The organism is Clostridioides sp. ZZV14-6153, from assembly GCF_020657855.1.
GTDB lineage: Bacteria > Bacillota > Clostridia > Peptostreptococcales > Peptostreptococcaceae > Clostridioides.
Map to the genome: position 1 here is coordinate 57,672 of NZ_JAGWCZ010000014.1, position 49,680 is coordinate 107,351.

General features: G+C 29.8%; 40 protein-coding genes (1 of these 40 cut by a window edge). 30 read left to right on the forward strand and 10 right to left on the reverse strand.

Annotation, left to right across the window (positions count from 1 at the left end):
• The 4 genes from KGF46_RS15640 to KGF46_RS15655 all read left to right on the forward strand — a co-directional run.
• On the forward strand, positions 1–681 hold the 3' portion of the coding sequence (locus tag KGF46_RS15640; RefSeq protein WP_227839723.1) for an ABC transporter ATP-binding protein. 165 nt of this gene lie to the left of the window's left edge; the window shows 681 of its 846 coding nt (coding positions 166–846); its start codon lies off the left edge, out of view; it ends in the stop codon at positions 679–681.
• Positions 681–1,709 carry an ABC transporter permease gene (locus tag KGF46_RS15645; protein ID WP_227828361.1) on the forward strand — a complete coding sequence of 343 codons (1,029 nt, stop codon included), beginning with the start codon at positions 681–683 and terminating at the stop codon, positions 1,707–1,709. The genes KGF46_RS15640 and KGF46_RS15645 overlap by 1 nt, the downstream gene beginning before the upstream one ends.
• Positions 1,710–1,714: 5 nt before the next feature.
• A complete protein-coding gene (locus KGF46_RS15650) occupies positions 1,715–2,728 on the forward strand; it encodes an ABC transporter permease (protein ID WP_413894738.1) in 1,014 nt (337 codons plus the stop codon).
• Between the two features lie 198 nt (positions 2,729–2,926).
• Complete coding sequence (locus KGF46_RS15655) at positions 2,927–3,343, forward strand: DUF3795 domain-containing protein (RefSeq protein ID WP_227828363.1); 417 nt, start codon at positions 2,927–2,929, stop codon at positions 3,341–3,343.
• Positions 3,344–3,555: 212 nt separating this feature from the next.
• Here KGF46_RS15655 and KGF46_RS15660 read toward each other — a convergent pair whose 3' ends face one another.
• The 5 genes from KGF46_RS15660 to KGF46_RS15680 form a co-directional block, all read right to left on the reverse strand.
• The gene (locus KGF46_RS15660) at positions 3,556–4,806 is read right to left on the reverse strand and encodes an MFS transporter (RefSeq protein ID WP_227828364.1); all 1,251 of its coding nucleotides are present in this window, start codon (positions 4,804–4,806) and stop codon (positions 3,556–3,558) included.
• A gap of 85 nt (positions 4,807–4,891) precedes the next feature.
• Complete coding sequence (locus tag KGF46_RS15665; protein ID WP_227828365.1) at positions 4,892–5,638, reverse strand: MerR family transcriptional regulator; 747 nt, start codon at positions 5,636–5,638, stop codon at positions 4,892–4,894.
• Between the two features lie 100 nt (positions 5,639–5,738).
• Positions 5,739–6,761, reverse strand: a complete 1,023-nt coding sequence (locus KGF46_RS15670) for a serine hydrolase domain-containing protein (protein ID WP_227842388.1) — start codon at positions 6,759–6,761, stop codon at positions 5,739–5,741.
• On the reverse strand, positions 6,761–9,181 hold the full coding sequence (locus tag KGF46_RS15675) for an excinuclease ABC subunit UvrA (RefSeq protein ID WP_227850506.1): 2,421 nt from the start codon (positions 9,179–9,181) through the stop codon (positions 6,761–6,763). Before KGF46_RS15675 ends, KGF46_RS15670 begins: the two co-directional genes overlap by 1 nt.
• Before the next feature lie 90 nt (positions 9,182–9,271).
• A complete protein-coding gene (locus KGF46_RS15680) occupies positions 9,272–10,192 on the reverse strand; it encodes a GyrI-like domain-containing protein (protein ID WP_227828368.1) in 921 nt (306 codons plus the stop codon).
• A 541-nt stretch (positions 10,193–10,733) separates the two neighbouring features.
• Between KGF46_RS15680 and KGF46_RS15685 the strand changes: the two genes are divergently transcribed.
• Together KGF46_RS15685 and KGF46_RS15690 are read left to right on the forward strand one after the other, a co-directional pair.
• Positions 10,734–11,318, forward strand: coding sequence for a hypothetical protein (locus KGF46_RS15685; protein WP_227862154.1), 585 nt, complete (start codon positions 10,734–10,736; stop codon positions 11,316–11,318).
• 26 nt (positions 11,319–11,344) lie between these two features.
• The gene (locus KGF46_RS15690) at positions 11,345–11,611 is read left to right on the forward strand and encodes a conserved phage C-terminal domain-containing protein (RefSeq protein WP_227856921.1); all 267 of its coding nucleotides are present in this window, start codon (positions 11,345–11,347) and stop codon (positions 11,609–11,611) included.
• 256 nt (positions 11,612–11,867) lie between these two features.
• Here the strand turns inward: KGF46_RS15690 and KGF46_RS15695 are convergent, their stop codons facing one another.
• Both KGF46_RS15695 and KGF46_RS15700 read right to left on the reverse strand, forming a co-directional pair.
• Entirely contained in the window at positions 11,868–13,538 is a 1,671-nt protein-coding gene (locus tag KGF46_RS15695; protein WP_227861324.1) for a cell wall-binding repeat-containing protein, read from the reverse strand.
• A 113-nt stretch (positions 13,539–13,651) separates the two neighbouring features.
• Positions 13,652–13,870 (reverse strand): winged helix-turn-helix transcriptional regulator, encoded by a 219-nt coding sequence (locus KGF46_RS15700; protein WP_227828371.1) that lies wholly within the window; start codon positions 13,868–13,870, stop codon positions 13,652–13,654.
• Positions 13,871–14,004: 134 nt separating this feature from the next.
• On the opposite strand from KGF46_RS15700, the gene KGF46_RS15705 reads away from it, so the two are divergent.
• The 3 genes from KGF46_RS15705 (at position 14,005) to KGF46_RS15715 (ending at position 16,237) form a co-directional block, all read left to right on the forward strand.
• Complete coding sequence (locus KGF46_RS15705; RefSeq protein ID WP_227850503.1) at positions 14,005–15,126, forward strand: aldo/keto reductase; 1,122 nt, start codon at positions 14,005–14,007, stop codon at positions 15,124–15,126.
• Positions 15,127–15,288: 162 nt separating this feature from the next.
• A complete protein-coding gene (locus tag KGF46_RS15710) occupies positions 15,289–15,705 on the forward strand; it encodes a MerR family transcriptional regulator (RefSeq protein ID WP_227828373.1) in 417 nt (138 codons plus the stop codon).
• Positions 15,698–16,237 carry a flavodoxin family protein gene (locus KGF46_RS15715; RefSeq protein ID WP_227828374.1) on the forward strand — a complete coding sequence of 180 codons (540 nt, stop codon included), beginning with the start codon at positions 15,698–15,700 and terminating at the stop codon, positions 16,235–16,237. The genes KGF46_RS15710 and KGF46_RS15715 overlap by 8 nt, the downstream gene beginning before the upstream one ends.
• 204 nt (positions 16,238–16,441) lie before the next feature.
• Here the strand turns inward: KGF46_RS15715 and KGF46_RS15720 are convergent, their stop codons facing one another.
• Positions 16,442–16,591, reverse strand: coding sequence for a hypothetical protein (locus KGF46_RS15720; protein WP_227828375.1), 150 nt, complete (start codon positions 16,589–16,591; stop codon positions 16,442–16,444).
• A gap of 459 nt (positions 16,592–17,050) precedes the next feature.
• On the opposite strand from KGF46_RS15720, the gene KGF46_RS15725 reads away from it, so the two are divergent.
• The 3 genes from KGF46_RS15725 to KGF46_RS15735 all read left to right on the forward strand — a co-directional run bounded on the left by KGF46_RS15725 (position 17,051) and on the right by KGF46_RS15735 (position 21,457).
• Positions 17,051–18,397 (forward strand): glycoside hydrolase family 55 protein, encoded by a 1,347-nt coding sequence (locus tag KGF46_RS15725; protein ID WP_227862155.1) that lies wholly within the window; start codon positions 17,051–17,053, stop codon positions 18,395–18,397.
• A 25-nt stretch (positions 18,398–18,422) separates the two neighbouring features.
• Positions 18,423–19,874, forward strand: a complete 1,452-nt coding sequence (locus KGF46_RS15730) for a glycoside hydrolase family 55 protein (protein ID WP_227828377.1) — start codon at positions 18,423–18,425, stop codon at positions 19,872–19,874.
• A gap of 158 nt (positions 19,875–20,032) precedes the next feature.
• Positions 20,033–21,457, forward strand: a complete 1,425-nt coding sequence (locus KGF46_RS15735) for a glycoside hydrolase family 55 protein (RefSeq protein WP_227850502.1) — start codon at positions 20,033–20,035, stop codon at positions 21,455–21,457.
• A 569-nt stretch (positions 21,458–22,026) separates the two neighbouring features.
• Here KGF46_RS15735 and KGF46_RS15740 read toward each other — a convergent pair.
• Positions 22,027–22,512, reverse strand: coding sequence for a hypothetical protein (locus KGF46_RS15740; RefSeq protein WP_227828379.1), 486 nt, complete (start codon positions 22,510–22,512; stop codon positions 22,027–22,029).
• A gap of 869 nt (positions 22,513–23,381) precedes the next feature.
• On the opposite strand from KGF46_RS15740, the gene KGF46_RS15745 reads away from it, so the two are divergent.
• From KGF46_RS15745 to secG, 18 genes are all read left to right on the forward strand, one after another.
• On the forward strand, positions 23,382–23,759 hold the full coding sequence (locus KGF46_RS15745) for a RidA family protein (RefSeq protein ID WP_227433761.1): 378 nt from the start codon (positions 23,382–23,384) through the stop codon (positions 23,757–23,759).
• Between the two features lie 366 nt (positions 23,760–24,125).
• Entirely contained in the window at positions 24,126–25,934 is a 1,809-nt protein-coding gene (locus KGF46_RS15750) for a sigma 54-interacting transcriptional regulator (RefSeq protein WP_227828380.1), read from the forward strand.
• Positions 25,935–26,394: 460 nt separating this feature from the next.
• Entirely contained in the window at positions 26,395–27,609 is a 1,215-nt protein-coding gene (dpaL, locus tag KGF46_RS15755) for a diaminopropionate ammonia-lyase (protein ID WP_227828381.1), read from the forward strand.
• A 115-nt stretch (positions 27,610–27,724) separates the two neighbouring features.
• Positions 27,725–28,912: a YgeY family selenium metabolism-linked hydrolase gene (locus tag KGF46_RS15760; protein WP_227828382.1), complete on the forward strand. Its 1,188-nt coding sequence runs from the start codon at positions 27,725–27,727 to the stop codon at positions 28,910–28,912.
• A 15-nt stretch (positions 28,913–28,927) separates the two neighbouring features.
• Positions 28,928–30,511: a D-aminoacylase gene (locus KGF46_RS15765; RefSeq protein ID WP_227842377.1), complete on the forward strand. Its 1,584-nt coding sequence runs from the start codon at positions 28,928–28,930 to the stop codon at positions 30,509–30,511.
• Positions 30,512–30,538: 27 nt separating this feature from the next.
• Positions 30,539–31,867, forward strand: a complete 1,329-nt coding sequence (gene ssnA, locus KGF46_RS15770; protein WP_227862156.1) for a putative aminohydrolase SsnA — start codon at positions 30,539–30,541, stop codon at positions 31,865–31,867.
• A gap of 143 nt (positions 31,868–32,010) precedes the next feature.
• The gene (locus tag KGF46_RS15775) at positions 32,011–33,363 is read left to right on the forward strand and encodes a nucleobase:cation symporter-2 family protein (protein WP_227828385.1); all 1,353 of its coding nucleotides are present in this window, start codon (positions 32,011–32,013) and stop codon (positions 33,361–33,363) included.
• Positions 33,364–33,450: 87 nt separating this feature from the next.
• Positions 33,451–34,560, forward strand: coding sequence for a 4Fe-4S binding protein (locus KGF46_RS15780; RefSeq protein ID WP_227862157.1), 1,110 nt, complete (start codon positions 33,451–33,453; stop codon positions 34,558–34,560).
• 280 nt (positions 34,561–34,840) lie between these two features.
• Positions 34,841–36,232: a dihydropyrimidinase gene (gene hydA, locus KGF46_RS15785; protein ID WP_227842374.1), complete on the forward strand. Its 1,392-nt coding sequence runs from the start codon at positions 34,841–34,843 to the stop codon at positions 36,230–36,232.
• Positions 36,226–38,787: a selenium-dependent xanthine dehydrogenase gene (gene xdh / locus KGF46_RS15790; RefSeq protein ID WP_227828387.1), complete on the forward strand. Its 2,562-nt coding sequence runs from the start codon at positions 36,226–36,228 to the stop codon at positions 38,785–38,787. Before hydA ends, xdh begins: the two co-directional genes overlap by 7 nt.
• Positions 38,788–38,938: 151 nt before the next feature.
• Positions 38,939–40,285 (forward strand): RNA polymerase factor sigma-54, encoded by a 1,347-nt coding sequence (gene rpoN / locus KGF46_RS15795; RefSeq protein ID WP_227828388.1) that lies wholly within the window; start codon positions 38,939–38,941, stop codon positions 40,283–40,285.
• 469 nt (positions 40,286–40,754) lie between these two features.
• Positions 40,755–41,777, forward strand: coding sequence for a sugar-binding transcriptional regulator (locus KGF46_RS15800; protein ID WP_227828390.1), 1,023 nt, complete (start codon positions 40,755–40,757; stop codon positions 41,775–41,777).
• A gap of 59 nt (positions 41,778–41,836) precedes the next feature.
• Positions 41,837–42,844, forward strand: coding sequence for a type I glyceraldehyde-3-phosphate dehydrogenase (gene gap, locus KGF46_RS15805; protein WP_227433773.1), 1,008 nt, complete (start codon positions 41,837–41,839; stop codon positions 42,842–42,844).
• Positions 42,845–43,065: 221 nt separating this feature from the next.
• A complete protein-coding gene (locus tag KGF46_RS15810; protein WP_227839635.1) occupies positions 43,066–44,268 on the forward strand; it encodes a phosphoglycerate kinase in 1,203 nt (400 codons plus the stop codon).
• 25 nt (positions 44,269–44,293) lie between these two features.
• A complete protein-coding gene (gene tpiA, locus KGF46_RS15815; RefSeq protein WP_227433775.1) occupies positions 44,294–45,037 on the forward strand; it encodes a triose-phosphate isomerase in 744 nt (247 codons plus the stop codon).
• 26 nt (positions 45,038–45,063) lie between these two features.
• The gene (gpmI, locus tag KGF46_RS15820; RefSeq protein ID WP_413927283.1) at positions 45,064–46,593 is read left to right on the forward strand and encodes a 2,3-bisphosphoglycerate-independent phosphoglycerate mutase; all 1,530 of its coding nucleotides are present in this window, start codon (positions 45,064–45,066) and stop codon (positions 46,591–46,593) included.
• 411 nt (positions 46,594–47,004) lie between these two features.
• Positions 47,005–48,297, forward strand: coding sequence for a phosphopyruvate hydratase (gene eno / locus KGF46_RS15825; RefSeq protein ID WP_227433777.1), 1,293 nt, complete (start codon positions 47,005–47,007; stop codon positions 48,295–48,297).
• 362 nt (positions 48,298–48,659) lie between these two features.
• A complete protein-coding gene (secG, locus tag KGF46_RS15830; RefSeq protein ID WP_003421948.1) occupies positions 48,660–48,884 on the forward strand; it encodes a preprotein translocase subunit SecG in 225 nt (74 codons plus the stop codon).
• Between the two features lie 282 nt (positions 48,885–49,166).
• Here the strand turns inward: secG and KGF46_RS15835 are convergent, their stop codons facing one another.
• Positions 49,167–49,595, reverse strand: a complete 429-nt coding sequence (locus tag KGF46_RS15835) for a hypothetical protein (protein ID WP_227828393.1) — start codon at positions 49,593–49,595, stop codon at positions 49,167–49,169.
• Positions 49,596–49,680 lie beyond the last annotated feature (85 nt).

Consider the following 49,680-nt stretch of genomic DNA (forward strand, 5'->3'; position numbering starts at 1 on the left):
GGTGGTCAAGTGTCTCTTTTTGGCAAAGAAGTTGAAGAATATACAGACTCTTTATATCAAAAGATTGGTGTCCTATTTGAGTTTCCATATTTATATACAAATTTAAGTGCAATTGACAACCTTGAATATTTTTCATCTTTTTATCCTAAGAGACAGAGAAGAGATATAGGTGAGATTTTAGATTTGTTAGAGTTTAAGAAAGAGTTCATAAACAAGCCTGTATCATCTTATTCAAAAGGAATGAAACAACGTATCAGCATGGCAAGGGCATTGATAAGTAATCCAAAACTGTTGTTTTTAGATGAGCCTACTAGTGGGCTTGACCCATCTGGAGCTGTATTGTTCCGTAAAATTATTGAAGAGGAACGAAAAAAAGGAACAACTATATTTTTAACTACTCATAATATGTTGGATGCTGATTTAATGTGTAATAGAGTAGCTTTCATTGCAGATGGCAAAATCATAGCAATAGATAGCCCTAAAAATCTAAAGGTGAAAAACAGTAATAATAAGGTTGAAGTTGAGTTTATACATCATGGTAAACGAGAGGTTAAGAGTTTAGATATAGAGGAATTGGAATCTGGTATGACTTTTGAGTATGATGAAATAGTGAGTGTGCATTCAAAAGAACCGACCTTAGAAGAAATTTTTATTAAATATACAGGAAGGATGTTATATTGATGTATTCTAAATTTTTTACTTTAATGAAAAAAGATTTACGGATGATTATTTATGGCAAATTCTTTATATTAGCATTTTCATCTCTTATACTTTATTCATGCTATATTAATTTTGGCTATATAAAATTTATGGATGAAGATTCCTATCACAATAGTGTTTATATGTACGAACCAGAGAATACAAGTGTGTATGAATCTCCATTAATTCATCCTGTTTCTTCTATTGATGAATTAAAATCAAAACTATCTGAAGATACAAATGCAGTTGGGATTGATGCTAGTGGGAATAGAGCAAAAGTAATTTTGCATGAAAGTCTTGAAAGAGTTGATAATTATAGAGCTGATTATGCATTGTCCTTGTTACTATCAGAAAAAGATAATGATGTAAAAACATCAGGAAAAGATGAAGTAATTCAAATCGATGATAAAGAGACATCTGAGATGAAACTACGAAAAGAAATGACTTGTGAGATTTTGTTTTTTGAAATTGTAGCAATTGGATTTTTAGGTATTGCTTCTTTACTATTTAAAGAAAAGCAAATGGGTGTAATGCGCATAACAGGTATTTTGCCTGTAAAAAGAAGTCTTTTTATATTATCAAAAGTATCTATATTTCTGATATGTGACCTATGTTTTACAGTGCTTTTGTTAATAATTAATGTTGGATTGTTTGAAGGAATAAAAATACTCCCTCAGGTACTAGTTCAAACTGGAATTTTATCCATAATTATGTCTTTAGTTGGATTTGGATGTTCAATGTTATTAAAGGATTTCAAACAATTCTCTCTTGCATATCTTTTAGTTGCAGTGTTTATAACTACACCTGTGTTTTTATCTGCAAATACATCTTTTGAAATAAGTTGGATTAAATATCACCCTTTTTATCATGTTTATAATGAGTTAAAAAATGCTTTTTTTATAAGTTTCTCAAGTGAAATTAGTTATTTTATTGCATGCTTTCTGACAATAATAGTTCTTTTTTTACTTGTTAAATATGTTTTTGATAAAGAATTGATTAGGGAGGGGTAGTGTTGATGGGATTACGATATCAGTTGAAGAGTATAAGAAAAGATAAAATGTGCATAATTTCCTTCTTTTTACCAATTGTTATGGCTATTTTAATAAATCTTGTTGGAACTATTGATATATCCTCAATAGGAGAGTTGCAATTTGGGACAATAAAAAACAACCTTTCTACACAAACAGAGCAATGGCTAAGTAGATATGGGTCAGTGAAACAATATAAAACTAAGAATCATTTAATAAGTGAAGTTAAAAACATTAAAACAAATACAATTGGGGTTATTAGTAATGGTGAGGGGATTCAAACTATACTTTATGGAAATGAGATTAATGCTATAAAAAATGTAGCAAAGATGTTACCTAAAATTTTTATACTAAAGGGAAATTTAGAAAATATTGAGGTTACAATACTACCTAAAGATAATGTGTTAAAAGAATTTCAAAATATTTTTATTGCTATGATTCTAATTACAGCTATGTTTATGGGATGTACTTTTAATGCAATGAATATCATATCTGAAAAAGAAGATGGAATTTCATTTATCAATGAAATCTTACCACAAACTAGGAGTCAATATATTATTCAGAAAATATTTATAGGTTTTCTATGTGGGTGTCTATCTTCAATTGTAACTGTATTTATATGTCTAAGGATTTCAATATTAGATATGGTAATGATGTTGTTACTTATCATATTTTCGACATTTATATCATCACTAATAGGTTTATTTATTGGTAAACTATCAGAAGGTCTTATGGTAGGGATTATTTATATTAAGCTAATAATGATTTTATTTATAGGGACTCCATTATTGGTATACATTTTAGGCGTTGATATTAGAGGAATAGGCAATTTATGTTATATAATGCCATCGATAGCAACATTTAAAGGAATTATGGAAATTATTGATGGAAATGTTACTGTTATAAAAGAAGTTGTAGTTTTAGTGGGACATTGTATTGTATGGTTTTTGCTGTATATGACTTTAGATAAGAAAAAAATCTATTTTTTAGTAGATAATTAAATCTAATTGCTTGATATACTTATATTATATGTTTATTATATGATTAAGATGGATAGATAATTTGATTATAAAGACTTATGATAAGTGAAAGTATCTTATTAAAATGATTTTTTATAATGATACTGTTCAAAAACTTCATGATTCCAATAATTAGAGTTGTTCAAGAATTAAGAATACTATAGAAAGGGATAATATATTATGAAAATGCCCAATAAGATTGAAAATATTATGCTCGCCCCTTGTGGTATGAATTGTAAAGTCTGTTATAAACATTGTTATTCAAAGAAACCTTGTCAGGGATGTTATGTAAGTGATTTGGGGAAACCAGAACATTGCAGAACGTGTAAGATAAAAGAGTGTGCAAAGATAGAAAAGATTACATATTGTTTTGAGTGTGAAAAATTTCCATGCAAATTGGTCAAAAACTTGGAAAAAAGCTACAATAAAAGATACGAAGAGAGCCTTATAAAAAATAGTCTTTTAGCGAAAGAGTCTGGAATAAGTACTTTTATGGAAGAAGAATTAAAAAAATGGACTTGTGTTTATTGTGGTGGAATTATTTCTTTACATGACTCTGAATGTTCTGAGTGTCATGCTAAAAAGGAATCAAAATAATAATAAACTTATTGGCATATTACTTTTCTCCGTTTCATTTAATCTTTGATGTAAATGAAACGGAGATTATAAAATTTGAACTAGGCTAATTAAAACTATCTTAGTGTATTACTATCTTAGTGTATTATGTATAAAAAACAAAATAGAAGAATTAAAATTATCCTAGGATATTATTTAGTTTCTTTAGTGCATTACTTAATTTCTATAGTATATTACTTAGTTTCCTTTGATTTAAAGATACCTTGTGCATAAAATTGCCTTGAGTAAGGAATAGATAAAGCAAAAAATGCAATTATTACGCCTGAAACAATAATCAAACTGTTAATAGATAATATATCAGCGAGTGGTCCAAAAAGTACCATCCCAAGAGGTATAAGACCAGTATATATAATAGTAGGTAAGCCCAATACACGACCTTGCATTTCTGGTACTACATGTTCTTGCAACATGGTCATAGCTGTTGCTTGAATAATTGGAATTGAAAAACTGGTAAAAAACATAAATATAAAAAATTGCCAAGCTTGTGTAACAGACCCCAAAATAATGGAAAAGATGGCGTAAGATAACATTGACAAGAAAAATGTCTTATTTCGATTTTTAAAGCCACCAAATATTCCTATAACTAATCCGCCTAAAACCATACCTGCAAAGCCAATCATTTCAATAATAGATAGATAAACATAGCCTTTACCAAATGTACGCTCAATCAATAATCCTATAAGAAAGCCTGATGGTACACAAAGAAAAATGAAAGCTCCATAAGTAAAAACTACTTTTCTAATAAATTTATCCGAAAAAGAGTATTTTATTCCAGATATCATGTCTGTTAAAAATGATACTTTTTCAGTCTGTTTTACTATATTATGTTTAGGGATTTTAATGAAGCAAAGTAATACAATAGCTATAATTGCAGTAATGATATCAATTAAAAGTACCTGAGATATTTTATTGCCTAGACCAAGAATCGCTGCAGCTACAACAGGAACTATAAATTGTACTATAGATTGAAGACTGCCATTTATACCATTAAAACGCATTAAGTGTTCTTCTGGTACAAGTTGAGGAATCATTGCATTTACAGCAGGTGTCTGTACACCACTTCCTAAAGAACGAATAATGGATACGACTGCAATTGCGATTAATTCATTTTCTCCTTTAATTCCTGACATCATAAGCAGAAGTAGTATCAGTGTAGAAGCAGCGATTATGGCATCAGATATAATGATGAGTATTTTTCGATTGTAGTAATCTGCCCATACTCCTGCAAAAAAAGATATTAGCATTTGTGGTATGAAGGAGCATACGGTTAAAATTGTTACCCATAGGCCTGATGATGTTTGAAGTGTGATATACCATATCATTGCCATCTGTACAAGTGATGAACCAAATAGGGAAATATATTGGCTCACTAAAAAGGTAATGATTTTTTTCTTCCATGTAAAATGAGTATTTTTGTTTTCCATTCTATTCCTCCTTTGATTTGTGTGTTTAATTTTTCTCGCTCTTAAGAATAACACACAAATCAAAGTATGGAGTTAGAGTGGAGGGTTAAGAAAATTGTTCTTTCATGCTTTGAAGATGAGATTTCATTGCTTTTGCGTTATATTCTGCCTCTTTCAATGAGGTTATCAATTTGTCACATACTGAGATGATTTCATCGTCATCTTTTGGAGTGTCAATAACAGTTTTAATATTAGCATTGGGATTACAAGACAAAGCATTTAACATTCTTAAAATAGCTGAAAGAGAATAGCTTGCACAACGTAATGAATTAATAATTTTAAGTCGTTTTATATCTTCATCAGTATATACACGATAACCATTTTGTTTTCTTTTTACTTTTAACAACCCGTTCATTTCCCAATTTCTTAAAGTGTCTATTGTGACATTTAGGTGTTCTGCGGTTTCTTTTCTAGTTAAAAATAACTTGTCTGTTTCATGTGTGTTTCCTTTTAAAATCTCTGTAACAATAGTGATTGCTTCTTCAGCATTTGATTTTTCTATTTCTAATTGTTGTAAGTAATGACTCACAAGACAAATAGCTTTGTCAAAATCTTTATTTGCTGATGTTCTGACAATCTCAACTGCATTTTTTCTCAATCCTCTTTGTGTAACTTCAATTTTTAAGGCTGTACGAGCAAATTTAAACTGCTCTATATGAAAATCGTTAAAGATACGGTAGCCATTAGGATTACGTTTAGGTTTAGGTATTAGTTCAAGTTCTTCATATAAACGTACTGTATTAGGATGTATACCAATTAAATCTGCTATTTCTGATGTCGTGTAGGTATTCATTTATATTCAACTCCTCTTGTATATATAGCATCAACAATAATATCACTAAACTAAAGTCTGGTGTTATAGTGGAGGGTTGTTATAATCATTCTATATACAACTATTCTATTATAGAAGTAAGTATATGTTTTTTAATAAACTGCCATCTATCACGAGGTTTAAAAACTATCTTAGATGGTATTGCTATCACCAAGTCATAATGTGGTATACAACAGATAGCATTTCCTCCAGCTCCCATTGCTGAGTACCAAAGAACTCCATCTTCTTCACATAGCCACCATAGATAACCATACTCATTGGAATTCATTTTAGTTGATTCTTCAATCCATGATTTAGATATAATACGTTTATTATTCCAAATACCATCATTTAAATACAGAGAACCAAATCGTAACATATCTCTGGCACTCAATGTAAGTCCCCAGCCACCTGTAGTATTACCTTGTCTATCTTTTGCCCAACCTTTAAGGTTTTTTCCAAACAAATCTTCAAAGCCAAAATCTTTTATATCATAATCTGGTATTTCTCTCATACCAATAGGTTTGAATAGATGTTCATTAGCAAATTCACGAGCACACTTTCCTGTGGTATTTGTAATAATAGCTGAAAGTAGATGAACTCCAGCTGAAGAATATTTGAAAGTTCCAATATTTTTGTTTTGACCAAGTTGATTTAGGGTGTATTTTACCCAATCTCGTTGCTTAGAAAGCCTCTCCAATGACTCAGTTGTATTTTTAAAAGGGTATGGTGCAGTCATTGTAAGCAAATGGCATATAGTTACTGCTTTTTTGTATATATCAGCAGGGCTACAATTATATTCAGGGAAAAAATCAACAACTTTTTGCTCAACATCCTTTATATAACCCTTGTCTATTGCGATACCAATTAAGGCTGATATGATACTTTTTGTGACAGATGCAACATGAAAAGTATCGTCAGCATTATAACCATTATAATATTTTTCAAAGACGATATTTCCTCTTCTTGCTATGATTATTGCGTTTATATTGCTATATTGTGAGATTATTAAAGGTTCAAGTTGTGAAAGTTTTTTTGAATCCATTCCAACACTTAAAGGGTCTATATTTTCAAATTTCAAATCTAAGCAGTAGTCTTTATCCATTATAAATACCTCCCTGTTATAGACTTTGAGTTTTCTTTTAGTTGTTGAGGAGAACCCTCTGCAATGATATATCCGCCTTTGTCTCCACCTTCTGGACCAAGTTCAATAATCCAATCACAAGTATTTAGAACTTCTATATCATGTTCAACAACAATTACAGAATTTCCATTTTCGACTAGTTCATCCAACAATTGAATTAGTTTAGCAGTATCATATAAACTTAAACCAGTAGTGGGTTCATCCAATACATAGAGAATATTGCCTTTTCGCTTTTTGCCAATCTCTTTTGCAAGCTTGATTCTTTGAGATTCGCCACCACTTAAAGTAGGGGTAGGTTGACCTAGCTTTATATAACCCATACCGATTTGTTCTAGTACTTTTAAGTGTGAAACAATATTTGGAGTATCTTCGAAAAAACTAACAGCTTCGGATACACTCATATTTAGGACATCATAGATATTTTTATTCTTATATTTAATGGATAGGGATTCATCATTAAATCTTTTTCCATGACACTCATTACATATACTGTCCATACTTAAATTATTTCCCAACCAGATTTTTTCATATCCGCTACCACTACATTTAGAACAAGCACCCTTTGAATTGAATGAAAAATGTCCAGCAGTGAAATTTTGTTTTATTGATTCTGGTTGACCTGCAAATAAAACACGTATCTTATCCCATATACCAATATAAGATGCAGGTGTTGAGTTCATATTTCTACCAATAGGAGTTTGAGATATTTCTGAATATCCAGAGATATATTGTGTACCACTTAATTTATCTGCAATAGTTTCTACAATTGCATAATCATCCTCATCACTTACTTCATTTTCCTTAATAGTCGCTTTATTATTATTTGGTTGATTATTGAAGTAACTTCTAAGAAGAGGTAGCAATGTATCTGATATAAGGGAACTTTTTCCACTGCCAGATTTTCCAGCTATTCCAATCATAGCACCTAAAGGTAATGATGCAGTAACGTTTTTAAGATTATTCGTACTTGCATTTTGAACAACTATACAAGGCATTTTTTCAATATCCGTAATATTTTTAGATGCTGTTCTAGTAGGCATGGAGTATTTTCCTGATATATATTGTCCAGTAATTGACTCATTTGATTTAAGCAGACCTTCTAAATCGCCTTGATATATTAACTGTCCACCTTCAACACCAGCTTTTGGCCCTATATCAATAATATGTTCTGCCATATTAATTGTATTTTTATCGTGTTCAACTACAATGACAGTGTTACCTAAATCTTTTAAATCTTTAATGGATTTTAGAATATCGATTTTTTCAGATTCATGTAATCCCGCAGTTGGTTCGTCAAGTACGTAAATTAATGAATCCATCTCTGAATCAAGGTGAGAATTTAAAAATAGTCTTTGTATTTCTCCACCACTTAAAGTTGACATCTCTCTGTACAAGGACAGATGACCTAGTCTTGATTTTATTAGATTGTTTGTCTTAATCAAAATATCATTTATTAATTTTTTGCCTAGAGTAGTTAGTTTGTTTTGATTTAATAAGGATTTTAGGAATTCATGAACTTCTAAAATGCTCATTTTTCCAAGTTCGCCAATATGCTTTCCATTTAATAAAACTTGGCGTGCTTCTTCACCAATTTTAAAACCATTGCACTCAGAACAAGTAGTCATGCTATAAATACCATTTAAGTCTTCACCTCTTTGGTGACGACCATGAAGTACTTTTGCTAAACAAGAACTTCGTTTTCCATTTTCATAATGGCCATAGAGTACCTCGTTTTGTACTTCCTCAGGCAATTGTAAGAATGGTATCTCTAAATAATCTTTGAACTTTTTAGATAGAACTCTCAAATATCCTGGTGTAATTTGGGCTCTATCTAAAACTTTTTTTAGGGTAGTGTGCTTATCCAAGATAAGTTTTTCAATATTAATTTCAAAGTATGCTCCACGTCCAGAACACTTTACACACATTCCATCTGAAGATGTATATGAAAAATAACTTGGTCTTAATCGTTCTTCTTTATTACCACAATTATTACAAATAAGATTATTGTCTACAGGAGTGTTACACGCAGAACATAGTACTTGTCCTTCTCCTGCATATAATAGTGTAAGCATACTAATAATATTGGTTCTAGTACCTACTGTTGAACGAGGATTACTCTGACGAATGATATTTTGTTTAACAGCTATAGTAGGAGCTAATCCTTGAATGTTATCGAATTTATTCTCATTATCAATGCCTGAAAGTATGCCTAAGGACTGTAAGTACTGTTTACGCCCTTCCTCAAATACAATATCAAACATAAGACTGGACTTACCTGAACCACTGACACCTGTTGCAACTACAAGCTTATTTTTGGGGATAGAGATATCTATATTTTTTAGGTTATGAATTTTTGCTCCTTTAATTTTTATTTCTTTCATTAATTCACCTCATTTTATTAATTTTATCAAACTATAAAATTGGGATGTTTTAATCCTTAATATAAGAAGAGGTTAAGCGAAATCATAGTATTAAAAAGGCTCTATAGGTAAATATATATCAACTATATGTTTATTTTGTGGGTGAGTATTTGGGTCATTAAGGTATACTTCAAAAGGGAAAGAATTACGTAATTTATGCTCATCATTTGATAGCCATTCATTATACATAAAATCCCAAGCATCACTATATTCATTTTGAAAAATACTAAAATGCCCCACAAGATATTTACCAGAAGGTATTGTCATATTACCAAGGTCGCTATTTTCTTTGACAACAATATTATTTGGAATTGTCATACAAATACTAGTCCTCAAATGATGTTCTTGTGTAAATTGAGGATTATCATGATAAATAGCTAATATATTTGTCTTTTCAAGTTCAACTAGATTCTGCTCATTTGCATATTCAAAGAGTTTTTCTACAATCTTTGGAAAATGACTAGCTAAATTTCCATATGACCCAGTGTATCTAATATAAGCTGTATTTACATTATCAAGTTCTAAGATTTCAATTTCTCCTTTAACCTCTCTATTATTTTTAGATTTAAGTTTTGATATGTATCTATTATACTGAGAAATTTTATATGGTTCTTTGCAATTCTTGCTATAATTATTTCTATATTTTATAGGGCTTATCTTATAGTAATTTTTGAATGCTCGTGAAAAAACCGCGGAATCAGTAAAACCAAAATAATGTGCAATATCAGTAATTGTCATGTCAGTACGATGAATAAGAAAAGACGTGGCTCCTTCTAGTTTTAACCTACTTACATACTGTGATAATGTTTCTTTTTCTATCGCTTTGAAAATCCTATGAAAATGAAACTTTGAAAAACCTGCTATATTAGAGAGCTCTTCAAGAGAAAGAGAATCATACAAATGCTCTTCTATATAGTCCTGTACTTTGCAAATACTACGTAAGTATTCTTTTTTACTTTGGGAATCAGTCATAAGTATACCTCCTTATTACAAAAATATATATTTTAAATATCCTTATTTATAGTAAATAAAGCGTTGAGTATGTGAGATTTAAAGTAAACAAAATGTTAAATAGATTTTTTATTAGGAATTTTTCTTATATATAATAACAATTTATATTATAAGAGAATTAGTATCTTACTTTGTAACACTTAGTATAACATAATGATATATTTTTCGATTGTATATTTGGTTATATATTTATATAAAGTTAGAGACTATAACATGGACAAAAACTTAATATCTAGTATGGCTGTAAATTTTGATACTGAGAACTATATATCAATTTTAAGAAAATATTTATAAACCAAGAAAATATTTATATTAAAAAAATTATTAAATTTATTGTTTAAATAAAAAAGTTAAATCTCATCTATTAACATAATGCCTTTAAAACTTTAAAATGAAAAATATAGAAGAATGATTTTTAATAAAATATAATCATCTAATAAATTATTAAGAAATACAAAAATATTTACAAACAACTATTTATTTGAATTGGGGGAATAAGAATATGAACAATGGTTTTTATCAATTAAATTCAGCAGTATTATATTTTAACGAGCGAAGTGATGTAAATAAAATAAGGTTTAATCACTATATAATGAGAAAAGAAAATATACAAAGATTAAAGGGAACTTTACCAAGGGGACAGTTTCAGATGACCGTAAGAAAGGCTGCATCTGACCTTGATTTATCAATATCTACAATAAGTAGGCTTGTAAATGAGTTTATAGATTTAGGAATATTGAGACTAATAAGTCGAGGAGTGAAGGGAAATTGTTGCTCTGTATATAGTTATATATGTTCTGAAAGTAGTGATACAGGTGTAATAAAGAAACGTAGAAGTTTTTTTGAAGATATCTTGGAAAATATTAATGAAACAAATAATAGTAGCCAAAAGGTATCAAAATATGAATATAAGTATAAGAAAGATAAAGTCAGTGATATCAATATGTACAGTTATATGGATAAAGAGTATAGAACATGGGGTTATGACCCAGAACTTCATACTGTAGATGAAACAGAAGATGTAACAAAGAAAAAAGAATTATTAAAAAAAAATTTAAAAAAAGAGTTATTAAAAAAGAGTTATTAAAAAAGAATTCCAAGAAAAATACTGATGTGGAAGAGGATGACTATTATATAGAAAGTATTTATGAAAATATTATAAAAAAATTAAATAAAGAATCAGGGGAAAGTTTTAGGTTTGATTCAGAAACAGCCAACAAACTTATAGCTGAAAGAAGAAAAGAAGGTCACAGATTAGAAGATTTTTATAAAGTTATAGAATCAAGAGTTAAGAACTGGAAGGATACTCCTATGCTAGTGGATATAAAACCAGAGACTCTGTTTGGTCAAGAATTCAAGACTTATTTAAATGAAAAGTGATTATAATGGTGAAGAGATATACTAGAATAGATATTACAAAAAATCTAAAATTCAGATATAGTTTATGTTCAGATATGTTATATGTATAGAAAATAGGATTGTTAGTATTAAATAGAATTGTTAGTATTAAATAGAATTGTTAATATTAAATAGGATTCTTAGTGTTATTGATAATAAAAAATATTACTGGAATTTTTAAAATTCCAGTAATATAAAATAAGAAACTTTTTATAAACTGTATAATTAGAACCATATACTATATTGTATCAACTTCATATTCTAATATTTTTCCAGTGATTGCACTGATTGTTATATCATATTCGTTGCTTCCTTTTATTATTTCGCCTTCATATTCTTTATCATCTTCATCGTATTCAAATTTTACTATTTTACCACCAGGTACTTTATTTAGCATTATTGACTTAGCTTTTTCAATGCTAATTATAGATTTATTGTTATTAGCATTAGAATCACTATTATTTTGATTATTATCAGAATCATCATAATCATTATCATCAGAATCGTCATCCATATCAATATCTATAATTCTTCCATCAAATGCATTTATTTCTATTTCATATGTTTTATTATCTTTTACAACTTTAGCCTCATATTCATTATCGTCAGCATCATATTTACAGTACATTAAATTACCATTAGGAATAGCATCTAGGATTATAGATTTAGCTTTATCTAAAGATATATTTTTTACATTTAAGTTATCGTTATTTATATCATCATCTTTTTCAATTTCTATTATTTTACCAGAGTATGCATCTATTTCTACTTCATATACAATATTATCCTTTATAACCTTACTGTCGTATTTGTTATCATCGTGGTCGTAGTAACAAACTAAAACATTACTTCCTGGAACAGCTTGCTTTAATATTTCTTTAGCTTCAATTAAAGATATTTTTTTAGTTTTATTTCTTATATCGACATCTTTTAGTTTTAAGATATCCTCAAAGGCTTTTTGGTTATCACCTCCGCCAACTTGTGTTACTTCTTTTATGTCTTTATTTTTAATAAAATCTTTTTGGCTGTTTGCAAGAGTACCATTAGATATTATTACAGGAGAATTTTCTTTGGCTGCCAATACTCCTATTGATAATGCGTCTACTAGTGCATTTTCTTTGTTCATACCATCTTTAGTAACAAATACATTTTTTATGCTTTTGTTTTTATAAAATTGCTCAATAATTTTGGCATTAGTATTGTTTCTATCTGAACCACTGATTCTCTCTTTATTTGGATATTTTTTTACTGTATTGTCTGATAAAATCTTATTTCCTCCAACTATATAAGATTTTTTTATAGACCTATTATTTAAGAAATTTATACTGCTATTATTGCTGTTTTCCTCAGATACTAGTATTATAGGCATATTATGTATTGCTGATGGAGAAGCTATGCTAACTGCATCAGATAACCCCTTTAATCCATTTACAACTGCTACATTTTCTACTTTTTTTATCTTATCTATTTCTTTAAGTACATTTGTAGACATTTCATAGATATTATTTCCTACTATTTTATTTACTTTTATGTTAAGTGATTTTATTTCATTTTCTACTTTATTGGATATACTATTTCCACTGTCCACTATATATACATTATCTACTCCAAGTCTTTTAAGTTCAGTTTTAGTTGAACTTTCTATGCTATTATTATTTACTAAAAGTATAGGAGCATTTTTTAATTTAGCAAAAGGATTTGCACAAAGTGCGCTTTGAATAGAGTTACCATTGACTATAATTGCTGTTTTTGATTGAACCCACCCTACTTTACTCACTTCTACAGCCGTTTCATATCTTGTTTTACCTATTAATCTTTCTTGTTTTGTTAAGTTGTTTGCAAATATTACTGAAGAGCTAGAAAAAAACAGCATACCTGCCACTAATATAGCTAAGTTTTTCTTATTCATATTTTTTACCTCACAATCCTTATATTTTCTTATTTAGTATGAACTAGTAAAATATAATCTTAAAATCAAGTTACTATTAAATGTAACATTTTAAAAATAACAGATAAGATTATTCAATATAAAGTTTTTATTTTCTTATTTAACATTGTATCATAAATACTTGGGAAAATGTTTCTAACCTTGAATATATGTAAATCAGTATGGATTACTTTTATCATTTGATAAATAGGTTTTGCCCATTGTTTAATATGTTCTAAAACAGGTAAAAAGCTTATTCCTAAATCTGTTAGGGAATATTCTACTTTGGGTGAAATTTCTTGATAAATTTTCATAGTATTTAATTAAAAAATAAAAAAAACTATTGACTTGAAGTTAACTCTAAGTAGTAAAGTATAATTATAGAAAGTTTATAAGTATTTAAAAGAATAAGTTAAAGTAGAGAATACTTAAAGGGGGAAGCAGGACAATGGAACAAAAAAAATTAGGATTTGGATTAATGCGTTTACCAGTAAAAGATGAAAATGATGCTACAAGTATTGATATGGATTACTTAAATAAGATGGTTGATACTTTTTTAGAGAGAGGATTTACATATTTTGATACAGCATATGTATACCATATGGGTAAAAGTGAAATAGCACTTAGAGAATCTCTAGTAAAGAGACATAAAAGAGAAAGTTTTACTGTAGCTACAAAACTGCCACTAATGGCTTTGAAAGCAAAAGAAGAGCAGGAACCTATTTTTAATGAACAGTTAGAAAAATGTGGTGTAGATTATTTTGATTATTATCTTTTACATAATATAGGTGTATCACATTATGAGGTAGCCAAGAAATTTGACAGCTTTAAGTTTATTGAAGAAAAGAAAAAAGAAGGAAAAATAAAAAATATTGGTTTTTCTTTTCATGATAGTGCAGAACTATTAGACAAAGTATTGAATGAACATCCAGAAGTAGATTTTGTTCAGTTACAGATTAACTATTTGGATTGGGATAATGAAAGCATACAATCTAGAAAATGTTATGAAGTAGCAACAAAACACAATAAACCTGTTATCGTTATGGAACCAGTAAAAGGTGGTACACTAGCAAAAATACCAGAAAGAGCCGAAAAATTATTTAATGATTACAATCCAGATATGTCAGTGCCATCATGGGCAATTCGTTTTGCAGCAAGTAAAGATAATGTCATGATGGTTTTAAGTGGAATGTCAAATATGGAACAACTATTAGATAACACAGGATATATGCAAAATTTTGAACCATTTGTACAGAAAGAATATGATGTTATAGATGAAGCAGTAGAAATTATAAATGAAGCAATTGCAGTTCCATGTACTGCTTGCCAATATTGTGTAGAAGGATGTCCAAAAAATATTGCTATTCCAAACTATTTTGCTTTATACAATGCAGAAAAGCAAGCTCTTAATACTGGATTTTCAACACAAATGGTTTACTATAATAACTACACTAAAACTTATGGAAAAGCGTCAGATTGTATTGGATGTAAACAGTGTGAGAAAAATTGTCCACAACACATTAAAATTGTAGACTCTTTAAAGAATGTAGCAGAAATATTTGAAAAATAATTGTTACCATAAAATAATTAATGTTATACGGAAAAATTGAAGTTAATGAAATATAAGTAAAATAATTAATGATATATAGAAAAGTTGAAATTGATGAAATGTCAGTCAAACTGTTTAATCGAATTTTAAATTATACACTATCAAGAAAGGAGGAGGATTTGTGTGACAATTTCAGAAGTGAGTAAAAAATACGAACTTTCAGCAGATACTTTACGATATTATGAACGAATTGGCTTAATACCACCTGTAAGTAGAAACAAAAGTGGAATTAGGTCTTTTACAGAAAAAGATTGTGAGTGGGTTAATTTCATCAAATGTATGAGAAGTGCAGGGCTTTCCATTGAGACATTGATTGAGTATGTAACTATGTTTCAAAAAGGGAATGAAACTATAAAAGCGAGAAAAGACCTTTTAATAGAACAACGAAATCAGCTTTCTAGAAGAATAGAAGATATGCAGAAAACTTTAGAACGATTAAATAGTAAGATTGATGGATATGAAGATAAAGTTATTGAAAAAGAAAAAACATTAAAGAATAATAGTGAGAGTCAAAGAACGGAGGTATTGTCTTATGAATAAAAGTGTACTTGTACTGTCTGCAAGCCCTAGAAAAGGTGGGAATTCTGATTTACTATGTGACCAATTTATGCAAGGGGCATTGGAATCTAAAAATCAAGTAGAAAAAATATTTTTGAAAGATAAGGAAGTTAATTATTGTGTAGGATGCGGAGTCTGTTATGAGAAAGGTGGAAGTTGCCCACAAAAAGATGACATGGAAGAAATTCTTGAAAAAATGATTAAAGCAGATGTTATTGTTTTGGCAACTCCAGTTTATTTTTATACTATGAATGCACAAATGAAAACTATGATTGATAGAACCTGTTCGAGATACACTGAAATTTCTGGAAAAGAGTTTTATTTCATTGTTGCCGCAGCAGACAATAGTGAGCAAGCTATGGAAAGAACATTAGAAGGATTCAGAGGATTTACATCATGTCTAAACGGTGCTAAGGAAAAAGGTATAGTTTATGGCGTAGGAGCTTGGCATGTAGGTGATATTAAAGAAAGTGTAGCAATGAAACAGGCATATGAAATGGGTAAGTCAGTGTAGGTAAGAGGTATTTTTAAGAGCGTTAGATTCTCTAAATTTTATTGATGGAGTGACTCCAGAATAATCTAGATAAAATAAATAGTAGACTAAGAGTATTCTACCATTTAGAGGCTGTAAGTAGATTTGTGTAAAACAAATTTACTTACAGTTTTTTGTTGTATATAATTGCTAGATTTGAAAATTAGTTTTTTCATCTAATTTAATTTATATAATATCATTTTGAGTTGTATCAAGTCTGTAATCAGTCATATCAAGCTTATTGTCAATTATATCAAGTCTGTTGCTAATTTTAATACTATTATCTAATTTTAATAATATTTCTAAAGATTTTTCATCTATAACATCAGTCCTCATATTTTATTATCATATCATAAATATAAGTACTAACTTTTAATAAACTAACTAATAATTTTATAAAATAAGTAAATTATAAATGATTTATAAATTAAATGTAAATAAAAATATGGACAAAATATAAACAGTTTATAAACAAATCAACTACTGATAAGATGAATTTTAATGCTAGTATAGGAGTTACAGGAAATGTGTGACTATGAGAAGATAAAATCTATCAGCTTATTTGGCATACAATATTGAATCTATTTAGTATATTTTATATGATTTCACAGATTAATTTTTTAGTAGTAATAAGACTAAAAAGAACAGCTCTATTAATTAGCAAAAAATAAAGTATTCTAATGATAAAGATTATCTCAAATGTCATAAACAAATATAGATTTATTATGATTATAGTAAAAATACACTTCTTCCTGTATATACAAATAATTTAAATTTTAAAAGGAGGAATTAATCATGGCAATTGAAACTAAAACTCCAGACTGGGTTAATGTGCTGGAACTAAATAGCAAAATAGACATTACTGGAAAATCTGATGTAAGTGATATGATACAAGATATTGTTTCTGATGAATCACTAAAAGATTCTGTTATATATTTTCCAAACGGTGACTATTTATTTGAAAAAGGTATTAAGATTAGCCAACAAATAACACTTCAAGGAAATTCTTATTATGGAGGAGATGTTCTAGAATTAAGTGAAAGTGAAGACAATAAAAAACCATTTATAGGAGCAACAAATTTTATAACTAGAGGCGTTTCTAATATGAGTATTGTTACATTGACAGAGACAAATCAAACTATAAAAAATATTAACTTTTACTATGATAATCGTGAAATAAAAAATGAATTACCTAAAGATGTATCTGCTATAACAGAAGGTGAAGGAGTACAAGGTCTATCACATTTTGAACATCTATATATTTCTGGATTTTCGGGAACAGGAATTGAAATTCCACTTTATGCAACTGGTAATGATATTACTGTTACCTCATGTGGTCTTGGTATAAAACTTGGAGAAAAATCTATGCTTTCTAGTAGTAAGGTTTATAGATGTAAAAATGGAATGGAAATTACAACTGGTGTCAGCTTAAACAATGTAAAAATAGAAGATATTCAAGAAGTAGGTATTAATAATAAAGGACTTGGTTTCAATCTTATGATTAATCTTGCAGTTGATAAATGTGGATACTGTGGGTTTATGTTTGAAAAAATGTCTCATAGCCAGATAACTGCAAGATTTACTAACTGTAGCCAATATTATAAAAACGTTGACTATGATACTTATAAAAATCTTCCAGATAAAAAAGAAGGAGCTTATTCTATACTTTATGGAGACACTTTAGACAACTGCAATATTGTATTGATGAATAATAATGTTGATACTCTAGAAAATGGTCTAGAGCGCAAGATACATGTAATCAAAGCGAATGAAACAACTAATGTAACTCTAGAATGTGATGCTGAAGCTGATAGCTTTATACAATGTGCAAAAGGTAACTTACTATTAGAAAATGGTAGAAATACTTATAAGTTCTATGATGGTGAGATTTGTTCTGTAGGCGGAGTTCAAGTTTCTGATGTAAATCAAGGTGATTTACTTAAGATAATTGATAATACACTTTATGTAGATGATGGGGGAAAAGATTTAGTGGTTCCTAAATTACAGAAGAATTCTGTTATATCTTCAATATTAGATTCAGAAGTAGAGATAAGTAAATTGCATAGTGGAACATGGGAACAAATTGGTGTAAAAACACTTAATGGAGAACCTATGTACTATTATAAAAAAATAAACGATTAGTTTTAAACTTAGGAGGTAGCGAATTATGGGAGAACCTATAATAATTAAAGAAACAGGTGGCTGGATTAATGTTTTAGATTATGGAGTTTGTAGAGATGAAACAGAAGATGTAAGTTCTAGGGTGCAAGAAATTATAAATGCTGCACCAGAAGACTCTATTATATATTTTCCAAAAGGGAAGTACTTATTTACAAGTGGTATAGAGATTAACAAACGATTAACACTATGTGGAGACACATATTTTAGGTCAAATAATCCAAATAGTCCAGATTATTATTCAGGAACAACACAATTTTCTGGTAAATTCGATCAAAAAAAGGTAGAAGATGGTACAATTGAAAGTTTTACAATGATAACCATAAAGGGAGTAAAGCATTGTATTAAAAGTATTTCTTTCCAATCAAACAATTGCAATAGCAAGAAGACACCTGAGGAACCTCCTGCAAATGGTGAATCAGGATTTCATCATGAAATAATATTCACAAGTGAACACAAAGGGAAATGTATATCAGCAATTGTATGTGAAAATGTATCAGAAGGGCCTGGACATTATGAAAATGTAGACTTTGGTGGCTTCGGTGAAATTGCACTTAAGATGCCTAATAATTCTACAGTAAACGATATTACTGTTTTTTCATGTAATCGTGGTATTAGTACAGGAGAAGATTCAATAATTACTAATGGAAAGACTTGGGGATGTGATTATGGAATGGAAATTTCTACTGGAACTTTTATTAATGGTATGAGAGTAGAAGAAGTTGGTAGGATTGCTATTGACAATATTGGTAAGGGCTTAAACTTTGTTACAAATGTTACAATTGACCAATGTGGATATTGCGGATTCAAGTTTGACTCAATGTCTAATACCTACGTATCAGGAAATATCTCAAGATGTGGTCAATTTTATTTTAATTTTAACTATGATGACTATTTGAAGTTAGACGAGAGAGTTAAGGAAGCTTATTCCTTATTTTATGGGAATTCAATAGAGTCAAGTAATATAACAATCGCAAATGACAATGGAGACTATTGGGATGATAAAGGGAAAGATAAATTTAAGGAAGGGGATTTAAGATTTAGGGAACATAAGATATATCTTATAGAAGCTTTTGAAGCCAAGAATGTATTATTAAGATGCAATATAGATGCTACTGATATGGTTGTTAATTCAGAAAAAGGAAACCTAATATACAATAATAAAGAACAAATAGTTATATTTTATGATGGTGAACTTAGTAGTATTAATGGAGTTGGTATATCTGAAAAAGGTCATAATGACAAAATAAAGATAAAAAATGATGAGATGTATATAAATGGCAATATTAAGATGCATAGCCCACAGGTAAATGATATTATATCAACATCAACTAGTAATATCAATACAGTTTCTGGTCAATATAAAGTAAAATTGGAGAAAATAAGTCAAAAAGTAGAAGTTGGAAGAACTATACACTATTATAAAGTGATAGATAAGTAAGTAAATATATTAGACTTAAGCAAGTATTTTGCCAATGGTCTAGTTATTAGTTTCAATAAATTTTATATAGTACAATTGGTAACTATAAAAATTCATTTAATACCAAAAGCACATAACCTTTTGGTATTGAGTAAATTAAGAAAGGAATAGATAATATTATGGAAGAAATTAAGAATAAAAAATGGATTAACGTATTAGAAAGAGAGCCTGATATTAAAAATGATGGGACAGAAGATGTAGGACCTTTTATACAGAAAATTATTAGTGAAACAGATTTTTGTATTTTGTATTTCCCAAAAGGTAAATACCTATTTAAAACTGGTATTGCGATTGATAAAGAAATAACCTTACATGGAGATTCTGATTCATCAACATCTGCTACAGAATTTATAACACGTGGAGTTCCTAATATGAGTATTATTACATTGACAGGAAGAAAACAATGTATTAAAAATATAAGTTTTTATTCTGATAGCTGTGAGATGATTGTTCATGATGAACCCCCAACAAAAGGAAATCCACATTATCATTATGAAATGTTCATTAAGAGAAATGAAAATAATGAAGAAATGAAGGGGGTATCAGCAATTACATGTACTGCTGAAACTACAGGCCTAGGTCATTATGAAAATCTTTATATAACTGGCTTCTCAGGTACAGGAATTCAAATTCCTTACTATTCAATTGTAAATGATATTACAGTTTCCTCTTGCGGACTAGGTATTGATACAGGAAATGACATAATTATTTCAAACAGTAGAATATATGAATGCCAAAAGGGTATGGAAATTAAGGTAGGAGCTAGTCTGAATAATATTAAAATCGAGAAAATACAAGAAGTAGGCCTTAGAAGTAAGGGTGGCGGTAGTTATAAGATTAATAATATTACTATTGATCAATGTGGACATTGTGGTTTTGCATTTGGTACAATGATTAATACTTCTATATCTGGGATTATAAGAAGATGTGGTCAGTATTATTATAATACAGATTATGATACTTATTCAAATATGGAAAATAGGAAAGAAGATGCATATTCATTATTCTATGGAGAGAATTTTAAGAATTGCCATGTTAATTTGCTTAGTGATAATAAAGATAATTGGGATGATGGATTAGAATATAAGCATAAAGTTTATGTATTTGAAACTCTTCAAATACCAAATTCTACACTGAAATGTAGCATAGATGCTTATGATTATATAGTAAAATCAGTACACGGAGGTGGAAATTTAAGGTTAAAAAATAACTTTAATGATTATATATTTATTGACTCATCTGTTCCAGAGATTGTTAATGGTATTAACTTGAAGGGATATCACAAAAATAGAAATTTGTTAATGTTAGATAATGGGAAATTGAGTTTTAAAACTGGCACTGGCACTGGCGATGAGAAAAAAAATATATTTAGAGCTCAACAGGGTCTTATTGTTACATCATTAGATTCAGATATTTCTCAGATAAAATCTACCTATGGAGGAGAATGGGTAAAACTTGGTTCTGAACTTATTGGAAAAGAAACTGTATATTATTATGAAGTCCCTGCACCCCCAAAATCCCCTGAAACTCAAAAAAATAAGTAATAAATAATATAAAAAAATGAATCCTTACAACAGGGTTCATTTTTTATAAATATAGCTGAATATAATAATACAAAAACTAATAAAGAAGTTTAAAATACTAGTCTTATATTATTGCAGAATTAACAGAATATTTAATATAGTTTTCTAATATCATAGAATAGTTATCTTTACTACAGATATATTTTAATACATGTTCTTATGTTGCTGATAGAGTTATGTCATTTTCAGATAACTCCTTAAGTTTATGTATTTAAAGCTTATTATCTGATAAAGTCGATATTGAAATGTAACATAAATGATTGTGATTATATAATAGAAACAGTACATGGAGATGGGAATTTAAGATTACAAAATAACTTTAATGGTTATATAGTAAAAGCAATACATAAAGGCTATAATTAGATTTACAGAAAAGTAAATTTATCTACAGCCTTTTTGGTATACTCAGTTTTTTAATATACACAGATTTTTGATATACATACAAATCTATGCACATTTTTATCATTTATTTGATATCTAAATTTATATGTGTTTTAGTAGTTGTTTTGCTTTTAGTAGTTAGTAGCGTATTAAATAGATTCTTTCATAATATCATTTTCTTTAATAATTAACTTTTTTAGATTTTTCCAATCGATTTCTTCCATATTAGCAAAATAATGTCCACTTCCTACACAAGTTAAATAGGATTTACCATCTAATTCAAATGAAGAACCACCAATACACTTTGGATTACATTTTTTACAAGTACGAGTTTTTGTAATACTATCTTTAATAACTTTAGAGCATTCTTCTACAGTGTCTCTATATGTATCTAGATTATAAAGGTTTGCTTTAACTCTCCATTTTTTCTCATTACATTCAATAGTAAATAGACTACGTTTTGGTTTTTTAGTTGAATATAGTATACGATAAGAACGGGCTCCTGTTCGTGGTTCAATCTTGCAATCTAGTGATTGACCAAGTTCATGCAAATCATAAGCAATACTATAATCTTTCCCACTTAGTACTTTTAGCATTTCTTCTGTTGTTTCTGCTGTTAATGGACTTTTGTTCATAATTAAAAACCCCCTATATAAATAAAAATTTTGCATATAAATAGTAGCTTTATACAAATAAAAACTAATAATAGTATAGTCAATCAAGTTATCAAAATCAATAAAATAGCTGTAATCTTACATTATTAGGCATGAAATGAGAGGTAGTGTTTTGTAGAGGGAAAGACTTAATAGTATGAAAATTCACTCAAACATGATACAATTCTATAAAAGATTTAAAAAATATGAAGGGAGAAAGTTGCTGAAAGAATTAATTTTATACTTTACTTATATTTTATAAAATAAATGTATAGCTTATAAGATAAATGGGCTCATTAAAAAATAGTTTTGTAAGTTTTCAGCAGCAGTAGTGGAATATTGATAATTTTTTGGTTACTATTATACTTGGCTATTATATTTTCAATAGGTTCTATGATAACAAAAGTAAATAAGGTCTGGATTAAAGTGTTGCTATTTGTAGCAGTAGGATTGTCAACCATAGTTCTTTCATACATGATAGCCTAATAAATTAAAACTTTAGAACTATTTAAATAAAATTTGCGAATTCTCAAAACAAGAATTCTCAGGTTGGTAAAATTCTAGATATGAGAAAAAATTAATGTTATAAAAAAACGAATTTCTGATTATTTTTTATGGGAAGGTTGCAATTTAGGTGTTTTAAGTGCTTACATAAAGTTTTATGAATAAAAAGAAATTGGCATGCTAATTGCTTTAATAAATATTAACATGAACACAAATAAATATAATAATCTGAGTATTGATTATTTGAAACTTTGGATTTGATTTCTTGTCTAAAGGTTCATATTAATATTGGTGTTTAGGAAATTTTATTTTCCTGTAAATATAACTTAATAATAGGAGGTGAAATCATGTCAAAAGTAGTAATAGCTACAGAGAAAGCTCCAGGAGCAATTGGACCATATTCTCAAGCGATACAAGTTGGAAATATAGTTTCTACATCAGGTCAACTTCCAATAGACATGAAGACAGGTGAGTTAGTATCTGACCCAAAAGAAGCAACAAAAGCTTCTTTAGACAATGTAAAAGCAATACTAGAACAAGCTGGTACAACTATGGATAAAGTATTTAAAACTACAGTTTTCGTAAAAGATTTAAAGGATTTTAATGATATTAACGAAGTGTACGCTACATATTTTAAAGAAAATCCACCAGCAAGATCATGTGTACAAGTTGCTCAATTACCAAAAGATGCAGTTTTAGAAATTGAAGCAATGGCAGTATTATAATAAAATCAATGACAAAACTAATAAAAATTAAAAACTAATAAAAAAAGTCTACAATTAAAAAGTTTATATTAAAAAAGTCTATATAAAAATCTATCTAAATATTTAACTATTGAGCTTTTCTTATATAACATATATTTTTGTGCCAAAAATATATTTGTTATAGGAGGAAAGCTTTTTTGTATTTTATTATTTGTGTATTATAATTAAAGTAATCCTAATATAAAACAATCTTTTTATAATTATTATTATGTATTTCAATGTAAATATATAAATAAGTAATGTTTTATATATATTTTAAAAATTAACTATATGTTAAAATATAGTTAAACTGATAATTTGGTAAATTAAATTCTAATGGGGGAAACTATGGTAAGTAAATTAAAGGAATTTCAACAGGAAATGATAAAATACACTGAAACAGTAGCTAGTGTGCTAGATGTAGATATTGAAATAGTTGATGATAGATTAATAAGAATTAGTGGCACAGGTCTGTATAAATCAAAAATAAATGAAAGCGTTGTTACTGAAGGTTTTCTTTATGATAAAGTTATACAGACAGGTCAGGAATTAGTCGTATTAGATATATGTGATAATCAGCTTTGTATAGAATGTTCCCATTACATGAAATGCCTAAATAAAGTAATAATAGCAGTCCCAATAAAATATAATAATCGTACTATAGGAGTAATTGGTGCTATTAGTACAGATAAAACTAAAAAAGTAGAAATAAGTGCAAAAATAGATAATTATTTGAAGTTTGTCAATCATATATGCGATTTAATTTCTATGAAGATAGAAGAACATGAAGTGTCAAAAAGTAGCAGTAGAAAAATGAATATGATGATAGAAATAATAGAAAATGTTGAAAAAGGTGTCATTATATTAGATATAAATAGCAAAATATCTTATATAAACAATATTGCTTTGAAAAAATTAGATATTGGAAAAGATATAATAGAAAATACAGTAAAAATAATATCTGTTGAATCTTCTTCAAATGGGCATGAATTACTAGAAATTGATATTGATAACAAAATTTATAATATAAATGCCAAAATAATTCCTGTATATCCATATATAAATCAATATGACAAGATAATCATATTTGATAAGACATATATAAACCATAAAGGACATGGAAAAGTCAACAGTGGATGGGGAAATAGTGATATAGAGTCTATAATTGGTAACTCAGAATCAATGGTGAAAGTTAAAGAGAGAACTAAGAAATTAGCAAAGTCAAATTCAACAGTTCTTATAACTGGTGAAAGTGGTACAGGTAAAGAGTTAATTGCTAGAGCTATACATGCTGAAGGAAGTAGATGGAATAAGCCATTTATTGCTATAAACTGTGCTGCTATTCCAGAAAACCTTCTTGAAAGTGAGTTATTTGGCTATATAAAAGGTGCATTTAGTGGAGCTAGTAGTGGAGGTAAGGTTGGTAAGTTTGAACTTGCAAATGAAGGGGTCATATTCCTTGATGAAATGGGGGACTTATCTATGCCTTTACAAGCGAAGTTACTTAGAGTTTTGCAGGAAAGAAAATTTGCAAGGATTGGCTCAAATAAACTTATAGATTTAGATATAAGAGTAATTGCTGCAACAAATAAAAATTTACTTAAGTTAGTGAATGAAGGCAAGTTTAGAGATGATTTGTACTATAGGTTAAATGTAATTCCTATAAATTTACCACCCCTTAGGGAAAGAAAAGATGATATTGAAGCTATAATGATGAAATTTGTTTCCAAGTATTCTTTAGAATTAGATATAAAATTGAATCAAATAGAAAAAAATGTGATGAATATGTTGATTAATTATAATTGGCCGGGAAATATAAGAGAATTAGAAAACGCAGTTGAATATATGATGAATTTAGTTGGAGAAGATGGAATAATCTATAAAGATATGCTTCCATTAGATATTTTGAACTATTATAATATTAAAGGAAATAGTTTTAAGAGTAATAATGAGGTAATAAAGTTTGAAGATGATATAGTTGATGGAATAGTAGAAAACCAAGAAAAAATACTTTCAATTAAAGAATTGGAGTTAACTTACATACATAAGTTGTTAAATAAATATGGAAGAGATACAAAGACAAAAAAGAAAATAGCAAAAGATTTAGGGATAGGTTTAGCTACATTATATAGAAAGCTAGAAGAGGAACAACAATAAACTAGATATAGAAAATAGTTTTAAATGTATTGTAATGTGATTGGTAGGTCAATAAAAATAACAGTACTAATAGAAAGCTAAAATAAAAACATAAAATATAGAAGGTTATAACCATATAAATATAGAAGGTAAAAATAGTAATATACAAGACAAAATAATAGACATATAGAAAATTAAAGGCATAATAGAAGGAAAATAAAAATAAAGAAACGGTTTCTCGAAATGATAATTCTCGTATTGATAAAAATTTCCCAATATGAGAATTTTTTCTTTTATAAATCTTATTTTTCACACTCAGATTTTACAGAATTTAAATAAATTTGAAAAAAGTATGTAATTCCAACATAAAAAAATTGTTTTTAGAATAAATAATATTGGCACAGTAATTGCTTTGTATAAAGACACAAAGATAAAAAATTAATAATGACATCGAAAAATTTGAAAGGGGAATATAAAATAAATGAGAGAAATAAAATGGAAATTAAATAACTTACCTAAAGCAGAGAAAAAAGAAAAAGGAATTGAATTTTTAAAGGATGAAGAAATTGCAAAAGCGAAAGCATTTCATGAGAGTTTTCCACAATACGAAAAAACTCCTTTAGTTAAATTAGATAACTTAGCAAAATTATTAGGGGTTAGCGGAATATATGTAAAAGATGAATCTTACAGATTTGGATTAAATGCATTTAAAGTTTTGGGTGGTTCTTACTCTATGGGTAGATACTTAGCTCAAAGATTAAATAAAGATATATCAGAGTTAGGATATGAAAAATTAATTTCAAAAGAAATAAAAGACCAATTAGGAGAAATAACTTTCTTTACAGCTACAGATGGAAATCATGGTAGAGGAGTTGCTTGGACAGCTAATAAATTAGGTCAAAAATCTGTTGTGTTAATGCCAAAAGGTTCTTCTGAATTTAGATTAAATAAAATCAAGGGAGAAGGTGCAGATGCTAGTATAACAGACTTAAACTATGATGATGCTGTAAGATTAGCTAATGAATATGCAGAAGCTGATGACCATGGAGTAATGGTTCAAGATACAGCATGGGAAGGATATGAAGAGATACCAGCATGGATAATGCAAGGATATGGAACTATGGCTAAAGAAGCTATAGAACAATTAAAAGAATATGGAGTAGATAGACCAACGCATGTATTTGTGCAAGCAGGAGTTGGTTCGCTTGCTGGTGCAGTTCAAGGATATGTTGCTTCAATATATGATGAATGCCCAATAACAGTAGTAGTAGAAGCTGATGAGGCAGATTGTTACTATAAATCAGCAGAAGCAGGAGATGGAAAACCAAGATTTGTAGGTGGAGATATGCCAACTATAATGGCAGGTCTTGCTTGTGGAGAACCAAATACTATAGGATTTGAAGTATTAAAAAATTATTCATCAGCATTTGTTTCAGCACCAGACTGGGTTTCTGCTAAAGGTATGAGAGTTTTAGGAAATCCTCTAAGAGGAGATGAAAAAGTAATCTCTGGAGAATCTGGAGCAGTTACAACTGGAGCATTAGTTTCAATACTTGAAAGTGAAGATTTAAAAGATTTAAGAGAAGCTTTAAAACTAGATGAAAACTCTAAAGTATTATTAATAAGTACAGAAGGAGATACTGACCCAGACAAATATAAAGATATAGTTTGGAATGGAGAATGCCAAAGTAAATAGAGGGTTCAAGATAAATAAAAGTAAAGTGCTAACAAATCAAATAAGTTAAACATTATAAATGAAAAATCAAAATGCCAATAAATAAAAATTAAGAATTATATGGGGGAATATCAAAATGTTAAATGAAATAAGAAAAAAACAATTAACTGAAGTTTGCCAAGATTTAATAAGAAATGCTAGTTATTCAGGTCAAGAAGAAAATGTAGTAAAGGCAATTGAAGAAAATTTTGCTATATTAGGTTTTGACAGCTGGTCAAGAGATAGATATGGAAATATAGTAGGATGTATAAAAGGAAATAAACCAGGTAAAAAAATATTATTTGATGGTCATATAGATACAGTTCCAGTTCCAGATGCAAGTAAATGGAGTGTTCCTCCTTTTGAAGCAAGAATAGTAGATGGTAAAATATACGGTAGAGGAACTTCTGATATGAAGGGTCAAGTAAGTGCTATGATGGCGGCTGTTTCATACTTTGCAGAAGATACTAATAAAGACTTCGAAGGTGAACTATATGTAGCAGGAGTTGTTCATGAAGAAATATTTGAAGGAGTTTCAGCTAGAGAAATAAGTAAAGCTGTTAAACCTGATTATGTTGTAATAGGAGAGTCTTCAGAATTAAACTTAAAGATTGGTCAAAGAGGTAGAGGAGAAATAGTTGTAGAAACTTTTGGTAAACCAGCTCACTCTGCTAATCCAGAAAAAGGTGTAAATGCAGTTTATAAAATGGCTAATGTAATTCAAAGAATACAACAATTAGTACCTCCAACTCATCCAGTGTTAGGTGATGGAATACTAGTTTTAACAGATATAAAATCTTCTCCATACCCAGGAGCATCAGTAGTGCCAGATTATTGTAAAGCAACTTTTGATAGAAGATTATTGGTTGGAGAAACAAAAGAAGGAGTATTAGCTCCAATACAAGCATTATTAGATGAAATGATGAAAGAAGACTCAGAATTAAATGCAAAAGTTTCTTATGCATCTGAAAAAGCTGACTGTTATACAGGAAATACTATAGAAAGTGAAAGATTCTTCCCAGGTTGGTTATATGATGAAAATGATGAATTTGTTCAAGCAGCATACAAAGGATTAAAAGAAGCTGGAATAGATTCAGAAATAACTCAATACTCATTCTGTACAAATGGAAGCCATTATGCAGGTGAGGCTGGAATAAGAACTATAGGATTTGGTCCTTCTAGAGAAAATCTTGCTCATACAATAGATGAACATATAGAATTAGACCAATTATTCAAAGGTGCAGAAGGATATTATGGTATATTAAAATCAGTTTATAAAAAATAATTAGGAGATGGTTTTGTGAGAACTTTAATAAAACATGGGCTTATAGTAGATGGCAATAAAACACCAGCATATGAAGGGGATATTTTAATAGAAAACGAAAAAATATTAAAAATATCACAGGATTTAAACGAAGAAGCTGACAAAGTTATAGATGCAAAAGGTAGAGTTATATGTCCAGGTTTCATAGATACTCATAGCCATTCAGACCTAGTGATTTTAGTTAATCCATATAATGAGGTAAAGATTAGACAGGGAATTACAACAGAAGTGTTGGGCCAAGATGGAATATCTATGGCCCCTCTACCTCAAGAGCATATATCTTCTTGGAGAAAAAATTTAGCAGGCCTAGATGGTGAAAGTGATGAAATTGATTGGAAATATGAAACAACAGAAAATTATTTGAAAATGATGGACGAAAATGGGGTGGGATTAAATGAAACTTATTTAGTACCTCATGGAAACGTAAGAATGGAAGCAATGGGACTTGAAGATAGACCTGCCACTGAAGAGGAAATTCAAAAGATGTGTGAAATCACAGAAAGAGAATTAAAGGCAGGAGCTATAGGATTGTCAACTGGACTTATATATATACCTTGTGCGTATTCATTGACAGAAGAAATTATAGAGATGTGTAAAGTAGTAGCAAAATACGATGGAGTATTTGTAGTTCATCAAAGAAGTGAAGCAGATACGATTTTAACATCAATGGAAGAAATTATAGAAATTGGAAAACAATCAGGAGTAAAAGTTCACTTCTCACACTTCAAGGTTTGTGGTAAATCAAATTGGAAGTATATACCTCAAGTTATAGAACTTTTAGAAAAAGCAGAAAAAGAAGGTATAAGAGTATCATTTGACCAATATCCTTATGCAGCTGGAAGTACAATGCTTGGAGTAGTTTTACCTCCATGGGCACATTCAGGAGGAACTGATAAATTAATAGAAAGATTAAGTGATGAAAACGAAAGAGCAAAAATGAAAAAAGATATAGCAAATGGAATCGAAGGTTGGGATAACTTTATAGAATTTGCTGGAATAGACCAAATCTTTGTAACAAGTGTAAAGACAGAAAAAAATCAAGATACAATTGGTAAAAGCCTACTAGAAATTGGAAAGATGAGAGGCAAAGACCCATTAGATGCAACGTTTGATTTATTGAAAGAAGAAGAAAATGCAGTTGGAATGGTAGATTTCTATGGATTAGAAGAACATATAATAGGTTTTATGAAAAGAGACGAACAAAATGTATGTACAGATGGTCTTTTAGCAGGTAAGCCACATCCAAGAGCATATGGTTCTTTCCCTAAAATACTAGGAAGATATGTTAGAGAATTAAATGTACTAACAGTTGAAGAAGCTGTTTACAAAATGACTAAAAAAGCAGCAGTAAGCTTTAGTATAAAAGATAGAGGGGAACTAAAAGAAGGATATTTTGCAGACATAGTTATATTTGACAAGGATACAGTTAGTGGATGTGATGATTTTATCAATTCTATGCAATATCCTACAGGTATAGATTATGTAATTATAAATGGAAATTGTGTTGTTGAAGAAGGAAAATACAATAAAATTAAAGCAGGAAAAGTACTTAAAAATTAAATCTTAGCTTTAAGGAGGAATAAATTTATGATTTTAGTGGGGAATGGGAGGCTAATAAGCCAAGATTCTTTAAATCCCTATATGGAAGATGGATGTGTTGTAATAAATGACAATCTGATTGAAGATATAGGTACTACTGAGGAAATGAAAGCGAAATATCCAGTACATGAATTTATAGATGCAGGCAAGAAGATAATCATGCCTGGTCTAATAAATTCACATATGCATATATACAGTTCATTTGCTAGAGGTATGGCAGTTCCAGGAAAACCATCTGAAAACTTTTTAGAAATATTAAACAATTTATGGTGGAGACTTGATAAACAACTTACACTAGAAGATACAAAATACAGTGCATATGCAACTTATATAGAATGTATAAAAAATGGTGTCACAACAGTTTATGACCATCATGCAAGTCCAAATGCAATTGAAGGTAGTTTATTTACAATATCAGATGTTGCAAAAGATTTGGGGATAAGAACATGCCTTTGTTATGAGGTATCTGATAGAGATGGTGGAGATACAATACAACAAGGCATCAATGAAAATGTAAATTTCATAAAATATGCTCAAAAAGATGATACAGACATGATACAGGGAATGTTTGGTCTTCATGCTGCATTTACATTGTCTGATGATACATTAAATAAGTGTGCTTCAGAAATGGCTGGTCTTGATACAGGTTATCATGTACATGTTGCTGAAGGATTAGCAGACTTACAATACAATGTAGATAAATATGGAAAAAGAGTTTTAGAAAGATTTAATGATTTTGGTGTGCTAAAAGAAAAGACTATAGCAGTTCATTGTATATATATAAGTACAGATGAAATCAATCTTTTAAATAAAACAAATACATTTGTAGTTCATAATCCAGAATCTAATATGGGAAATGCAGTTGGATGTTCTCCTGCAATAGAATTACTAAAAAGAGATGTTACAGTAGGTCTAGGAACTGATGGATACACTAGTGATATGTTTGAATCGTTAAAAGTTGCTAATATAATTCATAAACACCACTTGAGTGACCCAAGAGTTGGATTTGGAGAATCACAAACAATGTTATTTGATAACAATAAAAAAATAGCAAAAGCTTATTATAAAAATGACCTAGGTATACTTAAAAAAGGAGCTTATGCAGATGTTATAGTAGTTGATTATATACCACACACTCCATTGACAGAAAACACAATAGGGGGACACATCATATTTGGAATGAGTGGAAGAAGTGTGGACACAACTATTATAAATGGAAAAGTACTTATGAAAGACAGAAAATTAGTAAACATTGATGAAGAAAGTATTCTAGCTAAGAGTAGAGAACTAAGTCAAAACCTATGGAGTAGAATCTAAATAATTGATATTAACATACAAGTAAGAAACAAGAACTTAACTGTTAAGAATAGAATTTAGACAAAAGTAGAATTTAAATGAAGTATATAGATAAAAAATATATGGAATAGAATATTAAACTAAATATAGAAGGGAGACCCAACATGTCTCAAAATGAAAGCCCTAAAATAGCTCCAGTAGATGAAAGGTTACCTGTATCCAAATCTTGGGTATTTTCACTACAGCACGTTTTAGCAATGTGTGCAGGAGCGGTAGCAGTTCCTATGATGATAGGAAGTGCTGCACGACTAGATCATGCTAGTATTGTTTTTTTAATAAATGCTTGCTTGTTTATGGCAGGTATAGGAACACTCATACAAAGTGTTGGTATAGGAAATATTGTAGGCGCTAAAATACCAGTAATTGAAGGAACTAGTTTTGCCGCTGTGGCAGGTATGACAGCAATAGCCTCATCATATAGTGATTCTCAAGTTGCAATACAGACAGTATTTGGCTCTGTAATAGTAGCTGGACTGTTTTGTATATTACTTGCTCCAGTATTTGAAAAACTGATAAGATTTTTCCCTAGTGTAGTTACTGGAACAGTTGTTATGGTAATAGGTATTTCACTATTCCCAGTTGGGATAAAGTGGATAACTGACAACAAATTGGAAGCGGTTGAACCAAACTCATTAGCATTAGCTTTAGCAGTATTGGCGATAACTTTACTTTCATTTAAATTCTTAAAAGGAATTTGGAATAGTACAGCGATATTGGTAGGTATAGTACTTGGTACATTACTTTCTATGGCAGTTGGAATGGCTGATTTTAGTGCAGTAAATGGTGTTGGATGGCTTAATCTAAATGTGCCTTTAAAATTTGGAATGCCTAGATTTGAACCATCTGCAATATTATCATTATGCTTAATTATGTTAGTACTTATGACAGAATCAGTTGGTAATATGATAGCTATTCACGAAATGGTAGACAAAGAGGTAACTGGTAAAAATATTAAAAGAGGTCTATTTGGAGATGGAATATCTACAGCTTTATCTGGGATATTTAATTCATTCCCAATAACTCCATTTGGTCAAAATACAGGAATTGTTGGGCTTACAGGTATAAAATCAAGATTTATTGCAGTTTATGCAGGGGTAATATTGCTAGTGCTTGGTTTCTTACCAAAGTTTGCAGCCATAATAGGAGCAATACCTAAGCCTGTTCTTGGAGGAGTAGGATTTGCAATGTTTGGAATGGTAATGGTTGGAGGAGTAAAAACTCTAAGTAAAGTAAAATTTGATGGAACTAAAAATGGAGTGATAGTAGCAGTTAGTGTTGGGTTATCTATGATACCACTGACAAATCCTGATTTCTATCATAATTTTCCAACTTGGGTGCAAACGATATTTCACAGTGGAATAACAACAGGAAGTTTATCAGCAGTACTTTTAAATATATTCTTCAATGAATTAGGTTCAAAAAAGGAAAAAACTCCTAAGACTGAAGAAGCAAAATAAGATGAAATAAACGAAAAGCAACATAGACAAAAGAGTATCTAAGCTAAATATTAAAAAAATATATTTAATTAAGGGAGAGATAATAATATGGCTAATTTAAAAGTTAATTTATATGGAATGGAATTCTTAAATCCAGTTATGACAGCGGCAGGTCCTGGAGCAAAAGATGGTGATCTCTGTCAAGAGGCAGCAAAAGGAGGAGCTGGAGCTATATGTACAAAAACTATATCTGTATTACCAGCAGATGTACCAAGACCATGTATGGCAAAAACTAACAGTGGTTTCTTAAACACAGAATTATGGTCAGAGCTTCCAAAAGAACAATGGATAGAAGAAGAATACAAAAAAGTAAAAGCATCAGGTCTTCCAGTAATAGTAAGTATGGGATATTCAGCAGAACAAATAGCTGAGGTTGCACCTTTAGTAAAACCTTATGCAGATGCAGTTGAATTATCTACTCATTATGTAGGTACAGACGTTGCTCCAATAGTAAATGCTTTAAAAGCTGCAAAAGCTGTTTTAGATGTACCAGTATTTATGAAAATGAGTCCTCATACTGATATTCAAACTATTGCAAAAGCTGTTGAAGAAGCAGGAGCAGACGGACTTGTAATGATAAACTCATTTGGACCATGTATGGCAATAGATGTAAACACAGGATACCCTATAATGGGAAGTAAAGCTGGATATGGATGGCTATCAGGAGCTCCAATAAGACCACTTGCAATAAGATGTATATATGAAGCTTCTCAAGTTGTAAATATACCAATTATAGGTGTTGGTGGAATAACTTGTGGAAAAGATGTAGCTGAAATGATGATGGCAGGAGCAAGTGCTGTTCAAGTATGTACAGAAGCAATCCTTAAAGGGCCTTCTATATATGGAAAAATTGCTAAAGAATTAAATGATTTCTTAGATGAAAATGGATATGCTGATGTTAATGAAATCAAAGGATTAACTCATAAGAAAATGGCAGCTAGAGGATTTAGAACTCATGCAGTAGCTCCAGTTGTAGATGATAATAAGTGTATCAAATGTAAACAATGTGTAACAAGCTGTGTATATGAAGCTCTAGAAGTTACAGATAAATTAAATATAGATGTGGATAAGTGCTTTGGTTGTGGATTATGTGTAACTAGATGTCCAAAAGGAGCTTTAAGCATTTGCTACAATCAAGTAGAAGCTGTTAATGAATAATAAATATATAGAATTTTAGTAATTAACTTAGAGTAATAGATATATTAGGATAATAAAATATATTAGATAAGCAAGTATTATATTTTAATAATACAACATGAAGTTAATAATTTTATTGAGTTGATTTAACTAAACATTAGTTTAACTAAATATTAATTTAATTAGATATTGGTTTAATCTAAATATAGATTTATTGTGTATAAGTGCAATAGTCAAATTACTTTAAGTTAATTTCTTCAGATAAAATAAATTGATACGTTATAAGTAAGGTGGAGTCTATATGGGAATTGTTTTAAAAGGTGGGAAAGTAGTAACAAGTGAAAAAACTTACTGTGCAGATGTAAGAATAGAAAATGAGAAAATAGTTGATATAGGTGTTGATATATCAAAAGAAAATGATGAAATAGTTGATGTTAGTGATTCTTATGTTATACCAGGAGGTATAGATACACACACTCACTTTGACTTAGATACAGGAACTACTAAGACAGCAGATAACTTTGAAACAGGAACAAAAGCTGCAATAGCTGGAGGTACTACTACTATCTTAGATTTTGCTACACAATCGAGAGGTTGTTCTTTAAAAGAAGGATTAGATGAATGGCATGAAAAAGCTAGAGATAAATCTTATTCAGACTATGGTTTTCACATGGCTATAACAGATTGGAATGCTTCAATTTGTAATGAAATGGAAGATATGGTGAAAGAAGGAGTATCTTCATTTAAATTGTATATGGCATATAAAGGAAGCCTTCAAGTTGATGATGGTGTTATCTTTGAAGCTTTGAGAAAAGCAGAAGAAGTAGGAGGAATTATTGGATTCCATTGTGAAAATGGGGATATAATATGTGAACTTGTGGATAAAGCAAAAGAAGAAAATAACTTATCTCCAAAATATCATCAATTAACTAGACCAGCTATATTAGAAGCAGAAGCTACTTCAAGACTTATGAAGATAGCAGAAGTTGCAAATTCTAAGGTGTATGTTGTTCACCTAAGTTGTAAAGAATCTTTGGAAGAAGTTCTAAAAGCTAAGCAAAGAGGAGTAGATGTGATAGTTGAAACTTGTCCTCAATACCTTCTATTAAGTGATGAATTATACGATTTAGATGGATTTGAAAGTGCTAAATATGTAATGTCACCACCTTTAAGAGATAAAGAAAATAATGAAATTTTATGGAATGCTATTTTAAATAATCAAATAGATACTATAGGTACAGACCACTGTTCTTTTAATTATAAGGGGCAAAAGGAACTTGGAATAAACGATTTCAGTAAAATTCCTAATGGTTCTCCAGGTGTGGAACATAGGATGAGTCTTTTATACACATATGGAGTCTGTAAAAATAAAATATCTATCAACAAGATGGTAGAGGTAACATCAACTAATGCCGCTAAATTGTTTGGAATGTATCCTGAAAAAGGCACTATAGAAATAGGTAGTGATGCAGATATATTAGTTTTAAATCCAAATAAAAAATCTAAAATAGAAGCAAAAAAACAATTACAAAATGTAGATTATACGCCTTATGAAGGTTATGAAGTAGATTGTCAAATAGAACATGTTTATTTAAGAGGAAAAGAAGTTGTTAGAGAGGGAGAATTAATTTGTAATACTCCAAGTGGGAGATATATAAAAAGGCGTCTAACAGAGGAGGCTAGAGAATGGTAGAATTTATATTAAACGGAGAGAAAGTTGTTGCAAAAGAAGGTAAAAAACTTTTAGACTTCCTTAGAGAAGATATGAATATAACTTCAGTTAAAAATGGCTGTTCAGAAGGTGCTTGCGGAACTTGTATGGTTATAATAGATGGTAAAGCAACCAAAGCATGTGTATTTAAAACTGATAAATTAGCTGGAAAAAATATAACAACTATAGAAGGATTATCAGAAAGAGAAAGAGATGTTTTTGCATATTCTTTTGCCAGCCAAGGAGCTGTTCAATGTGGATTTTGCATCCCAGGTATGGTAATTAGTTCAAAAGCACTTATAGACGTTAATAATAATCCTACTGAAGATGACATAAAAAAAGCTTTAAAAGGTAATATATGTAGATGTACAGGTTATGTAAAAATAATTAAAGCTGTGAGTTTGGCAGCAAAGATATTTAGAGAAGATATAGATGTGCCAAAAGTAAACTGCAAAGGTCTAGTTGGTGAAAGTCTTCACAGAGTTGATGCAGTAGGTAAAACACTTGGATACTCTGAATATGTAGATGATATAAGATTAGAAGGTATGATTTATGGTTCAGCAGTTAGAGCTAAATATCCAAGAGCGTTAGTTAAAAAGATAGATATAGAAGAAGCAAAAGCTTATCCAGGAGTTGTTACAGTTCTTACAGCTAAAGATATTCCAGGAACTATAAAAGTAGGTCACTTAAAGAAAGATTGGGATACATTAATCCCAGAAGGTGAAATAACTAGATATTTAGGAGATGGAATAGTTTTAGTAGCAGCAGAAACTAGAGAAGCATTAGAAGAAGCGAAAAAACTAGTTAAGATAGATTATGAAGAATTGACACCTTTAAGTACTACAGCAGAGGCTCTTAAAGAAGATGCTCCAAAGATACATGAAACAGGTAATGTACTTGTTAAGGAACACTTAGTAAGAGGAAATGCTGAAGAAAAAATAAGGAATTCAAAATATGTTGTAACTAAAAAATACACTACACCTGCAACAGAACATGCATTTTTAGAACCTGAATGTGCAGTAGCAGGTCCTTATGAAGAAGATGGAGTAATAATTTACTCAACAGACCAAGGAGTATTTGCTACTCAACATGAATGTGCAGATATGTTAGGATTACCACATGAAAAAGTAAGAGTGATAAATAAGATGGTAGGAGGCGGATTTGGTGGAAAAGAAGATATGAGTGTTCAACACCATGCAGCCTTACTTGCATACCACACAAAGAGATTTGTAAAAGTACAGCTTACAAGAAAAGAAAGTATTATTGTTCATCCAAAAAGACACGCTACAGAAATGGAATTTACAACAGCATGTGATGAAAATGGATATCTAACAGGTATGAAAGCAACTATAATATCTGATACAGGTGCTTATGCATCTCTTGGAGGGCCAGTATTACAAAGATTATGTACTCATGCAGCAGGACCATACAATTATCAGGATATTGATATAACTGGAACAGCAGTATATACTAATAATCCTCCTGGGGGAGCATTTAGAGGTTTTGGAGTTACACAAAGTTGTTTTGCTACAGAATGTAATCTAAATTTACTTGCTGAAATGGCTGGAATATCACCTTGGGAAATAAGATATAAAAATGCAATAAGACCTGGTCAAGTTTTACCAAATGGTCAATTTGCAGATGAAGGAACAGCAATGGCAGAAACATTAGAAGCTGTAAAAGAAGAGTATGAAAAACACCCACGTGCAGGTATAGCTTGTGCAATGAAAAATAGTGGTGTAGGGGTAGGTATACCTGATGTGGGAAGATGTAGATTGGTAATAAAAGATGGCAAAGTCCATATAAGAACAAGTGCTTCTTGTATAGGTCAAGGTCTTGGTACTGTTATGACTCAAGTGGTTTGTGAAACTGCTAATTTACTACCTGAAAACATAGTACATGAAGTTCCAGATACTCACTTGACACCAGACTCTGGTAATACTACAGCTTCAAGACAGACCGTGTTTACAGGGGAAGCTACTAAGGTTGCATCAATTAAGTTAAAAGAAGCTTTAGCAACTGGTAAAGTATTGTCTGATTTAGAGGGAGAAGAATTTTACGGAGAATATGCAAGTGTTACAGACAAAATGGGTTCTGATAAAGAAAATCCAGTAAGCCATGTAGCTTATGGATATGCAACACAAGTTGTAATGCTAGATGAAAATGGAAAATTAGAAAAAGTAGTAGCAGCACATGACGTAGGAAGAGCTATAAACCCAATCAGTTTAGAAGGGCAAATAGAAGGTGGAGTTGTTATGGGTCTTGGATATGCCTTAACAGAGGATTACCCAGTAGTTAACTCTGTGCCTACAGCTAAATTTGGTACATTAGGTTTATTTAAATCTACAGATATACCAGAAATACAAGCTGTAATAGTTGAAAAAAACAAAGATTTATTGGCGTATGGAGCAAAAGGTGTAGGAGAGATTTGTACAGTTCCTACTGCACCAGCAGTGCAAAATGCTTATTATGTATTTGATAAAGAGTTTAGAACTGAACTACCACTTCAAAATACGCCATATAGTAAAAAAAAATAACAAAAAAATAAATATTAAATAAAAAAAATCAATTAAATTGTAAATAAAAAAAACCCTTTTGCATAAGGTATATTTTAAATGATAGAATATACATATACAGGAGGGTTTTTCTTTTATAAAATAAGTTTAATAAAATTGAGAGGTGAGCAAAATGAATTTTAATAATAGTCTAGAGTTAACTCAGTCTCAGAAGCTAATAATGACTACACAACTTAAGCAATCATTATCAATATTAAATATGAGTAAGTTAGAGTTAGAAGAAGAGATTAAAAGGGAAGCAGAGAATAACCCATTAGTCGAAGTTGAGAAAAGTGGGGAGATAAATTGGGAAGAATATATAAAAGATATGGAAAAATCAAGACGTTTAGATAGAACAGAAATAAGTTATAATCCCGACAATGAAGTTAATCTAGAAAATTTAGTTAAATATTCGTCAAATTTATATGAGGATTTGAAGTTTCAGATAAGCCTATATAAGCTAACAGATAAACAAATGGAAGTCTGTGAATATATAATTGATAGCTTAGATGAGGATGGATATTTGAGAACTGAGGAAAAAGTAATTGTTGATACTTTAAAGATAGATGAAGAATTTTTTGAAAAATGCTTAATTAGTGTTCAGCAATTGGAACCTAGTGGAGTAGGTGCAAGAAGTCTTTCTGAATGTCTGATGATTCAAATGGCAAGCTTAGGAATATATAATGAAATTTTAGAGGAAATCGTTACAAAAGACTTAAATTTAATTGCAAATAATAAATATAAAGAGATAAGCAAAAAATACAATATGTCACTACAAAAATGCGTTGAACTAATAAATATAATTAAGACATTAGACCCTAAGCCAGGAAGAACATGTTCAGTAGAAAAAAGTGTATATATCCAACCAGATGTAACAGTTGAAAAAATTGATGATGAATTTATTGTATATTTAAATGAAAAAGACTCCTATCAAATAAAAATAAACAGTTATTATAAAGACATACTAAAAAATTCACAGTCTGATGAAAGTGCAAAAGAATTTATAAAAGAAAGACTAAATTCAGCAACAGGGCTTATGAAAAATATAGAAAGTAGAAAGACTACAGTACTTAGAATTGCAGAAGAAATAGTAAAAGCACAAGATGAATTTTTGCGAAAAGGAACAAAATATATAAAGCCTTTAAAAATGAAAGACATAGCAGAAAAATTAGATTTTCATGAATCTACTATAAGTAGAGGTGTAAATGGGAAATATATGCTGACACCTTTTGGAGTATATGAATTTAGATACTTTTTCAGTAGTGCTATTGAAACAGAAAACCATGAAATGGCATCTAGTACAAGCATAAAAAAAATTATAAAGGAAACAATAAAAGACGAAAATAAAAAGAAACCTTTAAGTGATGACCATATATCTAAGCTATTAAAAGAAAAAGGAATCAATGTTGCAAGAAGAACAGTTGCCAAGTATCGTGAAGAATTAGGAATTTTGTCTTCAAGTAAGAGAAAAGAATTTTAGTAAAATAAGGGAAAAAGGCCAATTACAAGACAAATGAGCATTATATAAATGAATTTAAGTATTGGAAAGAAAATTAAATATTAGGAAAAAATCAGGAATTATAACGATAACTAGAGTTAAAAATACAGAGATAAATAAACTGTTATTGTTAATTTTGAGAATATAAAAATAAAAACATAAAGTATAAAAACAAAGACATATAGAATCTAGCAGAGTAGAACATATAAGATTGAGTCAAAATATTAGAATAAAAACCATAAAAATATATGGAAAAAATATTATATAAAAAAGAAAAAATACTGTACTTTGAAAATGGTGGAGAAATTGCTATAAAACAAAAAAATAAAAAAGTTTTTGAAAAACTATTGAAATCTATACGCAAATCCTATAAAATAAAATTATCTTGTGGGACTGAAATAAACACTAGGGACAAAAAAAGTCCCTAAAGGAAAGCAATAAGGAGTATGTTATGAAGAACTTATTAGAAATTCAAAAGAAACTAATTCCACAGGCAATTGAACTTATGGAAAGAAGATACTCTATTTTAAGACAAATATCTTTAAGTGAACCAATAGGTAGAAGAACTTTATCAAATGTATTAGAAATTAGTGAAAGAATAATTAGGTCAGAAACAGAGTTTTTAAAAGAACAAGGACTTATAGATGTTGCTGTATCTGGAATGACTATCACTAAAGAAGGTTCTGATTTGTTAGATAAACTTAAAGACATCATGAGTGACATCATGGGATTGTCTAAGTTACAAGATAGGGTCAGAGAAAAGCTTGGAATAAAAAAGGTAATACTAGTTCCTGGAAGCTGTGATGAAAATGGAAGCTTACTAAAAGATGTAACTAGATATGGATGTGAGCATTTCTTAAGTATTTTAAAAGATGGAGATATCGTTTCAATAACAGGGGGAAGCACTATGTTGGAGTTTTCAAACGTTATTAAAACTGATAAAAGGTATCCAAATTCTACAATAGTGCCAGCTAGAGGAAGCATGGGAACTGATGTAGAGATGCAGTCTAATAGTATAGTTGCTTCAGTAAGTAAGAAATTACACTCTAATTGCAAACTTTTACATATACCAGATGAGCTGGACGAGAGTGCAATGAAAACTCTTAGCCAAGTGCCAGAGATTAAGACAACTTTGGAGTATATTAAAAGAACAGACATTTTAGTTTTCAGCATAGGTAGAGCAGATGTCATGGCAAAGAGAAGAAAACTTCCAGAAGATAAAGTTAACGAGATATTATCTAAAAATGCAGTTGGAGAAGCATTTGGATATTATTTCAACAAAGATGGAGAAATAGTTTACAAATTAAATACTGTTGGAATTGATTTAGAGACAGTTAAAGAAGTAAAAGAAACTATTGCAATCTTTGCAGGAACAGAAAAGGTAGAAGCCTTATTAGCCATATCAAATATGCATAAAAACATGGTTCTTGTAACAGATGAAGAAAGTGCTTATAAGATATTGTCATTATTATAAAAGTCAAGAACTAGCATAGAGCTAGACAACATACATTTACTTTATAGGAGGTAGCGAAAATGGTTAAAGTAGCTATAAATGGATTTGGAAGAATAGGAAGATTAGCATTAAGAAAAATGATGGAGCAACAAGATAAGTTTGAAGTTGTTGCAATAAACGACTTAACAGATGCTAAAATGTTAGCTCATTTATTTAAATATGATACAGCTCAAGGAAGATTTAACGGTGAAATAGAAGTTAAAGAAGGTGCTTTTATAGTAAACGGAAAAGAAATAAAAGTAACAGCAGAAAGAAATCCTGCTGACCTACCATGGGCTGAATTAGGAGTAGATATAGTATTAGAATGTACAGGATTCTTTACTTCTAAAGATAAAGCAGAAGCTCATATACAAGCAGGAGCTAAAAAAGTTGTTATATCTGCACCAGCAACTGGAGATTTAAAAACAATAGTATTCAACACAAACAGTGACATATTAGATGGTTCTGAAACAGTTATATCAGGAGCTTCTTGTACAACTAACTGTTTAGCTCCAATGGCTAAAGTATTAAATGATAAATACGGTATAGAAAAAGGATTAATGACTACTATACATGCATACACTAATGACCAAAACACTTTAGATGGTCCTCATCCAAAAGGTGATTTAAGAAGAGCTAGAGCTGCTGCTGGAAACATAGTTCCAAACACTACAGGAGCTGCAAAAGCAATCGGTCTAGTAATACCTGCATTAAAAGGAAAATTAGATGGAGCAGCACAAAGAGTACCAGTTGTAACTGGTTCAATAACTGAATTAGTTTGTACATTAGGAAAAAATGTTACAGTTGAAGAAATAAATGCAGCTATGAAAGAAGCTTCAAACGAATCTTTCGGATACACTGAAGAAATGTTAGTATCTTCTGATATAATCGGAATAAGCTACGGTTCATTATTTGACGCTACTCAAACAAAAGTTATGGAAGTAGATGGAAAACAATTAGTTAAAGTTGTTTCTTGGTATGACAATGAAATGTCTTATACTTCTCAATTAATAAGAACTTTAGGATACTTTGCACAATTAGCAAAATAGTCAGCTTTTAGAAAATAGAAAAGTAGATTGACAAAGTCCGAGTTTGTAGTTTAACACTACGGACTCTGGACTTTTTTTAAGAAAAAATATATAAAATACACCTAAATAATGTTACATACTATATATAAAAATATGATAATATGATATATTTAATAGGGTAAAAGTATGTACTATATTATACTTGGCAATAAAAAATTACTTTATTAAAAGGAGAGATATTTATGTCAATGCTAAACAAAAAAACTATAGAAGATATTGATGTGTGCGGGAAAAAAGTATTAGTGAGATGTGACTTTAATGTACCATTACAAGATGGTGTAATTACTGATGAAAATAGATTAAACGGAGCTTTACCAACAATTCAATATTTAATTTCTAAAGGAGCAAAAGTTATACTATGTTCTCATTTAGGAAAACCAAAAGGAGAAGCTAAACCAGAATTATCTTTAGCACCAGTTGCAAAGAGATTATCTGAAATGTTAGGTAAAGAAGTTGTATTTGCAGCAGATGATAATGTTGTAGGAGAAAATGCAAAAAAAGCTACTGAAAAAATGGAAAACGGAGATGTAGTATTATTAGAAAATACTAGATATAGAAAAGAAGAAACTAAAAACGAAGAAAACTACTCTAAAGAATTAGCTTCACTTGCTGAAATATTTGTAAATGATGCATTTGGAACTGCTCATAGAGCACATTGTTCAACAGTTGGAGCAGGAGAATTTTTACAAGAGAGAGTTTGTGGATACTTAATTCAAAAAGAATTAAAATTCTTAGGAGAAGCTGTTGCAAATCCTGTAAGACCATTTACAGCTATACTTGGAGGAGCTAAGGTTTCTGATAAATTAGCTGTTATAAATGAACTATTAGAAAAAGTTGATAATCTAATAATAGGTGGAGGAATGGCTTATACATTCTTAAAAGCTCAAGGTTATGAAGTAGGTACATCTTTACTTGAAATAGATAAAGTAGAATATGCAAAAGAAATGATGGAAAAAGCTAAGGCAAAAGGCGTTAATTTATTATTACCAGTAGATGTTGTTATGGCAGACCACTTTGCACCAGATGCAACTCCAATAGTAACAGAAGATGCTAATGTAAAAGAAGATTATATGGGACTAGATATGGGACCTAAGACTATAGCAAACTTTGTAAAAACTATAAAAGAATCAAAAACTGTAGTATGGAACGGACCAATGGGAGTATTTGAATTTGAAAACTTTGCAAATGGAACACTATCAGTAGCTAAAGCTATGGCAGAATTAACTGATGCAACTACTGTAATTGGTGGTGGAGATAGTGCAGCAGCAGTTAATCAATTAGGGTTTGGTGATAAGATGACTCACGTATCAACAGGTGGAGGAGCATCACTAGAATTTTTAGAAGGTAAAGAATTACCAGGTATTGCAGCATTAGATAATAAATAAACTACTATATAGAGGAGATTGTAAAATGAGAAAACCTATAATTGCAGGAAACTGGAAAATGCATAAAACAATAAAAGAAGCTTTAGAATTTGTAAATGAAGTTAAAGGGAAAGTTAATGCTGATAAAGCAGAAGCTGTTATATGTGCACCATTTACTTTATTGAAGGATTTAAAAGAAGCTACTAAGGGTACAAATATAAAGATAGGTGCTCAAAATATGCACTTTGAAGAAAAAGGAGCATTTACAGGAGAAGTTTCACCTCTTATGTTAAAAGAAATAGATATGGACTATGTTATAATAGGACATTCAGAAAGAAGACAATACTTCAATGAAACTGATGAAACTGTAAACAAAAAAGTTTTAAAAGCTTTAGAAGTAGAAATAGACCCAATACTATGTGTTGGTGAAACTTTAGAACAAAGAGAAGCTGGAAAAACTAAAGATGTTTGTAAAGTTCAAGTTGAAAAAGCTTTAGAGAATGTTCTTAAAGATGATTTAGCAAAAGTAGTTGTTGCATATGAACCAATCTGGGCTATTGGAACTGGTAAAACTGCAACTGCTGAAGATGCTAATGATGTTATATCTTATATAAGAGAAGTTATAAAAGGATTATATGGAGAATTAGCTAATGAAGTTAGAATACAATATGGTGGAAGTGTTAAACCTTCAAATGTAGCTGAAATAATGGGTCAAAGTGATATAGATGGAGCTTTAGTAGGTGGAGCTAGTTTAGCTGCTAATGACTATTTAGACCTTGTTAATTTCTAAGGCGTTAATTTCTAAGGAGTGAAATGATGAAAAAACCAGTTGCTTTAATTATTATGGACGGGTTTGGATATAATAAGGAAGTTAAGGGAAATGCAATTGCTGAATCCAAAATTCCTAATTTAGACAGAATAATGAAAAAATATCCAAATACATTAATAAATGCTAGTGGTCTTGATGTTGGTCTACCTGATGGTCAAATGGGAAATTCAGAAGTTGGTCATACTAATATAGGTGCAGGTAGAATTGTATATCAAGATTTAACTAGAATAACAAAATCTATAAAAGAGGGTGACTTTTTTAATAATGAAGTTTTATGTGAAGCTATGGACAATGCAAAAGAACATTCTCTTCATGTAATGGGTCTTTTGTCTGATGGTGGAGTACATTCACATATAGACCATCTTAAAGCCATAATCAAAATGGCAAAAGATAAAGGTGTAGAAAAAGTGTATGTTCATGCATTTACTGATGGTAGAGATACTGACCCTCAAAGTGCATTGGAATATGCTAAGGAAGTACAATCTAGTATGAATGAAATTGGAGTAGGGGAATTTGCTACAGTTTCTGGTAGATACTATGCAATGGATAGAGATAAGAGATGGGAAAGAGTAGAGCTTGCATACAATGCTATGGTTAGAGGTATTGGTGAAAAAGCAACTTCTATTGAAGAAGCTATTCAAAACTCTTATGATAATGGAAAAAATGATGAATTTATAATGCCAACAGTTATTGTTAAAGATGATAAAGCAGTTGGAAGTATAAAAGAAAATGATTCAATTATATTCTTCAATTTCAGACCAGATAGAGCAAGACAAATAACAAGAGCTTTAGTAAGTGAAGAGTTTGATGGATTTAAAAGAGAAGAAATTAAAAACTTCTTTGTATGTTTAACAGAGTACGATATAACTATAAAAGAAGTGCATATAGCATTTGGTCCACAATCTTTAACTAACACTCTAGGTGAGTATTTAGCTAAGAATGGAAAAACTCAATTAAGAGCTGCTGAAACTGAAAAATATGCACATGTTACTTTCTTCTTTAATGGTGGAGTAGAAGAGCCAAACAAAGGTGAAGAGAGATTATTAATACCTTCTCCAAAAGTTGCAACTTACGACTTACAACCAGAGATGTCTGCATATGAATTAACAGACAAAGCTTTAGAAAAACTAGGAGAAGATAAGTTTGACTTTATAGTTTTAAACTTTGCAAACCCTGACATGGTAGGACATACAGGAAGTATTGAAGCAGCTATAAAGGCTGTTGAGACTGTAGATACTTGTGTAGGAAAATTAGTAGATAAAATAATAGAGCTAGGTGGAAGTGCAATAATAACTGCTGACCACGGAAATGCTGAATACATGTTAGACCCACAAACAGGAAAGACTGTAACAGCCCACTCTATTAATCCAGTGCCATTTGTGGTTGTTGGACAAGAATTTGAAGGTGCAAAATTATTAGATGCAGGAAGATTATCTGATATAGCGCCAACTGTTTTAGATATGATGAAGTTAGAAAAACCAGAAGAAATGACTGGTCATTCACTTATTTCAAAATAGTTAAATTTAAGTAAGTAGGATAGTAACTTACAATAAAATAAACTTAAAAAGTATTTTAGTTTGAGTGCATTTTATAAAGTTTAAATAAAATGATGTAAAAAATAATAATTAATATATATTATAAAATCAAAAATTATTAGAATCATTAGTTGTACATTTTGTGTTTTATGTTTTAAATCTATCTATATATTTATGTATTGAAGATTGATTTTGAATAACAGATAAGTTAAAAATTATAAAAAATAAAATAAAAATAGAAACTTTTACAAATTTACCCATCAAATAAATTTGTATCTAATTTTCAAAAATAACTTTCTGTACTATAATATAATAAGTAGATTAAAACTAGTAGACGGATGTTTACAGTAAATGAAAATTTAACTAATAGAAAAATCGAAGGGAGATATACAAATGTCAGTTATTGAATTAGTATATGCTAGAGAAGTATTAGACTCAAGAGGAAATCCAACTGTAGAAGTTGAAGTAGTATTAGAAGATGGAGCAATGGGAAGAGCAATAGTTCCATCAGGTGCATCTACAGGAGCTTTTGAAGCTGTTGAATTAAGAGATGGAGACAAAGGAAGATACTTAGGAAAAGGTGTAGAAACAGCTGTTGCTAACGTAAATGAAATAATAGCACCAGAAATCGAAGGAATGGATGCATTTGACCAACCAGCTATAGATGCAATGATGATAGAATTAGATGGAACTCCAAACAAAGGTAAATTAGGAGCTAATGCTATATTAGGTGTTTCAATGGCAGTAGCTAGAGCAGCTGCTGATGAAATAGGTTTACCATTATTCCAATACTTAGGTGGAGTAAATGCTAAGCAATTACCTGTTCCAATGATGAACATATTAAATGGTGGAGAACATGCTGATAATAACGTTGATGTTCAAGAGTTCATGATATTACCAGTAGGAGCTTGTTGCTTTAAAGAAGGTTTAAGAATGGGAGCAGAAGTATTCCATTCATTAAAGAAAGTTTTAGGAGAAAAAGGATTAGCTTGTGGTGTAGGTGACGAAGGTGGATTCGCTCCAAACTTAGGTTCAAACAGAGAAGCTTTAGAATTAATAGTTGAAGCTATAACAAAAGCTGGATATAAGCCAGGTGAAGATGTTATGTTAGGACTTGACGTTGCTGCTACAGAAATGTACAACAAAGAAACTAAAAAATACGTTTTAGCTGGAGAAGGAAAAGAATTAACTGCTGCTGAAATGGTTGCTTTATATGAAGACTGGTCAAACAACTTCCCAATAATAACTATAGAAGATGGTTTAGATGAAGAAGATTGGGATGGATGGAAATTATTAACTGAAAAATTAGGAAACAAATTACAATTAGTTGGAGATGACTTATTTGTTACTAATACAGAAAGATTAGAAAAAGGAATTGAAAATGGAGTAGCTAACTCTATATTAGTTAAAGTTAACCAAATAGGTACAATAACTGAAACTCTAGATGCAATAGAAATGGCTAAGAGAGCAGGATACACTGCTGTTATATCTCATAGATCAGGAGAAACTGAAGATTCTACTATAGCAGATTTAGCTGTTGCAGTAAATGCTGGACAAATAAAAACTGGTGCTCCATCAAGAACTGATAGAGTTGCTAAATACAACCAATTATTAAGAATAGAAGAAATGGTTGGAGAACAAGCTAGATACTGTGGATTAAAATCTTTCTATAACTTAAAAAAATAGTCTTTAAAGATTAAAAAGATAGTATAAAAGATTTTAAGTTTATCTTATAAGAAATAAAAGGGATGAGTGTTAATTGATTTTTCAAGGCACTTATCCCTTTTTGTATTTAAGTTATTATGAAGAAAATAAATAAAAGCTTTGAAATAATTGCTATAATTCAAAACTATAGATATATTTTGATTTAAATATTTTTCTTTCTAAAATTTATTAATTTTCCTATGTAAAAATACAGTAAAATCTTCTAGCAGTTTGATACCAGTTTTGTTTGTGATTTATAGCATAATAGTCTTGAAATGACTATATTATTGTGATACACTAAAGAGTAATGAAATTTAAGTAATAAAAAGATAGGAGGGGCAAGAATGAGCAACATTTTAATGGGTGTGCAAGTAGTACTAGGGATTTTACTAGTAATTAGCATAATGCCTCAAGATTCTAAGAATGCTTTACCTTCAGAGTTTGGTGGAGAAGGAAGTCAAGCTTACTTTAAACCAAAAGGAAAACAAGCATTTCTTGCTAGAGTTACAAAAATAACAGCAGTATTATTTTTTATAAATGCATTGGCACTACTTATAGTTAAGAAGTAGTGATATTGTTGAATAACTGGCCATTATTTAATTAGTGCATTTTGGTTACATTTAAAAATTAAATTTAGTTTTTAATAAAAGTACGTCAACATAAAAAAGTACGTAAAATAAAAGCTGGACTAATGATTTTATATTATTAGTCCAGCTTTTATTTTATGAATTGAGTTAGATATTTATAAAATAAATTTTTTAATATCTAGTTTTTAATATTCAGTTTCTAATATCTAGTTTCTAATATATAGCTTTTAATATCTAGTTTAGATATATATAGCTTTGATATATCTAATTTTTAATCATTCTAGTATACACAATCAACTTGATGATTTGCAAAATAGATACCATACTAAGCATCATTATTAAAAAAAAGTAGGAACTATTAGTATATTGTGTATTTGTTAATATAAACTTTAATAAAAGAGTGTTGATTATTATTGTCAAAAGCCCCATTAATTTACCAAATAAATTATAGTTCTTTTTTAAAATGGTGTTTTGAATTAGCAATATAATTGCAATTATAGTAAAAGCGATAAGAATACCTATTAGAGCTATTTTAAGTGATTCAATAGGATAATCTCTTTCAAAGTTTCTGTTAGTGTATGTGACCCACCTGTGCATTCCCATTCTTGTATTTGCATATTTTTCAAAGACCTTACATCCTATTAGAAAAGCAATTTGAAATAGTATTGTAATACTATAGAGTATTTTCTTCATTAATATTTCTGCTACTCAAAATATGGTCAAATATATCCATATCGAGATTTTTCCTTCTTCACTGAACCTCGCCTTGCCTAAGCTA

Excerpts from the sequence above, each read along its gene's own strand:
- KGF46_RS15685 (WP_227862154.1), top strand. The coding sequence starts at position 10,734 with ATGAACAATGGTTTTTATCAATTAAATTCAGCAGTATTATATTTTAAC.
- KGF46_RS15735 (WP_227850502.1), top strand. The coding sequence starts at position 20,033 with ATGGAAGAAATTAAGAATAAAAAATGGATTAACGTATTAGAAAGAGAG.
- KGF46_RS15665 (WP_227828365.1), bottom strand. The coding sequence starts at position 5,638 with ATGAATACCTACACGACATCAGAAATAGCAGATTTAATTGGTATACAT.
- KGF46_RS15760 (WP_227828382.1), top strand. The coding sequence starts at position 27,725 with ATGTTAAATGAAATAAGAAAAAAACAATTAACTGAAGTTTGCCAAGAT.
- KGF46_RS15655 (WP_227828363.1), top strand. The coding sequence starts at position 2,927 with ATGAAAATGCCCAATAAGATTGAAAATATTATGCTCGCCCCTTGTGGT.
- tpiA (WP_227433775.1), top strand. The coding sequence starts at position 44,294 with ATGAGAAAACCTATAATTGCAGGAAACTGGAAAATGCATAAAACAATA.
- KGF46_RS15670 (WP_227842388.1), bottom strand. The coding sequence starts at position 6,761 with ATGGATAAAGACTACTGCTTAGATTTGAAATTTGAAAATATAGACCCT.
- gpmI (WP_413927283.1), top strand. The coding sequence starts at position 45,064 with ATGAAAAAACCAGTTGCTTTAATTATTATGGACGGGTTTGGATATAAT.
- rpoN (WP_227828388.1), top strand. The coding sequence starts at position 38,939 with ATGAATTTTAATAATAGTCTAGAGTTAACTCAGTCTCAGAAGCTAATA.
- KGF46_RS15715 (WP_227828374.1), top strand. The coding sequence starts at position 15,698 with ATGAATAAAAGTGTACTTGTACTGTCTGCAAGCCCTAGAAAAGGTGGG.
- KGF46_RS15750 (WP_227828380.1), top strand. The coding sequence starts at position 24,126 with ATGGTAAGTAAATTAAAGGAATTTCAACAGGAAATGATAAAATACACT.
- KGF46_RS15660 (WP_227828364.1), bottom strand. The coding sequence starts at position 4,806 with ATGGAAAACAAAAATACTCATTTTACATGGAAGAAAAAAATCATTACC.
- gap (WP_227433773.1), top strand. The coding sequence starts at position 41,837 with ATGGTTAAAGTAGCTATAAATGGATTTGGAAGAATAGGAAGATTAGCA.
- KGF46_RS15650 (WP_413894738.1), top strand. The coding sequence starts at position 1,715 with ATGGGATTACGATATCAGTTGAAGAGTATAAGAAAAGATAAAATGTGC.
- KGF46_RS15705 (WP_227850503.1), top strand. The coding sequence starts at position 14,005 with ATGGAACAAAAAAAATTAGGATTTGGATTAATGCGTTTACCAGTAAAA.
- KGF46_RS15700 (WP_227828371.1), bottom strand. The coding sequence starts at position 13,870 with ATGAAAATTTATCAAGAAATTTCACCCAAAGTAGAATATTCCCTAACA.
- KGF46_RS15725 (WP_227862155.1), top strand. The coding sequence starts at position 17,051 with ATGGCAATTGAAACTAAAACTCCAGACTGGGTTAATGTGCTGGAACTA.
- ssnA (WP_227862156.1), top strand. The coding sequence starts at position 30,539 with ATGATTTTAGTGGGGAATGGGAGGCTAATAAGCCAAGATTCTTTAAAT.
- dpaL (WP_227828381.1), top strand. The coding sequence starts at position 26,395 with ATGAGAGAAATAAAATGGAAATTAAATAACTTACCTAAAGCAGAGAAA.
- KGF46_RS15730 (WP_227828377.1), top strand. The coding sequence starts at position 18,423 with ATGGGAGAACCTATAATAATTAAAGAAACAGGTGGCTGGATTAATGTT.
- KGF46_RS15745 (WP_227433761.1), top strand. The coding sequence starts at position 23,382 with ATGTCAAAAGTAGTAATAGCTACAGAGAAAGCTCCAGGAGCAATTGGA.
- KGF46_RS15675 (WP_227850506.1), bottom strand. The coding sequence starts at position 9,181 with ATGAAAGAAATAAAAATTAAAGGAGCAAAAATTCATAACCTAAAAAAT.
- KGF46_RS15810 (WP_227839635.1), top strand. The coding sequence starts at position 43,066 with ATGTCAATGCTAAACAAAAAAACTATAGAAGATATTGATGTGTGCGGG.
- KGF46_RS15695 (WP_227861324.1), bottom strand. The coding sequence starts at position 13,538 with ATGAATAAGAAAAACTTAGCTATATTAGTGGCAGGTATGCTGTTTTTT.
- KGF46_RS15800 (WP_227828390.1), top strand. The coding sequence starts at position 40,755 with ATGAAGAACTTATTAGAAATTCAAAAGAAACTAATTCCACAGGCAATT.
- KGF46_RS15680 (WP_227828368.1), bottom strand. The coding sequence starts at position 10,192 with ATGACTGATTCCCAAAGTAAAAAAGAATACTTACGTAGTATTTGCAAA.
- secG (WP_003421948.1), top strand. The coding sequence starts at position 48,660 with ATGAGCAACATTTTAATGGGTGTGCAAGTAGTACTAGGGATTTTACTA.
- eno (WP_227433777.1), top strand. The coding sequence starts at position 47,005 with ATGTCAGTTATTGAATTAGTATATGCTAGAGAAGTATTAGACTCAAGA.
- KGF46_RS15645 (WP_227828361.1), top strand. The coding sequence starts at position 681 with ATGTATTCTAAATTTTTTACTTTAATGAAAAAAGATTTACGGATGATT.
- KGF46_RS15835 (WP_227828393.1), bottom strand. The coding sequence starts at position 49,595 with ATGAAGAAAATACTCTATAGTATTACAATACTATTTCAAATTGCTTTT.
- xdh (WP_227828387.1), top strand. The coding sequence starts at position 36,226 with ATGGTAGAATTTATATTAAACGGAGAGAAAGTTGTTGCAAAAGAAGGT.
- KGF46_RS15775 (WP_227828385.1), top strand. The coding sequence starts at position 32,011 with ATGTCTCAAAATGAAAGCCCTAAAATAGCTCCAGTAGATGAAAGGTTA.
- KGF46_RS15720 (WP_227828375.1), bottom strand. The coding sequence starts at position 16,591 with ATGAGGACTGATGTTATAGATGAAAAATCTTTAGAAATATTATTAAAA.
- KGF46_RS15740 (WP_227828379.1), bottom strand. The coding sequence starts at position 22,512 with ATGAACAAAAGTCCATTAACAGCAGAAACAACAGAAGAAATGCTAAAA.
- KGF46_RS15780 (WP_227862157.1), top strand. The coding sequence starts at position 33,451 with ATGGCTAATTTAAAAGTTAATTTATATGGAATGGAATTCTTAAATCCA.
- hydA (WP_227842374.1), top strand. The coding sequence starts at position 34,841 with ATGGGAATTGTTTTAAAAGGTGGGAAAGTAGTAACAAGTGAAAAAACT.